The sequence below is a fragment of the Streptomyces sp. NPDC048584 genome (assembly GCF_043199595.1).
Classification (GTDB): domain Bacteria; phylum Actinomycetota; class Actinomycetes; order Streptomycetales; family Streptomycetaceae; genus Streptomyces; species Streptomyces edwardsiae.
Genome location: NZ_JBICWF010000010.1, coordinates 226624 through 283328 on the forward strand (window position 1 = coordinate 226624; position 56705 = coordinate 283328).

The 56705-nt window shown below is 71.7% G+C and carries 50 protein-coding genes, 10 tRNA genes and 1 other RNA gene (2 of these 61 only partly in view); 28 read left to right on the top strand and 33 right to left on the bottom strand.

Annotated features, from left to right (window positions below; genetic code table 11):
* Both ACGFR9_RS23175 and ACGFR9_RS23180 read right to left on the bottom strand, forming a co-directional pair.
* Positions 1 to 1440 carry the 5' portion of an MFS transporter gene (locus tag ACGFR9_RS23175; protein ID WP_393211718.1) on the bottom strand. Its footprint begins 1116 nt before the window's first position, so 1440 of the gene's 2556 nt are visible here — the first part of the coding sequence; it begins with the start codon at positions 1438 to 1440; its stop codon lies beyond the left edge, outside the window.
* A 13-nt stretch (positions 1441 to 1453) separates the two neighbouring features.
* Positions 1454 to 1954, bottom strand: a complete 501-nt coding sequence (locus tag ACGFR9_RS23180) for a MarR family winged helix-turn-helix transcriptional regulator (RefSeq protein ID WP_393211720.1) — start codon at positions 1952 to 1954, stop codon at positions 1454 to 1456.
* Between the two features lie 317 nt (positions 1955 to 2271).
* Here ACGFR9_RS23180 and ACGFR9_RS23185 point away from each other — a divergent pair, with 317 nt between their 5' ends.
* Positions 2272 to 2469: a hypothetical protein gene (locus tag ACGFR9_RS23185; RefSeq protein WP_393211722.1), complete on the top strand. Its 198-nt coding sequence runs from the start codon at positions 2272 to 2274 to the stop codon at positions 2467 to 2469.
* 298 nt (positions 2470 to 2767) lie between these two features.
* Here ACGFR9_RS23185 and ACGFR9_RS23190 read toward each other — a convergent pair whose 3' ends face one another.
* The 8 genes from ACGFR9_RS23190 to ACGFR9_RS23225 form a co-directional block, all read right to left on the bottom strand.
* Complete coding sequence (locus tag ACGFR9_RS23190) at positions 2768 to 3661, bottom strand: RNA polymerase sigma factor SigF (protein ID WP_393211724.1); 894 nt, start codon at positions 3659 to 3661, stop codon at positions 2768 to 2770.
* Positions 3662 to 3908: 247 nt separating this feature from the next.
* Complete coding sequence (locus tag ACGFR9_RS23195; protein WP_393211827.1) at positions 3909 to 4829, bottom strand: SigB/SigF/SigG family RNA polymerase sigma factor; 921 nt, start codon at positions 4827 to 4829, stop codon at positions 3909 to 3911.
* 181 nt (positions 4830 to 5010) lie between these two features.
* On the bottom strand, positions 5011 to 5304 hold the full coding sequence (locus ACGFR9_RS23200; RefSeq protein ID WP_393211726.1) for a Dabb family protein: 294 nt from the start codon (positions 5302 to 5304) through the stop codon (positions 5011 to 5013).
* The gene (locus ACGFR9_RS23205) at positions 5304 to 5480 is read right to left on the bottom strand and encodes a hypothetical protein (protein ID WP_393211728.1); all 177 of its coding nucleotides are present in this window, start codon (positions 5478 to 5480) and stop codon (positions 5304 to 5306) included. The genes ACGFR9_RS23200 and ACGFR9_RS23205 overlap by 1 nt, the downstream gene beginning before the upstream one ends.
* A 102-nt stretch (positions 5481 to 5582) precedes the next feature.
* Positions 5583 to 5667 (bottom strand) — tRNA-Ser (locus tag ACGFR9_RS23210).
* A gap of 45 nt (positions 5668 to 5712) precedes the next feature.
* On the bottom strand, positions 5713 to 6144 hold the full coding sequence (tadA, locus tag ACGFR9_RS23215) for a tRNA adenosine(34) deaminase TadA (protein WP_030215712.1): 432 nt from the start codon (positions 6142 to 6144) through the stop codon (positions 5713 to 5715).
* 38 nt (positions 6145 to 6182) lie between these two features.
* Positions 6183 to 6722: a hypothetical protein gene (locus ACGFR9_RS23220; protein WP_393211829.1), complete on the bottom strand. Its 540-nt coding sequence runs from the start codon at positions 6720 to 6722 to the stop codon at positions 6183 to 6185.
* Between the two features lie 453 nt (positions 6723 to 7175).
* Positions 7176 to 7442 (bottom strand): hypothetical protein, encoded by a 267-nt coding sequence (locus ACGFR9_RS23225; protein WP_393211730.1) that lies wholly within the window; start codon positions 7440 to 7442, stop codon positions 7176 to 7178.
* A gap of 137 nt (positions 7443 to 7579) precedes the next feature.
* Between ACGFR9_RS23225 and upp the strand changes: the two genes are divergently transcribed.
* Positions 7580 to 8215 (top strand): uracil phosphoribosyltransferase, encoded by a 636-nt coding sequence (gene upp / locus ACGFR9_RS23230; protein WP_004929481.1) that lies wholly within the window; start codon positions 7580 to 7582, stop codon positions 8213 to 8215.
* Between the two features lie 19 nt (positions 8216 to 8234).
* Here upp and ACGFR9_RS23235 read toward each other — a convergent pair whose 3' ends face one another.
* The 4 genes from ACGFR9_RS23235 to ACGFR9_RS23250 all read right to left on the bottom strand — a co-directional run bounded on the left by ACGFR9_RS23235 (position 8235) and on the right by ACGFR9_RS23250 (position 10760).
* The gene (locus ACGFR9_RS23235; RefSeq protein WP_393211831.1) at positions 8235 to 8846 is read right to left on the bottom strand and encodes a LytR C-terminal domain-containing protein; all 612 of its coding nucleotides are present in this window, start codon (positions 8844 to 8846) and stop codon (positions 8235 to 8237) included.
* A gap of 136 nt (positions 8847 to 8982) precedes the next feature.
* A complete protein-coding gene (locus ACGFR9_RS23240; protein ID WP_030215722.1) occupies positions 8983 to 9279 on the bottom strand; it encodes a type II toxin-antitoxin system VapB family antitoxin in 297 nt (98 codons plus the stop codon).
* A gap of 146 nt (positions 9280 to 9425) precedes the next feature.
* A complete protein-coding gene (locus ACGFR9_RS23245; protein WP_393211733.1) occupies positions 9426 to 10019 on the bottom strand; it encodes an HhH-GPD-type base excision DNA repair protein in 594 nt (197 codons plus the stop codon).
* Positions 10020 to 10043: 24 nt separating this feature from the next.
* Complete coding sequence (locus tag ACGFR9_RS23250; RefSeq protein ID WP_393211833.1) at positions 10044 to 10760, bottom strand: siderophore-interacting protein; 717 nt, start codon at positions 10758 to 10760, stop codon at positions 10044 to 10046.
* Between the two features lie 91 nt (positions 10761 to 10851).
* Between ACGFR9_RS23250 and ACGFR9_RS23255 the strand changes: the two genes are divergently transcribed.
* The 7 genes from ACGFR9_RS23255 to ACGFR9_RS23285 all read left to right on the top strand — a co-directional run bounded on the left by ACGFR9_RS23255 (position 10852) and on the right by ACGFR9_RS23285 (position 20528).
* A complete protein-coding gene (locus tag ACGFR9_RS23255) occupies positions 10852 to 12954 on the top strand; it encodes a penicillin acylase family protein (RefSeq protein WP_393211835.1) in 2103 nt (700 codons plus the stop codon).
* Positions 12947 to 13549, top strand: coding sequence for a GNAT family N-acetyltransferase (locus ACGFR9_RS23260; RefSeq protein WP_393211735.1), 603 nt, complete (start codon positions 12947 to 12949; stop codon positions 13547 to 13549). The genes ACGFR9_RS23255 and ACGFR9_RS23260 overlap by 8 nt, the downstream gene beginning before the upstream one ends.
* Positions 13546 to 14025, top strand: a complete 480-nt coding sequence (locus ACGFR9_RS23265; RefSeq protein ID WP_393211737.1) for a cupin domain-containing protein — start codon at positions 13546 to 13548, stop codon at positions 14023 to 14025. Before ACGFR9_RS23260 ends, ACGFR9_RS23265 begins: the two co-directional genes overlap by 4 nt.
* Positions 14022 to 14792, top strand: a complete 771-nt coding sequence (locus ACGFR9_RS23270; RefSeq protein WP_393211739.1) for an SDR family NAD(P)-dependent oxidoreductase — start codon at positions 14022 to 14024, stop codon at positions 14790 to 14792. The genes ACGFR9_RS23265 and ACGFR9_RS23270 overlap by 4 nt, the downstream gene beginning before the upstream one ends.
* Before the next feature lie 192 nt (positions 14793 to 14984).
* Positions 14985 to 16838 (top strand): copper resistance protein CopC, encoded by a 1854-nt coding sequence (locus tag ACGFR9_RS23275; RefSeq protein WP_393211837.1) that lies wholly within the window; start codon positions 14985 to 14987, stop codon positions 16836 to 16838.
* A 199-nt stretch (positions 16839 to 17037) separates the two neighbouring features.
* A complete protein-coding gene (locus ACGFR9_RS23280) occupies positions 17038 to 18735 on the top strand; it encodes a stealth family protein (RefSeq protein ID WP_393211741.1) in 1698 nt (565 codons plus the stop codon).
* A 14-nt stretch (positions 18736 to 18749) separates the two neighbouring features.
* A complete protein-coding gene (locus ACGFR9_RS23285) occupies positions 18750 to 20528 on the top strand; it encodes a stealth conserved region 3 domain-containing protein (protein ID WP_393211743.1) in 1779 nt (592 codons plus the stop codon).
* Between the two features lie 173 nt (positions 20529 to 20701).
* Here the strand turns inward: ACGFR9_RS23285 and ACGFR9_RS23290 are convergent.
* Positions 20702 to 20789, bottom strand: a tRNA-Ser gene (locus ACGFR9_RS23290).
* A 72-nt stretch (positions 20790 to 20861) separates the two neighbouring features.
* Here ACGFR9_RS23290 and ffs point away from each other — a divergent pair.
* The 6 genes from ffs (at position 20862) to ACGFR9_RS23320 (ending at position 29326) form a co-directional block, all read left to right on the top strand.
* Positions 20862 to 20960: signal recognition particle sRNA small type (ffs, locus tag ACGFR9_RS23295), an RNA gene on the top strand.
* A gap of 48 nt (positions 20961 to 21008) precedes the next feature.
* A complete protein-coding gene (locus tag ACGFR9_RS23300) occupies positions 21009 to 23180 on the top strand; it encodes a DNA polymerase III subunit gamma and tau (RefSeq protein WP_393211745.1) in 2172 nt (723 codons plus the stop codon).
* A gap of 88 nt (positions 23181 to 23268) precedes the next feature.
* Positions 23269 to 24555 carry a phosphoribosylamine--glycine ligase gene (purD, locus tag ACGFR9_RS23305; protein WP_393211746.1) on the top strand — a complete coding sequence of 429 codons (1287 nt, stop codon included), beginning with the start codon at positions 23269 to 23271 and terminating at the stop codon, positions 24553 to 24555.
* A gap of 280 nt (positions 24556 to 24835) precedes the next feature.
* Complete coding sequence (locus ACGFR9_RS23310) at positions 24836 to 26614, top strand: hypothetical protein (protein WP_393211748.1); 1779 nt, start codon at positions 24836 to 24838, stop codon at positions 26612 to 26614.
* A gap of 202 nt (positions 26615 to 26816) precedes the next feature.
* Complete coding sequence (locus ACGFR9_RS23315; RefSeq protein WP_393211750.1) at positions 26817 to 28325, top strand: N,N-dimethylformamidase beta subunit family domain-containing protein; 1509 nt, start codon at positions 26817 to 26819, stop codon at positions 28323 to 28325.
* 101 nt (positions 28326 to 28426) lie between these two features.
* Positions 28427 to 29326: a phosphoribosylaminoimidazolesuccinocarboxamide synthase gene (locus ACGFR9_RS23320; RefSeq protein WP_393211752.1), complete on the top strand. Its 900-nt coding sequence runs from the start codon at positions 28427 to 28429 to the stop codon at positions 29324 to 29326.
* A gap of 42 nt (positions 29327 to 29368) precedes the next feature.
* On the opposite strand, the gene ACGFR9_RS23325 is transcribed toward ACGFR9_RS23320, so the two are convergent.
* The 8 genes from ACGFR9_RS23325 to ACGFR9_RS23360 form a co-directional block, all read right to left on the bottom strand.
* Positions 29369 to 29444 (bottom strand) — tRNA-Gly (locus ACGFR9_RS23325).
* 22 nt (positions 29445 to 29466) lie between these two features.
* Entirely contained in the window at positions 29467 to 30081 is a 615-nt protein-coding gene (locus ACGFR9_RS23330) for a response regulator (protein WP_393211754.1), read from the bottom strand.
* The gene (locus ACGFR9_RS23335; RefSeq protein WP_393211839.1) at positions 30078 to 31301 is read right to left on the bottom strand and encodes a sensor histidine kinase; all 1224 of its coding nucleotides are present in this window, start codon (positions 31299 to 31301) and stop codon (positions 30078 to 30080) included. Before ACGFR9_RS23335 ends, ACGFR9_RS23330 begins: the two co-directional genes overlap by 4 nt.
* 32 nt (positions 31302 to 31333) lie before the next feature.
* Entirely contained in the window at positions 31334 to 32110 is a 777-nt protein-coding gene (locus ACGFR9_RS23340) for an ABC transporter permease (RefSeq protein WP_393211756.1), read from the bottom strand.
* Positions 32107 to 33069, bottom strand: a complete 963-nt coding sequence (locus tag ACGFR9_RS23345; protein ID WP_393211758.1) for an ABC transporter ATP-binding protein — start codon at positions 33067 to 33069, stop codon at positions 32107 to 32109. The genes ACGFR9_RS23340 and ACGFR9_RS23345 overlap by 4 nt, the downstream gene beginning before the upstream one ends.
* A gap of 130 nt (positions 33070 to 33199) precedes the next feature.
* Positions 33200 to 33275: transfer RNA gene (locus tag ACGFR9_RS23350), tRNA-Gly, on the bottom strand.
* 97 nt (positions 33276 to 33372) lie between these two features.
* Positions 33373 to 33444, bottom strand: a tRNA-Gly gene (locus ACGFR9_RS23355).
* Positions 33445 to 33609: 165 nt separating this feature from the next.
* Positions 33610 to 33927 carry an Lsr2 family protein gene (locus ACGFR9_RS23360; protein WP_393211841.1) on the bottom strand — a complete coding sequence of 106 codons (318 nt, stop codon included), beginning with the start codon at positions 33925 to 33927 and terminating at the stop codon, positions 33610 to 33612.
* A 353-nt stretch (positions 33928 to 34280) separates the two neighbouring features.
* On the opposite strand from ACGFR9_RS23360, the gene purS reads away from it, so the two are divergent.
* The 7 genes from purS to purM all read left to right on the top strand — a co-directional run bounded on the left by purS (position 34281) and on the right by purM (position 42268).
* Entirely contained in the window at positions 34281 to 34544 is a 264-nt protein-coding gene (purS, locus tag ACGFR9_RS23365) for a phosphoribosylformylglycinamidine synthase subunit PurS (RefSeq protein WP_393211760.1), read from the top strand.
* Entirely contained in the window at positions 34541 to 35245 is a 705-nt protein-coding gene (gene purQ, locus ACGFR9_RS23370; RefSeq protein WP_393211762.1) for a phosphoribosylformylglycinamidine synthase subunit PurQ, read from the top strand. Before purS ends, purQ begins: the two co-directional genes overlap by 4 nt.
* Complete coding sequence (gene purL, locus ACGFR9_RS23375; RefSeq protein WP_393211764.1) at positions 35242 to 37524, top strand: phosphoribosylformylglycinamidine synthase subunit PurL; 2283 nt, start codon at positions 35242 to 35244, stop codon at positions 37522 to 37524. Before purQ ends, purL begins: the two co-directional genes overlap by 4 nt.
* A gap of 422 nt (positions 37525 to 37946) precedes the next feature.
* Positions 37947 to 38744, top strand: a complete 798-nt coding sequence (locus tag ACGFR9_RS23380; protein WP_393211766.1) for a sterol carrier family protein — start codon at positions 37947 to 37949, stop codon at positions 38742 to 38744.
* 49 nt (positions 38745 to 38793) lie between these two features.
* Positions 38794 to 39579, top strand: coding sequence for an META domain-containing protein (locus ACGFR9_RS23385; RefSeq protein WP_393211768.1), 786 nt, complete (start codon positions 38794 to 38796; stop codon positions 39577 to 39579).
* 62 nt (positions 39580 to 39641) lie between these two features.
* Complete coding sequence (gene purF, locus ACGFR9_RS23390; protein WP_393211770.1) at positions 39642 to 41168, top strand: amidophosphoribosyltransferase; 1527 nt, start codon at positions 39642 to 39644, stop codon at positions 41166 to 41168.
* A 32-nt stretch (positions 41169 to 41200) separates the two neighbouring features.
* The gene (gene purM, locus ACGFR9_RS23395) at positions 41201 to 42268 is read left to right on the top strand and encodes a phosphoribosylformylglycinamidine cyclo-ligase (RefSeq protein ID WP_393211772.1); all 1068 of its coding nucleotides are present in this window, start codon (positions 41201 to 41203) and stop codon (positions 42266 to 42268) included.
* A gap of 122 nt (positions 42269 to 42390) precedes the next feature.
* Here purM and ACGFR9_RS23400 read toward each other — a convergent pair whose 3' ends face one another.
* Together ACGFR9_RS23400 and ACGFR9_RS23405 are read right to left on the bottom strand one after the other, a co-directional pair.
* Complete coding sequence (locus ACGFR9_RS23400; protein WP_030215800.1) at positions 42391 to 42639, bottom strand: DUF3073 domain-containing protein; 249 nt, start codon at positions 42637 to 42639, stop codon at positions 42391 to 42393.
* A 318-nt stretch (positions 42640 to 42957) separates the two neighbouring features.
* Positions 42958 to 44046, bottom strand: a complete 1089-nt coding sequence (locus tag ACGFR9_RS23405) for a Leu/Phe/Val dehydrogenase (protein ID WP_393211774.1) — start codon at positions 44044 to 44046, stop codon at positions 42958 to 42960.
* A 219-nt stretch (positions 44047 to 44265) separates the two neighbouring features.
* Here ACGFR9_RS23405 and ACGFR9_RS23410 point away from each other — a divergent pair, with 219 nt between their 5' ends.
* Both ACGFR9_RS23410 and bldC read left to right on the top strand, forming a co-directional pair.
* Positions 44266 to 45108 carry a hypothetical protein gene (locus ACGFR9_RS23410; RefSeq protein ID WP_393211776.1) on the top strand — a complete coding sequence of 281 codons (843 nt, stop codon included), beginning with the start codon at positions 44266 to 44268 and terminating at the stop codon, positions 45106 to 45108.
* A 542-nt stretch (positions 45109 to 45650) separates the two neighbouring features.
* Positions 45651 to 45857 (top strand): developmental transcriptional regulator BldC, encoded by a 207-nt coding sequence (gene bldC, locus ACGFR9_RS23415; protein WP_003949541.1) that lies wholly within the window; start codon positions 45651 to 45653, stop codon positions 45855 to 45857.
* Positions 45858 to 46291: 434 nt separating this feature from the next.
* Here bldC and ACGFR9_RS23420 read toward each other — a convergent pair whose 3' ends face one another.
* From ACGFR9_RS23420 to ACGFR9_RS23450, 7 genes are all read right to left on the bottom strand, one after another.
* Positions 46292 to 46468 carry a DUF6274 family protein gene (locus ACGFR9_RS23420; RefSeq protein ID WP_393211779.1) on the bottom strand — a complete coding sequence of 59 codons (177 nt, stop codon included), beginning with the start codon at positions 46466 to 46468 and terminating at the stop codon, positions 46292 to 46294.
* A gap of 468 nt (positions 46469 to 46936) precedes the next feature.
* A tRNA-Asp gene (locus ACGFR9_RS23425) sits at positions 46937 to 47011 on the bottom strand.
* A gap of 93 nt (positions 47012 to 47104) precedes the next feature.
* Positions 47105 to 51091, bottom strand: coding sequence for an ATP-dependent RNA helicase HrpA (gene hrpA, locus ACGFR9_RS23430; protein WP_393211781.1), 3987 nt, complete (start codon positions 51089 to 51091; stop codon positions 47105 to 47107).
* 115 nt (positions 51092 to 51206) lie between these two features.
* Positions 51207 to 51280: transfer RNA gene (locus ACGFR9_RS23435), tRNA-Phe, on the bottom strand.
* A gap of 24 nt (positions 51281 to 51304) precedes the next feature.
* Positions 51305 to 51379: transfer RNA gene (locus ACGFR9_RS23440), tRNA-Asp, on the bottom strand.
* 37 nt (positions 51380 to 51416) lie between these two features.
* Positions 51417 to 51489: transfer RNA gene (locus ACGFR9_RS23445), tRNA-Glu, on the bottom strand.
* A gap of 80 nt (positions 51490 to 51569) precedes the next feature.
* Positions 51570 to 53144 (bottom strand): metallophosphoesterase, encoded by a 1575-nt coding sequence (locus tag ACGFR9_RS23450; RefSeq protein ID WP_393211783.1) that lies wholly within the window; start codon positions 53142 to 53144, stop codon positions 51570 to 51572.
* An 84-nt stretch (positions 53145 to 53228) separates the two neighbouring features.
* Between ACGFR9_RS23450 and ACGFR9_RS23455 the strand changes: the two genes are divergently transcribed.
* The 4 genes from ACGFR9_RS23455 to ACGFR9_RS23470 all read left to right on the top strand — a co-directional run bounded on the left by ACGFR9_RS23455 (position 53229) and on the right by ACGFR9_RS23470 (position 56600).
* Entirely contained in the window at positions 53229 to 53579 is a 351-nt protein-coding gene (locus tag ACGFR9_RS23455; protein ID WP_159534388.1) for a metallopeptidase family protein, read from the top strand.
* Between the two features lie 72 nt (positions 53580 to 53651).
* A complete protein-coding gene (locus ACGFR9_RS23460) occupies positions 53652 to 54194 on the top strand; it encodes a hypothetical protein (protein ID WP_393211785.1) in 543 nt (180 codons plus the stop codon).
* Between the two features lie 236 nt (positions 54195 to 54430).
* Positions 54431 to 56374 carry a DEAD/DEAH box helicase gene (locus ACGFR9_RS23465; RefSeq protein WP_393211786.1) on the top strand — a complete coding sequence of 648 codons (1944 nt, stop codon included), beginning with the start codon at positions 54431 to 54433 and terminating at the stop codon, positions 56372 to 56374.
* Between the two features lie 153 nt (positions 56375 to 56527).
* Positions 56528 to 56600: transfer RNA gene (locus ACGFR9_RS23470), tRNA-Lys, on the top strand.
* Between the two features lie 77 nt (positions 56601 to 56677).
* Here ACGFR9_RS23470 and ACGFR9_RS23475 read toward each other — a convergent pair.
* Positions 56678 to 56705, bottom strand: partial view of a DUF3040 domain-containing protein gene (locus tag ACGFR9_RS23475; protein WP_393211788.1) — the 3' end only. Its footprint extends 245 nt past the window's final position; 28 of the gene's 273 nt are visible here — the last part of the coding sequence; its start codon lies beyond the right edge, outside the window — the gene reads right to left on this strand; its stop codon occupies positions 56678 to 56680.

Below are 56705 nucleotides of genomic sequence, written 5' to 3' on the forward strand. Positions count from 1 at the left end.
CTCGGGCAGCAGGTCCATGTCGGGGATGGTGCCGCTGCCGGAGGCCTTGGCGGCCGCCGCCTGCTCCTGCGGGCTGAGCGTGCCGATGGTGTCGGCGGCGTACCCGCTGATCCGGGACGACATCACCGAGCCGAGCACCGAGACGCCCACCGCGCCGCCGAGCGACCGGAAGAACGTGACCACGGAGGACGCGGCACCCAGGTCGCTCGGGGCCACCTGGTTCTGCGTGCAGAGCACGAGGTTCTGCATCATCATGCCCACGCCGAGCCCCATCAGCGCCATGAAGACCGCGATGTGCCAGTACGGGGTGTCGTAGCGCATGGTGCTCAGCAGGCCCAGGCCCGCCGTCAGCAGCACACCGCCGGCCAGCAGCCAGTTCTTCCACTTGCCGGTCTTGGTGATGACCATCCCGGAGACCGTGGACGACACGAACAGGCCGCCGATCATCGGGATGGTCATGACGCCCGACATCGTCGGGGACTTGTCCCGGGCCAGCTGGAAGTACTGGCTGAAGTAGACGGTGCCCGCGAACATCGCGATACCGACGAACAGCGAGGCCAGCGAAGCCAGCGTGATGGTGCGGTTGCGGAACAGCCGCAGCGGGATGATCGGCTCGGCGGCCTTCGTCTCGACGAAGAGGAAGACCAGCGTCAGGGCGATCGCGCCGCCGACCAAGGCGGCGGTCTGCCAGGACAGCCAGGAGTACTTGTCGTCGGCGAAGGTGACCCAGACGAGCAGCATGCAGACGGCCGCGGTGACGAAGAAGGCGCCGGCCCAGTCGACCTTGACCTTGCGCCGGGTCACCGGCAGGTGCAGCGTCTTCTGCAGCACGATCAGCGCGATGAGCGCGAACGGCACGCCGACGTAGAGGCACCAGCGCCAGCCGAGCCAGCTGGTGTCGGTGATCACGCCGCCGAGCAGCGGGCCGCCGACGGTCGCGACGGCGAAGGTCGCGCCCAGGTAGCCGGAGTAGCGCCCGCGCTCACGCGGGGAGATCATCGCGGCCATGATGATCTGCGCCAGGGCGGACAGACCGCCGGCGCCCAGACCCTGGATGGCACGCGCGCTGATCAGCATCGCCGGGTTCTGCGCCATACCGGCCACGACGGAGCCGAGGACGAAGACGACCAGGCCTATCTGGACCAGGACCTTCTTGCTGAACAGGTCGGCGAGCTTGCCCCACAGGGGGGTGGAGGCGGTCATCGTCAGCAGCGAGGCGGTGACGACCCAGGTGTAGGCGCTCTGGCCGCCGCCGAGGTCGCCGACGATCTCGGGCAGCGCGTTGGTGACGATGGTCGACGACAGGATGGCGGCGAACATGCCGAGCAGCAGCCCGGACAGTGCCTCCATGATCTGCCGATGCGTCATCGGAGCGTCTGTGGAGGAGCCTCCCCCGTGCTTGGCATGAGCCCGCACACCGGCTGGTGTGGTCGTTGCCATGGACTTCCTTCTCTTACGTGCTTGCGGGTGTACGGGTGGTCTGTTCGAGAGCGGGGGACGCGGGGGACGCCGGGCGGGGGCCCGCGCGGCAGTCACCGAAGCTGTCCCTGAGCCGGGTCATCAGCTGGGTGAGCCGGCCGACCTCGTCGTCGGTCCAGTCGTCCAGGCGCTCCGCGAGGAGCTGGGTGGTCCGCCGGAACAGCTCGTCGAGCTGGGTCCGGCCGGCGGGGGTGAGGTGCAGGATGCGGGACCGTTTGTCGGCGGGGTCCGGGAAGCGCTCGATCCAGCCGCGCTCGGCGAGATACGCGACGTGGCGGCTGGTGACCGAGATGTCCACGGACAGCAGCTCGGCGAGCCTGCTCATACGCATGTCGCCGTGGCGGCCGAGCAGTGTCAGCACGGCGGCGGAGCCGCTGTGGCAGTCGGCCGGCATGATCCGGTTCATCTCCCGCTTGACGGCGCCGAACGCGCTGAACTGCCGCACCAGCTCCTCGTACCGCGCCCGCTCGGCCATGACACCCCATCCCTGTTGATTGCTTAGGGCAACGATAGGAATGGATGGTTGCCGCAGGCAAACAAAAACGGGGGTTCCGGCTCAAAAACTTGGCAAAGGCAAGTAATCGCGAAAGTAAACACGCAGGCCAGGGCGCGTCCGCACCGACGGCGGCCCCTGTCGGGACCGTTCCCCTGCCGGGCGCGGCCTGTGACGGTCCCCCGGCCGGGATCCCTCCCTTGCCGGGCGCGGCCTGCGGTGGTCCCCGAACGGGACGATTCCCCTGACGGGCGCCCCCACTTGGGCGCCTCACCGGGCATTCGCTAGGGTCTCGGGGCATGGCTAACACCCCGGGCCCGCAGGGCAACCACGACCCCGCCGGCAGCACCCAGATGTTCCGCGCCTTCGTCGACGAGGAACCCCAGGCCCGTCAGCCCGCCACCACGAGCGGCGGCGGCCCCCGCATCGGCCTGATCATCGGCATCATCGCAGCGGTGGCGATCGTCGCGGCGGTGGCCTGGCTCGCCCTGAAGTAGCGACGAACAACACCACGACCCGCGCCCCTCGGGGCGCGGGTCAGGTCCGCGGACACCTGCGCACCCGCAGGCACGCACGCCGGTCGGGGCCCGCCCCCTGAGGGGCGCGGGGAACTGCGCGATCCACCCCCACGCGCCCGCAGGCACGCACGCCGGTCCGGGCCCGCCCCCTGAGGGGCGCGGGGAACTGCGCAATCAACCCCCACGCACCCGCAGGCACGCACGCCGGTCCGGGCCCGCCCCCTGAGGGGCGCGGGGAACTGCGCAATCAACCCCCACGCACCCGCAGGGGGAACCGTCAGTCCGAGATCAGCCCTTCCCGCAGCTGCGCCAGCGTCCTCGTCAACAGCCGGGACACATGCATCTGCGAGATGCCGACCTCCTCCCCGATCTGCGACTGCGTCATGTTCGCGAAGAACCGCAGCATGATGATCCGCCGCTCCCGCGGCGGCAGCTTCGCCAGCAGCGGCTTCAGCGACTCCCGGTACTCCACACCCTCCAGCGCCGTGTCCTCGTAGCCGAGGCGGTCCGCCAGCGAGCCCTCACCCCCGTCGTCCTCGGGCGCGGGGGAGTCCAGCGAGGACGCCGTGTACGCGTTGCCCACCGCGAGGCCGTCGACGACGTCCTCCTCGGACACGCCCAGCACGACGGCGAGTTCGGTGACCGTGGGCGAGCGGTCCAGCTTCTGGGAGAGCTCGTCGCTGGCCTTCGTCAGCGCCAGACGCAGCTCCTGGAGCCGGCGCGGCACCCGTACCGACCACGACGTGTCTCGGAAGAACCGCTTGATCTCGCCGACCACCGTCGGCATCGCGAACGTCGGGAACTCCACGCCCCGTTCGCAGTCGAAGCGGTCGATCGCCTTGATCAGCCCGATCGTGCCGACCTGGACGATGTCCTCCATCGGCTCGTTGCGCGAGCGGAACCGCGCCGCCGCGTACCGCACCAGCGGAAGATTGAGCTCGATCAGGGTGTCCCGGACGTAGCCACGCTCCGGGCTGTCCTCGTCGAGCGCGGCGAGCCGCAGGAACAGGGAACGGGACAGGGTGCGGGTGTCGAGGGCCGCCGTGTCCGGGAGTTCCGGAGCCGGTGTGGCCGGGCCTTCGTCGATGGGGCCGAGTGCGTCGAGAGCATGGGGAGCTTTCTCGCTCTCCGCGAGCGTGAGCACCTTCGAGCTGCCCTGTTCTGCGGACATGCCACCCCCTTTGGGTCGCGGGACGGTCGCGGCGGACGCTCCCCATTTGGAGAACGCAGCCATCACCTGGAATACCGGCGCCGAGGCTCCGGCAAACACGCTTCCCGCAGAATGTCACATGTCGGCAACGCGCTGTAGTGACATGTCGACATGCGAGACGCGAATCGGCCCTGGAAACAAGGGGTCTGACAGCCTTTCGGCCCAGAAACGCGCAGAACGGCACCGCTGGGCGATTCGCTCTTTCCGGTTACGCGTCGATCCTGTTTGCGGACCGCAGCCGCTGGAAGCTACGCGCCAGTAGCCGTGACACATGCATCTGCGAGACACCCAGTTCCGCACTGATCTGCGACTGGGTGAGATTGCTGTAGTAACGCAGCAGCAGGATGCGCTGCTCCCGCTCGGGCAGCTGAACGAGCAGATGGCGTACGAGATCGCGGTGCTCCACGCCGTCCAGGGCGGGATCCTCGTAGCCGAGCCGGTCCAGCAGTCCGGGCATCCCGTCGCCCTCCTGCGCGGCCTCCAGCGAGGTGGCGTGGTACGACCGTCCCGCCTCGATGCAGGACAGCACCTCCTCCTCGGAGATGCGCAGCCGCTGGGCGATCTCGGAGGTCGACGGGGAGCGCCCGAACGCGGTCGTCAGGTCCTCGGTCGCGCTGTTGACCTGCACCCACAGCTCGTGCAGCCGGCGCGGTACGTGGACGGTGCGGACGTTGTCCCGGAAGTACCGCTTGATCTCGCCGACCACCGTCGGCATCGCGAACGTCGGGAACTGCACACCCCGGTCCGGGTCGAAGCGGTCGATGGCGTTGATCAGCCCGATGGTGCCGACCTGTACGACGTCCTCCATCGGCTCGTTGCGGGAGCGGAAGCGGGCGGCGGCGTAGCGCACCAGGGGCAGATTGGCCTCGATGAGCGCCGCGCGTACGCGGGTGTGCTCCGGCGTACCCGGCTCCAGTTCCTTGAGCTGACCGAAGAGCAGTTGTGTCAGGGCGCGGGTGTCGGCACCGCGCCGCTTGGCCGGGCTCACCGGCTCGTCGGCGCTCGGGGAGGGGACGGGGGAGGGCTGGTCGGAGGGCTGGGCGGAGGGGGACTGGGTCGAGGCCGGTGCCTGGACCGCGTCGGGGGACACCTCGTCCTGGGGCGGCGCAGTACTGGCCGGCACGGTCAACGCCACCTCGTCATCGCTCACATCGTCCGTCAACTCATCCGTCAAAAGCGGTCATAGCATCACAAGACTGACTCACTGTGTGCAAGCACCGCATATTCCGTGTTGAGCGGCAAACATGTCCGTACGGGGCGAAAAAGCCCCCCGCCGGTCGTGGCGGAGGGCTCTGGGAAGTGGCGGGACGTCAGAACTCGTAGTCGGCGATCACCCACGTGGCGAACTCGCGCCACAGTCCGACACCGGCCTGGTGGTCCGGGTGCTCCACGTAGCGGCGCAGCGCGTCGGTGTCCTCGAACGCGGAGTTGATGGCGAAGTCGTAGGCGATGGGGCGGTCGCTGATGTTCCAGGCGCACTCCCAGAAGCGGATCTCCGGGATCCTCCCGTCCAGCGAACGGAAGGCCGCCTCGCCCGCGACGACCCTCGGATCGTCGCGCCCGACGCCCTCGTTCAGCCGGAAGAGCACCAGGTGGCGGATCATCACTTACCTCCGTTGGCCAGCCAGGTCATGAAGTCGCCGACCGCCTTCGCGGCGTCCGAGATGCCCTCGAACCCTATCTGGACGTAGTCGGCGGCCTTGGCGGGGTCCGTGATGATCAGGTACAGCGCGAAGACCACAAGGACGTAGACGGCGATCTTCTTCGCGTTCACCGCCATCGCGGCCCTCCCCAGTCACTGATGTGCGCTCATGTCACACGTGCATCGAGCGGGCCCATGATCGCACGAAGGGCCCCGTCTGACGACGGGGCCCTTCACCTGCGGTAGCGGAGGGATTTGAACCCTCGGTGACTTGCGCCACACTCGCTTTCGAGGCGAGCTCCTTCGGCCGCTCGGACACGCTACCGAGGGAGACCTTACAGCACGGCGGGGCGTGCTTCGAAATCCCTATTCAGCGGTTCCGGAAGAACTCCGTGAGCAGGCCGGCGCACTCCTCGGCGAGTACGCCCTCGATCACTTCGGGCCGGTGGTTGAGGCGCCGGTCGCGGACGAGGTCCCACTGCGAGCCGACCGCGCCCGCCTTCTCGTCCCGGGCGCCGTAGACCACCCGGTCGACCCGTGACTGCTGGACCGCTCCCGCGCACATCGTGCACGGTTCCAGCGTCACCACCAGGGTGCAGCCGGCCAGCCGCCACTCCCCGAGCCGCGCGGCGGCCCGCCGGACGGCGAGCACCTCCGCGTGCGCGGTGGGGTCGCCGCCCGCCTCGCGTTCGTTGTGGGCGGTGGCCAGTACGGTGCCGCCGTCCGGGGCGAGTACGACGGCCCCGACGGGTACGTCCCCGCCCCGGACGGCCTCTTCGGCCTGTTCCAGGGCGAGCCGCATCGCCGGCCGCCACGGGTCGCGTACCGGGTCCGGCGCGGTCAGCGGACGGTCTCCAGGACCTCCGAGGCGCCCAGGGCGTCGGCGATCTCGTTGACGGCGTCCTCGGTCAGCGACCGCAGTTCCTTCTCGGTGACGCCCAGATCGTCGAGGATCCGCGGGTCACCGACCGGTCCGTGCGGTACGGCCTCGGCGGAACCCGCGGACGGGGCGCCGTCGTCGGCGTCCTCGTCGTCCGGTTCGCCGTCCTCCGTTCCGTCGAGGTCGAGGGTGTCCAGGTCGGCGCCGTCGTCCCCGGGTGCGCGGCCGAGCAGTTCGTCGGTGAGCAGGATCTCGCCGTAGCTGCTGCGGGCGGCGGCCGCGGCGTCGGACACGTAGACCCGGGGATCCTCCTCCCCGTCCACGCGGACGACGCCGAACCAGCCGCCCTCCTGCTCGATCAGCACGAGCACCGTGTCCTCGTCGGGAGAGGCCTCCCGGGCCAGGTCGGCGAGATCCGACAGGGTTTCCACATCGTCGAGCTCCGTGTCGCTCGCTTCCCACCCGTCTTCGGTGCGCGCGAGCAGTGCGGCGAAGTACACCGTGACTCTCCCACTGGTCATAGGTGTGCCGGTTGGGGTTCCCCCCGGCGGAGGTGTCGCGGGCGGGGAGCCGGTTCTCCGGGCCCCGTCCACTCGGAATCGTGGCAGAAACCCGGCCGTCAGGGGACGTCTTCGGCACCCTGTGTCCGCAGTTTCGATCGCAGTCCACCGAGTGTGCCCGACGAAGGACCCACCGGCGCACCCGCTGCCACCACGTGCGGATCGTACGCGGCCCCGGCCACGCCGCCCCGTATTGGCCCCCACCACCCGGCCCCACACGGCCACTTCGCCCCCCACGCGCGCGCGACGGGACCTTCCCCGGGGGCGAAGGAGATCTCCCTGCGGGCGGAGCGCCTTCCCGCGCGGCGGCGTGTTCTTCGGGGCGGGCGGGTCGCCGCGCGTGGTGGCGAGTCCTCCGCGGTGCTCCCGGGGCCGTGCCCCGGCGGGGTTTCCCTACCAGCGGAACGTGCGCATGCGCATGGCGTGGCGTAGGCGGGCGGCCTTGGCCCGGCGGGGCTGGACCCGGTCGCGGAGTTCCCGGGCCTCGGCGAGCTCGCGGAGGAAGCGGGCGCGGCGGCGTCGCCGGTCCGCCTCCGTCTCCGCCTCGGGCGTCATACCGGGCGCCGAACCGGGCGTGGGCCCGGGCGCCCGTCCCGGCGCCGGCCCGGGTTTCTCACGCGGTGACGGATCGGCTCGGTTGTTCCGTTCCTGCTCAGGCATTGGTTCACCACCCCAGTCCGTCCCTTCCACTTTCCCCCGGACGGGCGGTTTGACGCCAGTGAACGAGTGAGGGGCGCACGGGCCGCTTGCCGTGTGCGGGGACGCCGGGCCGGCCGGGCCCGGTTACTGTTGACGCCATGCGTCTCCACGTCGTCGACCACCCCTTGGTCGCCCACAAGCTCACCACGCTGCGCGACCAGCGCACCGACTCCGCCACCTTCCGCCGTCTCGCCGACGAGCTGGTCACCCTGCTCGCGTACGAGGCCACGCGCGACGTGCGCACCGAACAGGTCGACATCCAGACGCCGGTCGAGCGGACCACGGGCGTCAAGCTCTCCCACCCGCGCCCGCTGGTGGTGCCGATCCTGCGGGCCGGTCTCGGCATGCTGGACGGCATGGTCCGGCTGCTGCCGACCGCCGAGGTGGGCTTCCTCGGCATGATCCGCAACGAGGAGACGCTGCAGGCTTCGACGTACGCCACCCGGATGCCGGAGGACCTTTCCGGGCGTCAGGTCTACGTCCTGGACCCGATGCTCGCCACCGGCGGCACGCTGGTCGCGGCGATCCAGGAGCTGATCAGGCGCGGCGCGGACGATGTGACCGCCGTGGTGCTGCTGGCCGCGCCCGAGGGCGTCGAGGTCATGGAGCGCGAGCTGGCCGGCACGCCGGTGACGGTCGTGACGGCGTCGGTCGACGAGCGGCTCAACGAGCAGGGCTATATCGTGCCGGGCCTCGGCGACGCGGGCGACCGGATGTACGGGGCGGCCGAGTAGGACCCGGCCCCGCCCCTTCTCAGCAGTTCTTTTTCGAGGCGGGCGTCGGCTCGGGATCGGCCAGCGCGGCCAGGGCCCGGTCGGCGTCCGCCTTCCCCGTCAGGGCCTGGAACCTGTCGCCGATGATCAGATCGACCTCGGTCCCCTTGCGGGCCGGGTCGGTACGGCGTTCGGCACCGGCGAGCTGGGCGCCGAGCACCGGCAGCGAGGTGTCGAGGGCGGCGGCCGGCCCGAGCAGCACACCGGTGCCCTTGACCTTCTTGTCGTACTGCTTCGTCGCGTTGGCGACCTCGCCGACCTTGAAGCCGCGCTTCTTCAGCTCGTCGGCGGTCTTCTGGGCGAGTCCGCCGCGCGTCGTGGCGTTGAGGACGTTGACCGTGATCGTCCCCGGCCGGGGCAGCACCTTCGGCGCGACCGTGCGGCTCGCCTTGTCGGCGCACGCCGCCTTGGTGCCGACCGCCGAGGCGGAGTCACCGCCGCCGGTGAACACGTCGATGAGCTGGAGAGTGCCCCAGCCGCCCACGCCGAGTACGGCGACGGAGGCGACGGTCAGGACGACGAGCCTGCCGCGTCGCCGGGGCCGGCGCATCCGCGGGTACTTGTCACCCGTGATGCGGTACTGGCCGCCCATGCCGGGTGGAGTGAGCATGCTCATGAGCGCAGCGTAGTGCGCCCGGGCGGCTCTGCCTACCAGATGATCATCCGACTGGGTGCAGTCCAACCCGAAAGGGTCAGATCGCGGCCCCCGCCGGTCGCCGCGAGGGGCGTCAGTCCAGCTCCAGCACGCGGGCGTGCAGCACCTGGCGCTGCTGGAGCGCGGCCCGCACCGCGCGGTGCAGCCCGTCCTCCAGATACAGGTCGCCCCGCCACTTCACGACATGCGCGAACAGGTCGCCGTAGAAGGTCGAGTCCTCGGCGAGGAGGGTCTCGAGGTCGAGCTGCTGCTTGGTCGTCACGAGCTGATCGAGGCGGACCGGGCGCGGCGCGACGTCCGCCCACGACCGGGTGCTTTCCCGGCCGTGGTCGGGGTACGGCCGGCCGTTTCCGATGCGCTTGAAGATCACACGGAAAGCCTACCGGTCAACGCGTTCCGGGCGCAGCCATGGTGGGGCAGTGCGGCGCCGGAAAAGGTCACCGAATACGGGAGGAAACGGGATGGTGATCTGATATGACCGATCACGGTCAGGTCACCGTCGCCCGGGCTCGGGCGTCAGGCGCCGGACTTCTTCGCGGCCTTCGCCGCCGCCTTCAGCTCCTGCTTGTGCGCCCGCACCCTGGCCAGCGACTCCGGTCCGGTGATGTCGGCGACGGAGCGGAAGGACTCCTCCTCGCCGTACGCGCCCGCGGCCTCCCGCCAGCCGGTGGGCCGTACGCCGAGCTGCTTGCCCAGCAGGGCGAGGAAGATCCGGGCCTTCTGCTTGCCGAAGCCGGGCAGCTCCTCCAGCCGTCGGCGCAGCTCCCCGCCGTCGGTGACACCCCGCCATACGGCCTCGGCGTCACCGTCGTAGTGCTCGACGAGGTACTGGCACAGCTGCTGGATACGGCCCGCCATCGAACCCGGATAGCGGTGCACGGCCGGCTTGTCGGAGAGCAGCGCGGCGAACGCCTCGGGGTCGTACGCGGCGATCTCCCGCGCGTCCAGATCGTCCGCGCCGAGCCGCCGGGCGATCGTGGCCGGCCCCTTGAACGCCCACTCCATCGGGATCTGCTGGTCCAGCAGCATCCCGGTCAGCGCGGCGAGCGGGCTGCGGCCCAGCAGCGCGTCGGCGTCGGGGTCCTGGGCGAGGTGAAGGGTGACGTCCATGCCCCGATGATCGCGCGTCCCGGCTCAGCTCGCGCGCCAGTACCCCAGGGCGTGCACCCGCTGCCTGGGCACGCCGAGTTCCTTGCGTACGTACGCCGACAGCGTGCGGGTGGTCGCGGTGTCGCAGGCGATCCAGACGTACGGGTCCGGGGTGGACGCCAGCAGCGCGGGGAGGTCGGCCCGTACCCGCTCGACCAGCGCCGTCCCCGACCGGGGCACCTCGCGCACCTCGTGCCGGTCCGGGTCGGCCCGCCAGGGCAGTCCGTCGAGGGCGCCCTCGAACCATACGGTCGCCGGGGCGGACCCCAGTGCTCCGAGCAGGGAGTTGACGGCCGGCAGCGAGGCGGGGTCGCCCACCACGAAGACGCGGGAGGGCGCCGGGGCGGGCTCCTCGAACCCCGTGCCCTGCACGGTCGCCTCGACGGTGTCACCGGGCTTCGCCGCCCTGGCCCAGTCGCTGGCGCACCCCTCGTGCAGCGCGAACTCCAGGCCGAAGCTGCCGGCCGCCGGGTCGGGGTCGACCAGGGTGTACGCCCGCTGGTGCGGCTTGCCCGCGTTGTCGAACCACAGCCGTACCCACATCGTGGGGTGGACGCCGGTCGCCGCCAGCATCCCGCCGTCGGTGAGGCGCAGCCGCCGGTAGCCGGCGGTGACGTCCTCCGTGCCGGTCACGGTGAACGTGAAGTCCTTCGCGCGGAACAGCTTGAGGACCGCGCCCTCCCAACCCCGCCCCTGCGCCATCGTCTTCTCACCCTTCACGTACGATTCCGTCACGGTTTTACTTAGGCGAGCCTAACCTAATGAGAAATGCCTGATGAGAAATGAGGGCGCAGTGGGTGGCGAGATCTTCCGGGACCCCTGGGGCATCCCCCATCTCCGCGCGGGGAGCGTGAACGGGCTCGCGCACGTCCAGGGCCGGGTCACCGCGCTCGACCGGGCCTGGCAGCTCGAGGTCGAACGGCACCGCGCGCAGGGCAGCTCGGCGTCCTTCCTCGGCCCCGCTGCCGTTCCCTGGGACCGCTTCGCCCGCCGCGCCCGCCTGACCGACACGGCCCGCCGCTGCTGGACCGAACTGCGGCGCACGGACCCGGAGACGGCGGAGTGGACACGGTCCTACGTGACCGGCGTGAACGAGACCCTGGCCTCCCCCGCGGCCGGGACCGCCCCCGAGTTCGCCCGAACGGGCCTGCGCCCCGGCCGCTGGGAGCCCTGGACACCGCTCGCGGTGTGGCTCGCCATGCACATCCTGTTCGCCGGGTTCCCCGCCAAGCTCTGGCGTGAGCATGTCTCCGCCCGGCTGGGTGCGGACGCCGTCGGTCTGTTCGCCGCCGACGGTCCCGGCACCTCGGGCAGCAACGGCTGGCTGGTCGCCGGGGAGCGCACCGTCACCGGGCACGCGGTCATCGCCGGGGACCCGCACCGCTTCATCGAGGACCCCGGCGTCTACCAGCAGATCCGCCTGTCCTGCCCGGAGTTCGACGTCGTCGGCATCGCCGTGCCCGGCGTCCCCGGCATCGCGCACTTCGGCCACACCGGCACCGTCGCCTGGGCCATCACCAACGCCATGGCCGACTACCAGGACCTCTACCGTGAGCGGCTGCGGCGCACCGGCGCCGGGGTGGAGGCACTCGGCCCGGACGGGACATGGCACCGCGCCGCCCGGCACACCGAGACCGTCGAAGTGGCGGGCGAGGAGCCGGTCGAGGTCGAGGTCATCGAGACCGGCCGGGGCCCCGTCGTCATCGGCGGCCCCGAGGGCCTCGACGACGGCGTGCCCGAGCCCGGCGGGCCGCCGCTCGCCGTCGCCCTGCGCCACCCGCCCCGCGTCACCGGAGACCTCGGCTTCGGCGCCCTGCTGCCCTTGCTGCGGGCCCGCCGGACCGTCGACGTGGACCGGGCCGTCGACCGGTGGGTGGAGCCGGTCAACGTGGTCATGGCCGCCGACACCGAGGGCGGCACCCTGCACCGGGTGGCCGGCCGGGTCCCGGTCCGCGCCGAAGCCAACGGCACGCGCGTGGTGCCGGCGTGGGAGCCCGGGTACGAGTGGCGGGGCTGGCACGAGCCGCCGCGCGCGGGACTGACCGAGGGCGTCGCCGTGATGGCGAACCAGCGCGGACCGTCGGCCCCGCTGGGCGTCGAGTTCGCCCCGCCGCACCGCGCCGACCGCATCACCGCACTGCTGGCACGCCGGACCCGCTGGTCCGCGGCCGACATGTCCGCCCTCCACACGGACACCCACCTGGCCTCGGCGGCCCCGCTCCTGAACCTCGTCGCCGACCTGGACACCCCGCCCCTCACCGCCCCCGCCGCCGCCCTGCGCGACCGGCTGCTGCGCTGGGACCGGCGGATGGACGCCGGCAGTGCCGACGCGGCCGTCTTCGCGGCCGTGCGCGGTGCCGTCGTGCGGCGGATCGCGGGGGATCCCGGGCTCGCCGCGATGGCCGTGCCGCCCGCGTATCCCGAAATCTTCCGGCCCTGGCTCGCGCTCGTGCCCCGTGTCGGGTACGCCCTCGAGCATCTTCTCGGCGCCCGGGAGCTGTTCGGCGTCGACCGTCCGGCGATCGTCCGCGAGGCTCTGGAGGAGGTGGCCGCCCGGCCGCCCGCCGGTACCTGGGGCGACACCCACCGCCTCGCGCCCTGGCGCGCGCTGCCGCCGGCCACGCCGTACGACGAACCCGGCCTCTCCGGCGACCACGACTGCGTGCTGTGCACCTCCTCCGTGCCCGGTCTGACCGACCTCGCCGCGCGGGGCCCCGCCGCCCGCTACGTCTGGGATCTCGCCGACCGGGAGAACAGCCGCTGGGTGGTGCCGCTGGGCGCCTCCGGCGTACCCGGCTCACCCCACCACCGCGACCAGCGGCCCCTGTGGCTCGCCGGCGACCTGGCCCCGGTCGTCACCGACTGGGAGCGGCTCACGAAGGAGACCGATGTCTGACCCGTACGCCCCCCGAACGGCCGTGCACGAGCAGGTGGTCGACGGTTTCGGCGCCGTACGCGTCGTGCCGCTGGACCCGGCCGCCGACGCGCCCCTGCTGCACCGCTGGGTGAGCGGGGAACGCGCCGCCTTCTGGGGCATGAACGGCCTGACCGAGCAGCAGGTCGCGGGGATCTACGCCCACATGGCCACCCTCGCCACCCATCACGCCCACCTCGTCCTCAAGGACGGCACGCCCGCCGCGCTGCTCCAGACGTATGAACCGGGCGCCGACCGTGTGGGTGACTGCTACCCGGTCGAACCGGGCGACATCGGCGTCCATCTGCTGATCGCCCCCGCGGACAGCGGGCAGCCCGGCTGGACCGCTGCCCTGGTGGGCGCCATCGCCGTATACGTGCTGATGGGACTGGACCGCACGCGTGTGGTGGTCGACCCGGACGTGGCCAACGAGAAGGCCGTCGCCCGTTTCCTGCGGCAGGGTTTCACCGCCGGCCCCGTGGTCGTCCTCCCGGAGATCGACCTCCCGGACGTGTATCTGCCCGAGAAGAAGGCCCAGCTCGCCTTCCTCACCCGCGAGGTAGCCTTCGCGAGGTGACCCCCGACGACCTCGTCGCCCACTACGAACTGGAGCCGATCCCCCGCGAGGGCGGCCGGTTCCGGCAGACCTGGGCCGGTCCCGTACGCCCCGACGGCCGCCCCGAGGGCACCGCCATCGTCGCCCTGCTCACCGACGCCCCCGGCGACTTCTCCGCCCTGCACCGGCTGCCGTCCGACGAGATCTGGCACTACCACCTCGGCGACCCGCTCCAGCTGCTCCTCCTCCACCCCGACGGCACCGGCCGTACGCCCCTGCTCGGCCCGGACGTCCTCGGCGGCCACCACGTCCAGCTCACCGTCCCGGCCGGCACCTGGATGGGCGCGCGGGTGGCGGCGGGCGGCGCGTGGACGCTTTTCGGCTGCACCATGGCACCCGGTTTCACCTTCGAGGGCTACGAGCACGGCGACGCGGCGGAACTGACGGCGCGTTACCCCGAGCGGGCGGCGCTCATCGGGGAGCTCTGCCGGCCATGAGCCGAGAAGGACTGCTCGACGGACAGACCGCCCTGGTCACGGGCGCGGGCGGCGGCATCGGGCGGGGCATCGCGCTGCGGTTCGCCGAGGAGGGCGCGGCCGTCGCACTGCACTGCCGTACGGCGACGGCGTCCGCGCGGGAGACCGCGGGCCGTATCCGGGAGGCGGGCGGCCGCGCGGTCGTCCTGCGGGCCGACCTCACCGACGAGGACGCCTGCCACCGCGTGGTGGCGCAGGCGGCCGAGTGGGGCGGCGGCCGGCTGACCGCGCTCGTCAACAACGCGGGCGTGCAGCCGGTCCGCGACCTCGCCGCGATGACGGCAGCCGAATGGCGCACGGTCGTGGACACCAACCTGACCTCCGTCTTCGCCTGTACCCAGGCCGCGGCCCGGCTCATGCGGGACCAGGACGGCGGCACGGTCACCCACATCGCCTCGGTCGAGGCACACAGCCCCGCCCCCGCCCACGCGCACTACGGCGCGTCGAAGGCGGCGGTGGTGATGCACGCCCGTTCGGCGGCCCAGGAGTACGGCCCCTGGGGCGTGCGCGTCAACACCGTCTCGCCCGGTCTGATCGACCGGGAGGGCCTGGAAGAGGCCTGGCCGGAGGGCGTACGGCGCTGGCGGCGGGCGTCCGTCGTGGGCCGGCTCGGCCGCCCGGAGGACATCGGCGACGCCTGTGTGTTCCTCGCGTCCCGGCTCGCCTCCTGGGTGACCGGCCACGACCTGGTGGTCGACGGAGGGGTCTCGGCCCGGCCCACCTGGTGAACCACGCAGGGGGTCCCGGCCCGGCCGACCTGGTGAACCGGTGAGCAGACCGCGCCCGCCGTCCGTATCTGTCTCGTAGCCGGATGGCCTGGAGGCGGGTAGGACGTGGAGCGACGCGGGAGCGGGGCGGCGGGCGATGGCGGACGGGACGGAATCCGCAGCGGCCGCGGACCCCGGCGACTTCAAGGGCTGGTGCTGCTGGGCACCCTGCTGGTCCTGCTCCTCGGCGGCGCGGCCCCGGCGAGCGCCCACGCCGCCCTCCGCGGAGCCGACCCCGGGGACGGCAGCGTCCTCAAGTCCGCGCCCACGCACATCACCCTGACCTTCACCGAGTCCGTCGGCCTGCTGGAGGACTCCTTCCGCGTCTACAGCCCCGACAACCGCCGTATCCACCTCGGCGAACCGCAGCACGCGGACGACGCCTCCGACACCGCCCGCGCCGAGCTGCCCGGCGGCCTCGCCGACGGCACCTACACGGTCGCCTGGCGGGTGATCTCCGCCGACAGTCACCCGGTCTCCGGCGCCTTCAGCTTCTCCATCGGCAAACCCTCGCCCACCCCGCCCGCCGCACCGGCGGACCACGCCGAACATCCGGTCACCAAGAGCCTCTACGACACCGGCCGCTATCTCGCGTACACCGCCGCCGCGCTGCTCATCGGCGCGGCGGCCTTCGCGGCGCTGTGCCGCCCGCCGGACACCGCCCCGCTGCGGGCGCCCCTGCTCATCGGCTGGTGGACCCTGCTGACGGCCACGGCCGCCCTCCTCGTCCTGCGTGCCCCGTACGAGAGGGGCACCTCACCCGCGAGCGCCTTCGACCGGGAGGCGTTCACCGGCGCCCTCACCGGCCGGCCGGGCCTCGCCCTGCTCACCCGCGTCGCCCTGCTCCTCGCGGCGGCGCTGCTCGTACCGCTCCTGCGGCGGCGCACCCCCCGGACCCGGCTGGCGGCCGGCGCGGCACTCTCCCTCGCCCTGGCCCTGACCTGGGCGGCGGCCGAGCACGCCTCCGCCGGGATCCAGGTACCGCTGGCCATGACGTCGTCCGTGCTCCATCTGCTGGCGATGGCCTGCTGGCTCGGCGGTCTGACCGCGCTGCTCCTCACCCTGCACCGCGCGCGGACCCCGCCGCCCCTCGCCACGGTCACCCGCTTCTCCCGGCTGGCCTTCGCCTCGGTGACCGTCCTCGTGGTCACCGGCGTCTACCAGTCCTGGCGCGGCCTCGGCTCCTGGACGGCGCTGCTGGAGACGACGTACGGCAAGACCCTGACGGTCAAGCTCGCGGCGACGCTCTTCCTGCTGCTGGCGGCCGCGATGTCCCGCCGCTGGACGGCCCTGCTGGCCCGGCCGGCGACGGTCCCGGCGGAGGCCGGGGAACGCGTACCGGAACTCGTGGGCGCACCCGGCACCCCGCCGGGAACGGGGCTCGTATCCCCGGCGCCGGACGGACCGGGCGCACCGGACGGACCAGGCGTACCGGACGGACCGGACGGACCGGGCGCACCGGACGGACCGGGCACACCGGACGCACCGGACGCACCGGGCGCGCGGGAGGACCTTCACCGCCGTGCCCTGCGCCGTTCCGTACTGGCCGAGGTCGTCGTCGCCGTACTCGTCCTGCTGGTCACCACCGTGCTCACCGGCACCCTCCCCGCCCGCGCGGAGGGCGAGGCGGCCAAGGCCCCCGAGCCGCAGGTGGCCGGCCTTCCCGGCGCGGAGGCGTTCGCGATCCCCTACGACGCGGGCACCCCCGGCGGCCGGGGCACCGTCCAGCTCACGATGGACCCGGGCCGGGTCGGCGAGAACGGCCTCCAGGCGGTGGTCTTCGACCCCCGGGGCGCCCTGAGCTTCGTACCGGAACTCCGTATCTCCTTCACCCTCGGGGCGAAGGACATCGGCCCCATCGACGCGAAGGTCACCGACCGGGGCGGCTACTGGGCCACCAGCGACCTCAACCTCCCCCTCGAAGGCACCTGGACGATGAAGATGACGATCCGGGTCTCCGAAGTGGATCAGGTGAGCGAGACCCGTCAGGTACGGATCTCCCGCTGATCACCGCTTCCCGCCTGCGGATTTCCACACCTCGCCCGCGCATTTCCGATCACTTGGCCCGGGGATTTCCCCGCCCAATTCAAGATCGAAAAAGCACGCCCCGTGAATTTCCCGGGAACTTCTCTACAACCTTCCGTTACGCGCGTATGTCTGGCTGACGCAGGGGTGTTCAGGGGTCCAGGCAGAGGAGCTCGGAAACGTGACCATGCGTTCCTTCGTCCGGCGGGTGGGGCCGCGAGTCGAGCGGAAGGCCGCCGAGCGGGTGTGGCAGCTGCGCACCCTGCGGCGACGCCGCAGAGCGGCGGACGAGGCCCCGGAGTTCCGCCCGGTGGCGGTGCGCGGCCAGCGGCTGTACGGACGGGTCGTCAGCCGGTTCAGCGCCGCCGAGGCCGCCGCCGCCAACCTCGCTCTGGTCGTCGACGCGCTGGAGCGGGAAGGCATCGCCCACTTCCTGGTACCGGCCTCGCGCACCCGCCACACGGTCGGGGTGAACGCCGTCGACCGGGAGCGGTTCCTCACCGCCCTGGAGGCGCTCAACGCGGGGCAGCCGGTGTTCATCGGCCGGCCACTGCCCGGCGGACAGCTCAGGCATTCCGCCCTGTTCATGGACGGCGTACTGCCGTCCGCGCTGCGCACCGCGCCCGTCCTGCGGATCGGCGAGAACCACCTCGGGCCCGCCGGCCAGCTGCTCGCCGGGCCCGAACTCGCCTGCGACGTCGAGTTCTGGGAGGACGGGGCGCAGCTCCTCGCCTCCGCCGACGGGCCCCGGAAACTGGCCAGGGTGCAGCCGCAGGCGTCCGAGGACGTCTTCGCCGAGTCCCTGATCGCGCCCCGGAACAACGGCGTCACCGACGTCCTCCCGGCGGCCGAGCAGAAGCCGGCCACGGTGCGGGTCGGCGACCGGGAACTGCCGGCCTTCGCCCCGCTCACCCTGCCGACCGTGGACGACGTGACCTTCCCCGTGGACGTCGTCTACACCTGGGTCGACGGCGAGGAGCCGGCGATGCGGGCCAAACGGGCCCGGTACCAGGAGGGCGGCATCGCCGAGATCCTGGACAAGGAGACCAACGCCTCCCGCTACACCAGCCACGACGAGCTGAAGTACTCCCTGCGCTCGCTCGCGATGTACGCCGACTTCGTCCGCCACATCTACCTCGTGACCGACGGTCAGACACCGCACTGGCTCGACGGGACGGCCCCCGGGATCACCGTCGTCGACCACCGCGACATCTTCCCGCCGGACGTGCTGCCGGTGTTCAACTCGCACGCCATCGAGACCCGGCTGCACCACATCCCCGGCCTGTCCGAGCACTATCTCTATTTCAACGACGACGTATTCGTCGGACGCCGGGTCACCGCCGAACACTTCTTCCACGGCAGCGGCCTGATGAAGGTCCCCGTCTCCCCGCTCAAGATCGGAATAGGGAAACCGCACGCCGAGGAGACGGCCACCAACTCCGCGGGAAAGAACGTCCGCGCGCTGCTGCTGGAGAAATTCGGCCGCATGACGACGAACAACTTCCTGCACACCCCGCTGCCGCAGCGGCGCGACACCCTGCGCACCCTCGAGGAGCTCTTCCCCGGGGACATCGCCCGCACCACGGCGTCCCGCTTCCGCTCCCCGCAGGACATCGCGGTGACGGCCCCGCTGCTCTACCAGTACGCGCTGATGACCGGCCACGGAGTGCCCGGGAGGTTCAGCTACCGGTACGTCAACATCAGCCGCCCCGACGCCGAGGCGCGCCTGGCCGATCTGCGCCGCAGCCGCCGCTTCGACTTCTTCTGCCTCAACGACGTCGACGTGTCACCGGAGGAGCGGGAGCCGGTCGGCGCCCGGATGCACGCCTTCCTGGAGGACTACTTCCCCTTCGCGAGTCCCTACGAGAAGCAGCCGTGACGGGGGCGGCGGGCATGGACCTCCGTCATCGCATCGCGGCGCCGACCGGTGTCCGGGCCGCCCGGCACCTGCTGGCGCGGCTGCTCACCTGGCCGGCCGGCCGGCTCTGGGCGCTGCGGACGGCGCCGGCCCGGCGACGGCTGCGGGCCGCCGTCCCCGGACTGCGCCGCGTCAGCTTCGGACCGACCCGGCTGTACGGCCGTACCGTCGCCGGCTACACGGCGGCGGACGCCGTCGAGACCGACCTCGAGCGGGTGTGCACGCTGCTGGAAGGGATCGGCGTCCCCTACTTCCTGGTCTCCGCGGGCCACGGAACGGTGGCTCCGCGCCAGGTCGTCGGCGTCGAGGAGACCCACCGCGGCGCGGTGCTCTCCCGGGCCGTCCGGTGCTTCGCCGGGACCGCCGGATACGTCGGTGCCGTCGGACCGGACGGTGCCGTGACCGCCGCGGCGCTGTGGGCCGACGGGAAGCTGCCGCGGGCGCTGCGACGGGCCGCCGTGCTCCGTACCGGACTGGTGCGCCTGGGCCCCGGAGGGCAGGTGCTCAGCGGGCTGGAGGCGGGCTGCGACATCGAGTTCTGGCGCCGGGGCCGGGACGTCCGCGCCGACCCCGCCTGGCTCACCGTGCCCGGCGCCCAACTCCCCGACGTCTTCGGCCCGGCCCTCGTCGCCCCGCGCCGCAACCCGGTGACGGAGGTGCTCCCGCCGACCGCGCGACGCCCCGCCGCGGTGACGCGCCGCCGGGGCGGGGTGCCGACGTACGCCCCGTTCGCCGAGCCGGGCGTCGACGAGGTGTGCTTCCCCGTCGACGCCGTGTTCACCTGGGTGGACGGGGACGACCCGCTACTGGCCGCGAAACGCCGCGCCCACCAGGAGTTCTCCCACGGCATCGCCCCGCGCGAGACCGGCCCCTCCCGCTACACCAGCCATGACGAGCTGCGGTACGCGCTGCGCTCACTGGAGATGTACGCCGGGTTCGTCCGGCGCGTCTACCTCGTGACCGACTCCCAGCTCCCCGCCTGGCTGGACCAGGACGCGGCGGGCCTGACCGTGATCGACCACCGGGACATCCTCCCGGCGGACGCGCTGCCCGTCTTCAACTCGCACGCGATCGAGAGCCGCCTGCACCACATACCGGGCCTGTCGGAGCACTACCTCTACTTCAACGACGACGTCTTCATCAACCGCCCGGTGGGCGCCGGGCACTTCTTCCACGGCAACGGCATCGCCCGCATCCCGCTCTCCCCGCTGAAGCTCGGCGCCGGCCCCCCGCACCCCCTGGAACCGGCCCCGAACTCCGCCGGCAAGAACGCCCGCGAGGTGATCCGCCGCTTCCACGGCCGGTACATCACCCACAAGTCGCTGCACACCCCGCACCCCCAGCTGCTGTCGGTGATGCGCGAGATGGAGAGCCTCGGGATCGGCGAACTCGAACGGACCGCCCACTCCCGGTTCCGCTCCACCGCCGACGTGGCCCCGGCGTCCACCCTCCACCACCACTGGGCGATCGCCACCGGCCGCGCCGTCCCGGCCGACTACCGCTTCCGCTACGTCCAGCTGGGCACCCCGGACATGCGCCGCCGTCTGGACCGCCTCGCGTCCGGCGAGGACATCGACTTCTTCTGCCTCAACGACGTGGACACCACCCCGGAGACCCGGTCGGCGGCCCTGCCCGTCCTCCACACCTTCCTCAATCGCAAATACCCCTACCCCAGCCACTACGAGGCCCCGAGACCCTCCCCCCGCGGGCAGAGGCCGGCCTCCACGGATGACCGCAGGGCGCCGAGCAGGTAGGGCAAGCCCTCGCCGCTCCGTACGCGTGCGCCGGGCCGTGCACGGTTTCTCCCCGGACGCCCCTCGCACCGGTCCGGCGGACGGGAAGTCCGTCACCGGCTGTGACACGGACAACGTCGAAGGGCCCCACCGCAAGCGATGGGGCCCTTCGACGTTAGTGCCCGGTGAGGCACTGGCGGAGGATACGAGATTCGAACTCGTGAGGGGTTGCCCCCAACACGCTTTCCAAGCGTGCGCCCTAGGCCACTAGGCGAATCCTCCGGTCGGAACATTACATGACCGAGAGGAGTGCTCGCGAACTCGTTCCCCGCCCGCGACATGGGGTAGCCTCTGCGTAGCCCCTCACGCGGCGCTATCTGACTGAACTCCCCCAGGGCCGGAAGGCAGCAAGGGTAGGTTGGCTCTGGCGGGTGCGTGGGGGGCGCTTGTGTTCACGGGCGTCCGGGCGGGTTGTCAGTGCGCGCCTATAACCTCGTATGCGTGTCGTCTCTCGCGCTGTACCGCCGTTATCGCCCGGAGTCGTTCGCCGAGGTCATCGGGCAGGAGCATGTCACCGCCCCGTTGCAGCAGGCGTTGCGGAACAACCGGGTCAATCACGCGTACCTGTTCAGCGGTCCGCGCGGATGCGGCAAGACCACCAGCGCGCGCATCCTGGCGCGCTGTCTGAACTGCGAGCAGGGCCCCACGCCGACGCCGTGCGGGGAGTGCCAGTCCTGCCAGGACCTCGCGCGCAACGGGCCGGGTTCGATCGACGTCATCGAGATCGACGCCGCGTCGCACGGTGGTGTGGACGACGCCCGTGACCTGCGCGAGAAGGCGTTCTTCGGGCCGGCGAGCAGCCGCTACAAGATCTACATCATCGACGAGGCCCACATGGTCACGTCGGCGGGCTTCAACGCGCTGCTCAAGGTCGTCGAGGAGCCGCCCGAGCATCTGAAGTTCATCTTCGCCACCACCGAGCCCGAGAAGGTCATCGGGACGATCCGGTCGCGTACGCACCACTACCCGTTCCGGCTGGTGCCGCCCGGCACCCTGCGGGACTACCTCGGCGAGGTGTGCGGTCAGGAGGACATCCCCGTCGACGAGGGCGTGCTGCCGCTCGTCGTGCGGGCCGGCGGCGGTTCCGTGCGTGACTCGATGTCCGTCATGGACCAGCTGCTCGCCGGTGCCGGGGCGGAGGGCGTGACCTACGCCATGGCCACCTCCCTGCTCGGGTACACGGACGGCTCGCTGCTGGACTCCGTCGTCGAGGCCTTCGCGACCGGTGACGGCGCAGCCGCCTTCGAGGTCGTCGACCGCGTGATCGAGGGGGGCAACGATCCGCGGCGGTTCGTCACCGACCTGCTGGAGCGGCTGCGGGACCTCGTCATCCTCGCCGCCGTGCCCGACGCCGGCGAGAAGGGGCTCATCGACGCCCCCGCCGACGTCATCGAGCGGATGCAGGCACAGGCCGGCACCTTCGGTGCCGCCGAGCTCAGCCGTGCCGCCGACCTCGTCAACGAGGGGCTGACCGAGATGCGCGGCGCCAACTCGCCGCGCCTTCAGCTCGAGCTGATCTGCGCGCGCGTGCTGCTGCCCGCCGCGTACGGCGACGAGCGCTCGGTCATGGCCCGGCTGGACCGGATCGAGCGCGGGGTGAACTTCTCGCCGGGCACCGGTGCCGCCATGCCCGCCGTGGGGTACGTCCCCGGGCCCGAGGCCCATGCCCCAGCGCCCTCGCAGGCTTCCGTGGAGCCAGGGGGCGGACCCGCCGCCGCCCGGGCCGCGGTGCGGGGACCGGGTCCGGCACCCGAACCCACTCCCGCGCCTGTGCCCGCGCCCCCTCAGCAGCCCCCCGCGCCCCCTCAGCAGCAGCCCCCCGCGCCCGCCCCGGCGCCCTCCGGCGCTCCCGGCGCCTGGCCCACCGCCGCCTCCGCCGGTGGCGGTGCCGGCCGCCGGCCGGGCGGCTGGCCCACGGCCGCCCCGACGGGCGGCGGCCAGCCTCCCGCGGCTCCGGCTCCTGCTCCTGCCGCCGCTCCCCCACCCGCGCCGGCCCCGCAGGCGGCCCCCGCGCCGTCCTCGGGCGCCGGCGGGCCCGACCCCCGGATGCTCTGGCCGAACATCCTGGAGACGGTCAAGAACCGGCGTCGCTTCACCTGGATCCTGCTCAGCCAGAACGCCCAGGTGACCGGCTTCGACGGCACGACCCTCCAGATCGGCTTCGTGAACGCGGGTGCGCGGGACAACTTCGCCGGCAGCGGCAGCGAGGACGTGCTGCGGCAGGCGCTGGCCGAGCAGTTCAACGTGCACTGGAAGATCGAGGCCGTCGTCGACCCGTCCGGTGGCGGCGGAGGCATGGGGGCGCCCGCCCCGGCCGGCCCGCCCGGCGGCGGCGGCCGGGGCAGCGGCGGTGGCGGATACGGCGAGCGGCCCTCCGCTCCCCAGCCGAACGCCGCGGCGGCGGCGCCCGCCCGGCCGGCGAGCGCCCCCTCCGCACCCGCGCCCGCCCCGGCACCCCGCCCGCCCGCCCCGGAGCCGCCGCCCCCCGTCTCGCCGGAGGACGACATCCCCGAGGACGACGACCCCGACCTGGACGAGTCCGCCCTCTCCGGGCAGGAACTCCTCGTACGCGAGCTGGGCGCGACGGTCGTCGAGGAGCTCACCAACGAATAGGGGTAGGGAGGATCGTACGAACCGGGGCCGCCGGTCCCTTCGGAAGCCCGCACAAGGCGAAGCGGCCGTCTCCCGTTAGGCTGACCCCGTGAAGGTCCTCGTCATCGGCAGCGGCGCCCGCGAACACGCCCTGTGCCACAGCCTGTCCCTCGACCCCGACGTCACGGCGCTGCACTGCGCCCCCGGCAACGCCGGGATCGCCGAGGTCGCCGAGCTGCACCCGGTCGACGCCCTCGACGGTGCCGCCGTGACCGCGCTGGCCGCGCGGCTCGGCGCGGACCTCGTGGTGGTCGGCCCGGAGGCGCCCCTCGTCGCCGGTGTCGCCGACGCCGTGCGCGACGCGGGCATCCCGGTCTTCGGCCCCTCCAAGGAGGCCGCGCGACTGGAGGGCTCCAAGGCGTTCGCCAAGGACGTCATGGCGGCTGCCGGCGTGCCCACCGCCCGCAGCTACGTCTGTACGACGCCGGAGGAGACCGACGCGGCCCTCAGCGCGTTCGGCGCCCCGTACGTCGTCAAGGACGACGGTCTCGCGGCCGGCAAGGGCGTCGTCGTCACCGACGACGTCGAGGCGGCCCGCGCGCACGCCGTCGCCTGCATGGGAGCATCTCCCGCGCCTTCGGGGCAGCGGGGGAGCGTGGTCATCGAGGAGTTCCTCGACGGCCCCGAGGTCTCCCTCTTCGCGATCACCGACGGCGAGACGGTCGTCCCGCTCCAGCCCGCCCAGGACTTCAAGCGCGCGCTGGACGGCGACGCGGGCCCGAACACCGGCGGCATGGGGGCCTACTCCCCGCTGCCCTGGGCCGACCCCAAGCTGGTCGACGAGGTCATGGAGACGGTTCTCCAGCCGACCGTGGACGAGCTGCGGCGCCGGGGCACCCCGTTCTCCGGACTGCTCTACGCCGGTCTGGCGATCACCTCGCGCGGTGTCCGCGTGATCGAGTTCAACGCCCGCTTCGGCGACCCCGAGACCCAGGTGGTCCTGGCCCGGCTGAAGACCCCGCTGGGCGGCGTGCTGATGGCCGCCGCCACCGGCAACCTCGCTCATCTGGAGCCGACGCGCTGGAGTGACGAGGCCGCGGTCACCGTGGTCGTCGCCTCCCACAACTACCCCGGCCCCCCGCGCACCGGCGACCCGATCACCGGCCTGGACGAGGTCGCCGCCGAGGACGCCCCGCACGCGTACGTCCTGCACGCGGGGACGAAGCGGGACGGCGACGCGGTCGTCAGCGCGGGCGGGCGCGTGCTGTCCGTCACGGCGACCGGCAAGGACCTCACCGAGGCCCGCGACCGCGCCTACCGCGCGGTCGCCCGCATTCGCCTCGACGGTTCCCAGCACCGTACGGACATCGCCGCGAAGGCGGCGCGCGAGGCGTGAGCCCGGACGCACGGCGCCGATGAACCCCGCGGGCCCCGGATCCGTCTCAGGATCCGGGGCCCGCTCCTTGCCGTCCGTCGCCCACCTTTCCCCAAAGCCATTCCATCGGGTGAGCGATGCGCCATCCGGCTGACGGGGGCCGGGGCCCCAACTATGGTGCCGCGCAAGTGTTCCGGCACTTGGCCCACCGGCATTGCGGTGTCAGTGGCGGGTGCCACAGTGGGGGAATGGACAGCGCCGGGACAGCGACAGGACTGCCGTGAGGGGGTGAGGTCGGGCCATGAGCGGAAGCGGAACGGGAGCGGAGACGGGCGCGCGGTCCGCGCGGGCGCACGCGCTGGCGGTACTGCGGATCCGCAGCCGGGCACTGGCCGTCGCGCTGCTGCCGGCCGCCGGCGCCGTGGTCCTCCTCGTCGGCGGGTCCACCGGCCATCTGCCGGGCGGCGGCTGGGACCTCGCCCGGCGGCTGCTCGTCCCGGTCGCGGTGCTCGTGCTGCTCGCCGCCGCGGGGGTCGCCCTGGTCATAGCGCGGGCCCGGCCCGCCATGAGCCCCACGGTCCCGGTCGCCGAGGACGCGGCCCCGGACCTGTACCGGATGGTGCGCGACCTCGCCGACCGGCTGGGCGTTCCCGCCCCTTCCGCGATAGCGCTCACCCCGGACTGCGACAGCTGGCTGGAGGACCGCACCCACCCGGCGCACGGGCGCCCGCCGCCCGCCGAGGAGCACGGCGACATAGCGGGTGCGGGCCGCCCCGCCCGGGTCAGGGCGGCGGCGCCCGTGCTGGTGATCGGCTCGCCGTTCCTGTGGTGGATGCGGGTGGGCGAGCTGCGTGCGGTCCTCGCCCCGGTCGTGGCCGGTACGGGACCTTCGGCGCATCCGGACATAGCCGCCGCCCGGCGCTTCGTGCGGGGGCTGGACGCGGCGGTGGCCGTGACGTCGGCGCCGGGCCGGACTGCCGTGGTCCGCGGGATGCTCGCGGGCGTCGGCTGGGTGACCCGGCTGCTGCTGCGGGGCTGCCGGGGGCACGCGGCCGAGATGGAGCGCGGGGTCGCCGCCGCCGCGGCCGAGCGTGCACAGGCTGTGGACTACGGGCAGCGGATCGTCGCCCAGGAGCAGGTGGGTCTGGCGTACGCGGGCTGGGACCGGCTGCTCACCCGGGTCGCGCTGCCCGCCTGGCGGATGGGCCGCTGGCCCTCGCGGCTCAGCGCGGGAGTGGTGGCGGCGCTGACCGAGCTGTCCCGCCGGGACCGGCTGGCGGAGGGTTTCGCCTCCCGTCTCGGCGAGCGTCCCGCATGCGACCTGCTGGAAGAGCCCGGCACGATGGACGAGGCGACCTCGCTCCTCGCGGCCCGCCTCTTCCACGGCGGGCCCGCGGAGACGGGCCCGGACTGGTCCCCGGTCCACTGGGGCGACTATCCGGAGGAGGTCGTCGACCGCAAGTGGCGCACCGACGCGGCCCGCCTCCACCGCGTCCTGGACGCCCTCCACGTCCCCCCGGCCCCCGGCGCCGCCCCGTCCCTCTCCCGGGTCCTGACCCACCTGACCACTCCGGCGCCCTCACCGGCGGACGCGGAGGAGAGGGCGACGGACCCCACCCGGGCCGGCGCCGCGGCCGCCCCCTCGGCGCTCGCGCCGGGAGACGCGGGTGCGGACGACGAGGACCCCACCCCCACCACCCCCCGGAGCGCCGCCCTCGCCGCCCGCCTCAGCGCCGAGGTGGGCCGGGAGGAGGCCGCCGCGGTCTTCGGTCCGCGGGGCACCGCCCCGCCGAGGGACGACCACGCGCTGCCCCTCTTCCCGCTCCAGCCCCCGCGCACCGCCCGTGAGCTGCTCGCCGACCACATCACGGCGATGGTCTGCTGCACGGCGATGGACACCGTGGGTGCCACCCCCGGGCTCGACTGGCTCGACGGCCCCACACTCCTCCTCGGCGGCGGACGGGTCACCGACCTGTCCCCCCAGGTCCTCACCCTCATCGAGGACGGCGACCCCTCCCCTCTCCGGCAGTGGCTGACCCGACAGGGCATACGCCCCGAGAAGCCCGTACGCCTCGTCTGAGCCCCACGGCCCCGGAGTCCCGGGACTCCCGCGGCCCCCGGCCTCGCGGTCCCCAGCCCCGGAGCACCCCCTTCCACTTTCGGTCAATCGAAGACGAACGGTGACGGAGTGCGTGCGTAATGTGATGTGCTGGGACCGTTCGTGCCCACGGGCATGAGCGCGCGACATACGACAAGCACATAGCTCGAGGGAGGGGGCGCCCATGAGTGCGGAGCGGATCCGCCGCTGGGAGTCGGGGGCACTCGCCCACGCCGTGAACGATCCCTTCGGGCAGGGCCCCCTCCCCTGGCTGCGCGGCGGTGAGACGTACTTCGGCGACACCGGCCAGGTCGTCCCCTGGTACGTGGAACCGGACCCGGAACAGCCCGCCCCCCTCCCCAGGCAGGGCGGGCCCAGGATCCCCGCCCCCCGCCGCTCCGGTTCTGTCGGACCCCGCGCCGCCGACGACGTACACCGCCAGATCAAGGGATTCAGCTCCGTCGGCGCCGTCGCCCCGGGGGAGTCCATCGACTTCCACATCACCGTCGACCCGCCCCAGCCGTTCGCCGTGGACGTCTACCGCATCGGCCACTACGACGGCGAGGGCGCCACGAAGATCACCTCCAGTCCGCGCCTGTCCGGTCTGGTGCAGCCCGCCCCGCTCACCGCCGACCGCACCGTCTCCTGCCACCACTGGTGGCTGTCCTGGCGGTTACCGGTCCCGTCGTACTGGAACGCGGGCGCGTACGTCGCCGTCCTCACCACCGCCGACGGCTACCGCTCGCACATCCCGTTCACCGTCCGCGACACCCGCCCCGCGGACCTCCTCCTCGTCCTGCCCGACGTCACCTGGCAGGCGTACAACCTGTACCCGGAGGACGGCCGCACCGGCGCGAGCCTCTACCACGCCTGGGACGAGCAGGGCCGGCTGCTCGGCGAGTCCGACGCCGCCACCACGGTCTCCTTCGACCGCCCCTACGCGGGCGCCGGCCTCCCCCTGCACGTCGGCCACGCCTACGACGTCATCCGCTGGGCCGAGCGCTACGGCTACGACCTCGCCTACGCGAACGCCCGCGACCTGCACGCCGGCCGGATCGATCCGGCCGGCTACCGGGGCGTGCTCTTCCCCGGCCACGACGAGTACTGGTCGGTGCCCATGCGCACCGCCGTGGAGCGCGCCCGGGACCACGGCACGTCCCTCGTCTTCCTCTCCGCCAACACCCTGTACTGGCAGGTCGAGCTAGCCCCCTCCCCGTCCGGCCCCGCCCGCCTGCTGACCTGCCGCAAACGCCGGGGCCCGGGCAGGCCGACGCTCTGGCGCGAACAGGACCGCGCCGAACAGCAGCTGCTCGGCATCCAGTACGCCGGCCCCGTCCCGCGGCCGTATCCGCTGATCGTGCGCAACGCGGGCCACTGGATGTGGGAGTCGACCGGCGCCCACGAGGGCGACGGCATCGAGGGCCTGGTCGCCGCCGAGGCCGACCGCTACTACCCGCGCACCCCGCTGCCCGCGCACGAGGAGCGGGTACTGCTCGCCCACTCCCCGTACACCGACCGCCAGGGCGCCCGCCGTCACCAGGAGACCTCCCTCTACCGGGCCCCCTCCGGCGCCTGGGTCTTCGCCTCCGGCACCTTCGCATGGGCCCCCGCGCTGGACCGCCCCGGCCACACCGACGCCCGCGTCCAGCGCGCCACCGCCAACCTCCTCGACCGCATCTGCAAACGCGACTGACCTCGGGGTGTCGTCCGGATCCTGCCGGGGTCCCCCGTAGGGAGAACCGTCCGCGGATGCGGGAGAATCGACGTACCTGTACAGAACCACGCGGAGGAACCGTGTCCGGATTCGTAGAAAAGCCCGAGCCGATCCAGGTTCCGGGTCTGGTGCATCTGCACACCGGGAAGGTGCGCGAGCTGTACCGGAGCGAGGCGGGCGACCTCGTGATGGTCGCCAGCGACAGAGTCTCCGCCTACGACTGGGTGCTGCCGACCGAGATCCCCGACAAGGGCCGGGTCCTCACCCAGCTCTCCCTGTGGTGGTTCGACCAGCTCGCCGACCTGCTCCCCAACCACGTCCTGAGCACCGGCCTCCCGGCCGGCGCCCCCGACGACTGGGCGGGCCGCACCCTGATCTGCAAGTCGCTGAACATGGTCCCGGTGGAGTGCGTGGCCCGCGGCTACCTCACCGGCTCGGGCCTCGCCGAGTACGAGGAGACCCGTACGGTGTGCGGCCTCGCCCTCCCCGAGGGCCTGGTCGACGGCTCGGAGCTGCCCGCCCCGATCTTCACCCCGGCCACCAAGGCCGCCGTCGGCGAGCACGACGAGAACGTCTCCTACGAGGAGGTGGCCCGCCAGGTCGGCGCGGAGACCGCCACCCAGCTGCGCCAGGCCACCCTCGCCGCCTACTCCCGCGCCCGGGACATCGCCCGTGACCGGGGCATCGTCCTCGCCGACACCAAGTTCGAGTTCGGCTTCGACGGCGACACCCTGGTCCTCGCGGACGAGGTGCTCACCCCCGACTCGTCCCGCTTCTGGCCGGCCGAGGAGTGGGAGCCGGGCCGCGCACAGCCGTCGTACGACAAGCAGTTCGTACGCGACTGGCTGACCTCCGCCGAGTCGGGCTGGGACCGCGGGAGCGAGCAGCCCCCGCCGCCGCTGCCGCAGCGGATCGTGGACGCGACCCGTACCAAGTACGTGGAGGCCTACGAGCGCCTCACCGGCACCACCTGGAGCTGAGCGCACGACGAAGGCCCCGGTCGAACCGACCGGGGCCTTCTGTGGAGCGAACGACGAGGTTCGAACTCGCGACCTCAACCTTGGCAAGGTTGCGCTCTACCAACTGAGCTACGTTCGCATGCGCCGTGGCGCGGGATCCACTATACCCAACCCCGCTCCCGCGCGAGACGAACCGCTGTATGACGGTTCTCCGCGCCGAGCTTGGAGACGGCGGAGGAGAGATAGTTCCGCACGGTCCCCTGGGACAGCGCGGCCCGCTCCGCGATCTCCGCCACGGGCGCGCCGTCCGCGGCGAGCTCCAGCACCTCGGCCTCGCGCGCGGTCAGCGGTGAATCACCGGCGGCGATCGCGTCGGCGGCCAACTCGGGGTCGACGTACCGGTTTCCCGCGTGCAGGGCGCGGATGATCTCGGCGAGCTGCCGGGCGCTGACGGTCTTGGGCACGAAACCGCGCACCCCGGCCGCGAGCGCCCGCTTCAGATGTCCGGGCCGCCCGTGGCCGGTGACGATCAGCACCCGGCAGCCGGGCAGCTCCGTCCGCAGGGATGTGGCGACCTTCACACCGTCGGCGCCGGGCATCTGCAGATCCAGTACGGCGACATCGGGGACGTGTGCCCGCGCCATCGCCAGCGCCTCCGGCCCGGAGGCCGCCTCGGCGACCACGAGGAGGTCGTCCTCCAGGGACAGCAGGGCGGCCAGCGCGCCCCGGATCAGATGCTCGTCGTCGGCGAGCAGCACACGCACGACGTCCGTCACGACGCCACCTCCAGCACTGTCTCCGCCGTCAGCGGGACCTCCGCGACCAGCAGGAACTCGCTCTGTCCGGCGGGCGCGGCGTCCAGCGTGCCGCCCACCGCCGACAGCCGCTCGCGCAGCCCCGCGAGTCCCGAACCGCCCTTGCCGGACGGAGCCGCGGCCCCGTCGTTGCGCACCGTCAGCACCACACGCCCCTCAGGCCTCCGCACCGACACGGTGCACTTCTTCGCGTCCCCGTGCCGCAGCACGTTGGTGGTCGCCTCCCGCACGACCCAGCCGAGGACGGACTGCACCTCACCCGGCAGTCCGGCCGTGTCGCCGGTCACCTCGCAGTCGATCCCGGCCGCCCTCAGCACTCCCCGCGCACCGCCGAGTTCGGCCTCCAGGTCGACCTCCCGGTAGCCGCGCACCACATCGCGCACCTCCCGCTGGGAGTCCTGGGCGATGCGCTGCACCTCGATCATCTGCTCCACCGCTTCGGGCCGTGCTCGCCGTGCCAGCTGCACGGCGAGCTCGCTCTTGAGCGAGATCACGGCGAGGTTCCGTCCCAGTACGTCGTGCAGGTCCCGCCCGAACCGCAGCCGCTCCTCGGCGACGGCGAGCCGGGCGCGGGTCTCGCGCGCCTCGTCGAGGGCGAAGACGGCGTTGAGCAGCCAGACGGAGAAGACCGCGGTGAAGGTGATGAAGCCGGCGCCGGCCAGCACGATCGCGGCCGTCGCCAGCGCGACGGGACCGGACACGCCCAGTGCCCAGGACATGAGGCCCGCTCCGGCCCCGAACCCGCCGACGAGGGCGAGGACGCGCCGCCGGTCGCGCATCCCGAGCGTGATCATGCCCGCTCCGTAGCTGAGCGCTGCCCCGAAGACCGAGCCCGCGGCGCTGTCGACGCCGTCGCCCGGGGGCCCGTGCTCCGCGATGCCGAGGGCGGCGACCGCGAGCGCCGCGCTCAGCACGCCGAACGTCCACATCAGCCGTACGGGCTGGGGGCGCCGGCCGCGGGTCCAGTCCAGGGCCCGGGAGACGACCGTCATGCCCACCGCCGCGTGCAGCGTGACCAGCAGCAGCAGGACGACGGCGAGCCGCCCTCCCACCTGGGCGAAGGACGAGAGCCCGATCGCGGCCACCTCACTGAGGCAGACGAAGTGGAACGACCACCTCGTGTACGTCTCGACCTTCGCCGGTGTGCTCTTGCGCCGCCACCAGCCGCCCGGCCTGCTCATCTGCTCGTGCTCCGTCCCTGCCGTCGCGTACGTCAGCGCCTGGGTTCCCAGCGGAACCACCGCCGTACAGCAAACACCGCCAGCAGGGTCCAGGCCACCGCCGTCGCGAGGGCGCCCAGAGTCTCGGCCGCAGACAGGTCGCCGGTCCAGCCGCCGCGGACCAGGGTGACCACCGGGGTCAGCGGCAGCAGCTCGCAGACGGAGGCCAGCCGGTCGGGGAGGAACTCCAGCGGGACGAACATGCCGGAGCCCACCATCGAGATGATCAGCAGTGGCATCGGTGTGACCTGGGCGCTCTCGGCGGTGCGGGTGAGGCCGGCGGTGGCGGCCGCGAGCCCGGCGCAGATCGCTAGCCCCAGCAGCAGGCCCAGGACGGCCAGATGCGGTGCGGACGGCGCGGACATGTCCAGCAGCACGGCACAGGCCGCGATCAGCACCAGGCACTGCGTCAGCCCGGTGAGGACGGACGGCAGCGCGGACCCGCCGAGGATCTCGGCGTCCCGCAGCTCGCCGGTGCGCAGCCGCTTGAGCACCAGTTCCTCGCGGCGCACGACGTAGACGCCGACGAGGGCGGAGTACACGGCGAACAGCAGGGAGAAGCCGACGGCGGCGGGCAGGACGACGGTGCCGGGGGTCAGTCCCACCTCGGCGAGGTCCATCTCCTGGGCGGCCGACCGCACGCTGAGCGGCAGGACGAGCGGTACGAACAGCGCGGCGACGAGGGTGCCCTTGCTGCGGCCCAGCAGCGTCAGTTCGGCGCGGGCGAGGGCGGTCATCCGGCTCACCGGTGTGGTCATGGCGGTACTCATGCCGCGTACTCCTTCTTCGTCGCCGTGGCCGCCGACGCGTCCTTGGCGATCCCGAGGAACGCCTCCTCCAGGGATGCCGAGCGCACGTCCAGCCTGCGCAGTTCCACTCCGGTGTCCTGCGCCCACATCAGCAGTCCGGTGGCGGCGCGCTGCAGTTCGCGGGTGCGCAGCCGGACGGTCCGGCCGTCGACGGTGTGGTCGCTCACACCCAGCACGGCCAGGGGCGGCAGGTCGCCCACGAAGTAGCCGTCGGGGAGTTCGAAGGTGATCCGGGACGGTTCGGAGGCGGTCACCTCGGCCGGCGTGCCCGTGACGGCGATGCGGCCCTCGTGCATGATCGCGAGCCGGTCCGCGAGGTTCTCGGCCTCCTCCAGGTAGTGCGTGGTGAGCAGGACCGTCGTACCGCGGTCGCGCAGGGCGCTCACCAGGTCCCAGGTGTCGTGGCGGCCCTCGGCGTCGAGTCCGGTGGTGGGTTCGTCGAGGAAGAGCACCTCGGGGTCGCCGAGCAGGGCGAGCGCCAGGTCCAGCCGGCGCCGCTGGCCGCCGGAGAGCTGCTTCACCCGGACGCCGGCCTTCGCCTCCAGGCCGACCAGCGCCAGTACCTCCCCTTCGGGGCGGGCCCCGCTGACACAGCCGGCCCACATGCGGGCGGTCTCGGCGACGGTCAACTCGGAGGAGAAGCCCCCTTCCTGAAGCATCACCCCGGTGCGGGGCCGTACGGCGGCACGCTCGGTGTACGGGTCGTGGCCGAGCACCCGGACCTGTCCGCCGGCGGGGGCGGCGAGGCCTTCGAGGAGTTCGACGGTGGAGGTCTTGCCCGCGCCGTTCGTGCCGAGCAGGGCGAAGATCTCGCCGCGCCGTACCGAGAAGTCGATCCCGCGGACCGCTTCGAACCCGCCCCCGTAGACACGTCGCAGGCCGGTGACCTCAATCACGTGTTCGTGTTCGTTCGCTTCCATGCTTCGAGCATTCCGGCGGCGGGGGTGGTCCGGCAGTGCGGGCTGTCATCACAGGACATGACAAATGTCAGTTCGAGCCCGGAGGGGGTACATACGACAAAGACCCCGGTCGATGACCGGGGTCTTGATCTGGAGCGGACGACGAGGCTCGAACTCGCGACCTCAACCTTGGCAAGGTTGCGCTCTACCAACTGAGCTACGTCCGCAATGCCTCCGACCGGCTCTCACCGATCGGCGCGGGCACCAGCCTACCTGATCCTCCCCCAGAGGGGGGACCCCCAAGTGACCGGTACGGTGATGCAGAGCGGGTGACAGGAATCGCACACTGCGCCTTCCCCCTGGAAGGGGGATGTTCTACTACTGAACTACACCCGCATGCACTTCGGGGCTTCGGCCTCTCGGCCTCGCCCCTCGGCGTGCTCCAGACTCTAGCTGATCAGCGGGGGTGCTGCGCAAGTCGGTTGCCGCGAGGGGCGGGTGACCGGCCGTCGGCACGGGCCACCCGGACGGCGTACCCCGGGTGGCCGTCACCTGGCCGGCTCACCGCGCGGCGGCGAACGCCTCGTAGACCTTCTTGGGGATCCGCCCGCGCGCGGGGACGTCCATCTTGTTGGCCTGGGCCCAGGCGCGGACCGCGGCCGGGTCCGGGGCGACCTCCGTCTGCCGGTACGCCTTGCCGGAGCGCGACCGCTTGCGGCCGGCGTCCACGTAGGGCTCGAGCGCCGTACGCAGTTTCCTGGCATTGGTTTCATTGAGGTCGATCTCGTACGACTTGCCGTCCAGTCCGAAGGCGATCGTTTCCGCCGCTTCCGAGCCGTCGATGTCGTCAAAGAGAGTGACCACGACCTTCTGCGCCACGAATATCGGTCCCTTCATGCGACACCTCTCGTCCGGACGTCCGTGATGACGTGCCGGGACATCGTCGAGATGTCGGCTGTCCGCCTGTAATCGGGCAAAGTATCTGCTAATGACAATTCATTTGTACAGTGCTCGGCATTGCAATGTGAAGCCCGACTAAATCTGTCCGCGTGTCCGGGGCGCAATAGCGATGTGCGGGTGAACGGAGATCTTTCCCGGATCTTTTCCCGGATGTCTCCCCGCGATGCCGGATCGTGATCGCGCTCACGTAGATTCCTACAACTCTACTCGCGTAGAAATTTTGTGCGGGTAGTCTGAAGGAACCTGCTCAGCACCACACACCGGGAGTGCCAGTGGCACGCGTCGTAGTCGACGTCATGCTCAAGCCGGAGATCCTCGACCCCCAGGGCCAGGCGGTGCAGCGCGCACTGCCGCGTCTGGGTTTCGATGGGATCTCGGACGTCCGCCAGGGAAAGCGATTCGAACTGGAAGTTGACGGGCCGGTCGACGAGGCCGCGCTCGCTCGTATCCACGATCTTGCGGAATCCTTCCTCGCCAACACCGTGATCGAGGACTTCACCGTACGGGTCGAGGAAGTCGCGGGGGCCGCGAAGTGACCGCTCGTATTGGCGTCGTCACTTTCCCGGGCAGTCTCGACGACCGGGACACGCAGCGCGCGATCCGCGTCGCCGGCGCCGAACCCGTGGCCCTCTGGCACAAGGACAAGGACCTCAAGCAGGTCGACGCCGTGGTGCTCTGCGGTGGTTTCTCGTACGGCGACTATCTGCGCGCGGGCGCCATCGCGCGCTTCTCGCCGGTGATGGACACGGTCATCGACCAGGCCAGGGCGGGCCTGCCGGTGCTCGGCATCTGCAACGGCTTCCAGATCCTCACCGAGGCGCACCTGCTCCCCGGCGGCATGCTGGGCAACGACCACCTGCACTTCATCTGCCGCGACCAGAAGCTGCGGGTGGAGAACGCGGACACCGCCTGGACCACCGACTACACGGCCGGCCAGGAGATCCACATCCCGCTGAAGAACATGGACGGCCGCTACGTCGCCGATCAGTGGACGCTGGACGAGCTGGAGGGCGAGGGCCGCGTCGCCTTCCGTTACGTCGTCCGCGGCGAAGCCGCTGATGGATGCGGTAACCCCAACGGCTCGCTCAACGACATCGCCGGCATCACCAACGCGGCGGGCAACGTCGTCGGCCTGATGCCGCACCCCGAGCACGCCGTCGAGTCGCTGATCGGTACGGGCCGTACCGACGGCCTGCCGTTCTTCACGTCGATCCTCAAGAAGCTGGTCAACGCATGAGCCGGACGCCTCTGGACACGGTCGAGCACGCGGCCGCGACCCCCGACGTCGAGCTGCCCTGGGCCGAGCTGGGCCTGAAGAAGGACGAGTATGAGCGGGTGGTGGAGATCCTCGGCCGCCGCCCGACCGGCGCCGAGCTCGCCATGTACTCCGTCATGTGGTCCGAGCACTGCTCGTACAAGTCCTCCAAGGTCCACCTCCGCCAGTTCGGCGAGAAGGCCCCCGAGTCCGACGCCATGCTCGTCGGCATCGGTGAGAACGCCGGTGTCGTCGACGTCGGCCAGGGCTACGCGGTCACCTTCAAGGTCGAGTCGCACAACCACCCCTCCTACGTCGAGCCCTACCAGGGCGCGGCCACGGGCGTCGGCGGCATCGTCCGCGACATCATCGCGATGGGCGCCCGCCCGGTCGCGGTCGTGGACCCCCTGCGCTTCGGCGCCGCGGACCACCCCGACACCAAGCGCGTCCTGCCGGGCGTCGTCGCCGGCATCGGCGGCTACGGCAACTGCCTGGGCCTGCCCAACATCGGCGGCGAGGTCGTCTTCGACGCCTGCTACCAGGGAAACCCGCTGGTCAACGCCGGCGCCATCGGCGTCATGCGGCACGAGGACATCCACCTCGCCAAGGCCTCCGGCGCGGGCAACAAGGTCATCCTGTACGGGGCCCGCACCGGCGGCGACGGCATCGGCGGCGCCTCGATCCTGGCCTCCGAGACCTTCGACACTGCATCTGATAGTGCCTCCGGCACGGGCAAGCCCTCGAAGCGCCCGGCGGTCCAGGTCGGCGACCCCTTCCAGGAGAAGCTCCTCATCGAGTGCACCCTGGAGGCCTTCGCCGAGAAGCTGGTCGTCGGCATCCAGGACCTCGGCGCGGCCGGCCTGTCCTGCGCCACGTCGGAACTGGCGTCGAACGGCTCGGGCGGTATGCGGGTCACCCTGGACGACGTACCGCTGCGCGACTCCACGCTCTCGCCCGAGGAGATCCTCATGAGCGAGTCGCAGGAGCGCATGTGCGCGGTCGTCGAGCCGGAGAAGGTCGACCGCTTCCTCGAGATCTGCGACAAGTGGGACGTCATCGCCACCGTCATCGGTGAGGTCACCGACGGCGACCGCCTGGAGATCTTCTGGCACGGCGGCAAGATCGTCGACGTCGACCCGCGCACCGTCGCCCACGACGGCCCGGTCTACGAGCGCCCGTACGCCCGCCCGTCCTGGCAGGACGAGCTCCAGGCGGACGACGCGAACAAGCTGCCCCGGCCGCGGACGTCCGACGAGCTGAAGGACCAGGTCCTCAAGCTGGTCGGCTCGCCCAACCAGGCGTCCAAGCAGTGGATCACCCAGCAGTACGACCACTTCGTGCAGGGCAACACCGTCCTCGCCCAGCCCGAGGACTCGGGCATGATCCGCGTGGACGAGGAGACCGGCCTCGGCGTCGCCATCGCCACCGACGGCAACGGCCGCTACACCAAGCTCGACCCGTACACGGGCGCGCAGCTGGCGCTGGCGGAGGCGTACCGCAACGTGGCGACGACCGGTGCGAAGCCGCTGGCCGTCTCCGACTGCCTGAACTTCGGCTCGCCGGAGGACCCGGCGGTCATGTGGCAGTTCGCGGAGGCCGTACGCGGTCTGGCGGACGGCTGTCAGCAGCTCGGCACCCCGGTGACGGGCGGCAACGTCTCCCTGTACAACCAGACGGGCGAGGCGGCCATCCACCCGACCCCGGTGGTCGCGGTCCTCGGCGTCATCGACGACGTGGCCCGGCGCACGCCGGTGGCCTTCCAGGAGGACGGCCAGCTGCTCTACCTGCTGGGCGACACGCGTGAGGAGTTCGGCGGCTCGGCCTGGTCCCAGGTGATCCACGACCACCTCGGCGGTTTGCCCCCGAAGGTCGACCTGGAGCGTGAGCGGCTGCTCGGCGAGATCCTGATCTCGGCCTCCCGCGACGGCATGATCGACTCCGCGCACGACCTGTCCGACGGCGGTCTGGTCCAGGCGGTCGTCGAGTCGGCGCTGCTGGGGGAGAAGGGCGCGCGTCTGATCGTCCCGGACGGCCTGGACGCGTTCACCTTCCTCTTCTCCGAGTCGGCGGGCCGCGCGATCGTCGCCGTACCGCGCTCGGAGGAGGTCCGCTTCAACGACATGTGCGGCGCGCGCGGCCTCCCGGCCACCCGCATCGGCGTGATCGACGGGGACACGGTCGAGGTCCAGGGCGAGTTCGCCCTCCCCCTGGCCGACCTGCGCGAGACCCACGAGGCGACGATCCCCGCCCTGCTGGCCTGACCCTCGGCTCCTCACGTACGCGGCCCCCGCCCGGTCCACCGGGCGGGGGCCGCGGCGTGGGCGGCACCGCCGGACCGCCCCGTCCCGGTCAGGCCCCGGGCGTCCCGGGCGTCCCGTGCGCCCGTGTCCTCGACGGCGACGCGGCGGAGCCGCTCGCGCTGTCGCCGGCCGAGCTGCGCGAGGACGCCGGACCGGCCCTCGGCCCCCCGTGTGCGGCCCTCGCCGGGTCCGCCGGGCGGCAGCCGCGGCTCGGTGTGGTCCTCCGGAGATCCGCGAGGCGGCGGGGACGGAGCGCGTCGGGCGGATGCCTGCCGGTTCGGTGGTGCCGCGGCTCCGTCGGGCGGCGTCGGCCCGGTGCACCGCGCGGCACGGGCGATCCCCGTACCGATCCGGTGGTGGAGGCGTACGCATAGGCTTCCGCCATGCCCCCGGCCAAGAAGCGTGCCCGTTCCTATGACCCGGCCAAGACCCGTGCCGCCGTGCTCGCGCAGTTCGGGCATGTACGCGATGCCGTACGCGGTCTCACCCCCGGGCAGCTCGCGCTGCCGACGCGGCTCGGGGACTGGACCGTGCGGGAGCTGGTGGCGCACACCGGGATGGCGTTGACCGCCGTGGACCGGCTGCTCGGCGAGCCCGAGCCCGCGCGGCAGGACGGGCGGCTGGTCGACTGGCCGTTCGCCATCGGCGCCGACGCGGACTCCATCGCCGTGACCGCCCGACGGCTCGCGGCCGAGCACCCCGACCTCGGCGCCCACCTCGACGAGGTCGAGCGGCGCTTCACCGGCCACCTCGACGCCCACCCGGGCGGCCGGCTGCTCCCCACCGGCGCGGGCGCCCTGCCCCTCGCCGACTACGTCGTCACCCGCGCCGTCGAGCTCGTCGTCCACACCGACGACCTGAACGCCGCCGTCCCCGGCCTGGCCGTCCCGTACGACCGCCAGGCCCTCGCCGCCTGCACCCGGCTGCTCGCCGACGCGCTCGCCGCGAAGGTGCCCGGCGGCTCGACGGAGGTGCGGATCCCGCCGTACGCGGTCGTGCAGTGCGTGGAGGGGCCGAGGCACACCCGGGGCACCCCGCCGAACGTCGTCGAGACCGACCCGCTGACCTGGGCGAGGCTGGCCGCCGGCCGCACGGCGTGGCAGGACGCGGTGGCCGCCGCGAAGGTGAGCGCGAGCGGGGAGCGGGCGGACCTGGGACCGTATCTGCCGCTGCTGCGCTGAGTCCGGGGCGGAAGGGGAACCACCTGCTCCCCGCCCTCGTCGAATCGACATGTACAGGCAGAAGCACAAGCAGCGCATGACCCTGACGGCCGTCGCCGTGCTCGTCGTCCCGCTCGCGGCTGCCTGCGGCGGCGAGCGGGCGGGGGCCGGCAGCGGCTCCGCGCGGGCGGCGGAACCGGTCACCGGTGTCCGCTGGACCATCGACAGCGTCACCGTCGACGGCACCACCCACCGCGCCCCGGACGGGGCGAACCTCACCCTGGACGACGAGGGCGGCGCCGAGGGCAGCTACGGATGCAACCTGTTCAAGGGCCGGGCCGTCGTCGAAGGCGACCGCGTCCGGTTCGGCGAGCGGGAAACCACGTTGCGGGCCTGCGACGAGCAGACCATGGACCTCGAACGCACCCTCGCCGAGACCCTCGGCGACGGCACTCTCAGGACCGACGCGCACGACGGCCGCCTCACCCTCACCACCGCGTCCGACGACACCGTCCGCCTGACCAGGTCCGAGGACACCCCGTTGTACGGCACCAAGTGGACCGTCACCACCCCCGCCCTCGACCACCGCGCCCACCTCACCTTCGACGGTGAGGACGGCACCGTCGCCGGCCGCCTCGGCTGCAACCAGGTGAACGCCGACGCCACCGTGCGCGACGGTCATATCACCCTCGGCGTGCCGTCCCTGACCCGAATGGTGTGCGAAGACTCACTCATGGACGGCGAGAGGGCGCTGACGAAACTTTTCGGTGGCACCGTGGACTACCGGATCGAAGGCCAGACCCTCACGCTGACCAGCGAAAACGGCGAGAGCGTCCGAGCCGTCGCCCAGCGCTGATCCGCGGCCGGGGCCGTATCCCGCATTCGGATCAGCGCCCGGCCTCGCCTACACTCGGAGGCGTGCCACGTGGTGACGGACGACTCAACCACGACCTGCTCCCCGGCGAGAAGGGCCCCCAGGACGCTTGCGGCGTCTTCGGTGTCTGGGCTCCGGGCGAAGAGGTCGCCAAGCTCACGTACTTCGGGCTCTACGCCCTCCAGCATCGGGGCCAGGAATCCGCGGGAATCGCGGTCAGCAACGGCTCCCAGATCCTCGTCTTCAAGGACATGGGCCTTGTGTCCCAGGTCTTCGACGAGACCTCTCTCGGATCGCTCCAAGGTCATATCGCGGTCGGACACGCCCGCTACTCGACCACCGGCGCGTCCGTGTGGGAGAACGCCCAGCCGACGTTCCGCGCCACCGCGCACGGATCCATCGCGCTCGGCCACAACGGCAACCTGGTCAACACGGCGCAGCTCGCCGAGATGGTCGCCGAACTCCCCAAGGAGAACGGCCGTGCCCCCAAGGTGGCGGCCACCAACGACACCGACCTGATCACCGCCCTGCTGGCCGGCCAGCGCGCCGCCGACGGCGAACCGGTGACCGTGGAGCAGGCCGCGCACGTGGTCCTCCCCAAGGTCAGGGGCGCCTTCAGCCTCGTCTTCATGGACGAGAACACCCTCTACGCGGCCCGTGACCCCCAGGGCATCCGCCCTCTGGTCCTCGGCCGCCTGGAGCGTGGCTGGGTCGTCGCCTCCGAGTCCGCCGCCCTCGACATCTGCGGCGCGAGCTATGTGCGCGAGATCGAGCCGGGCGAGTTCGTCGCCATCGACGAGAACGGACTGCGTACCTCCCGATTCGCGGAAGCGAAGCCCAAGGGCTGTGTCTTCGAGTACGTGTACCTGGCCCGCCCGGACACCGACATCGCCGGCCGGAACGTGTACCTCTCGCGCGTCGAGATGGGCCGCCGCCTCGCCGCGGAGGCCCCGGCCGAGGCCGACCTGGTCATAGCCACGCCGGAGTCCGGCACCCCGGCCGCCATCGGCTACGCGGAAGCGTCCGGTATCCCCTTCGGCGCCGGCCTGGTCAAGAACGCGTACGTCGGACGTACGTTCATCCAGCCCTCGCAGACCATCCGGCAGCTCGGCATCCGCCTGAAGCTGAACCCGCTCAAGGAAGTCATCAAGGGCAAGCGCCTGGTCGTCGTCGACGACTCGATCGTGCGCGGCAACACCCAGCGCGCCCTGGTCCGGATGCTCCGTGAGGCGGGCGCCGCCGAGGTCCACATCCGGATCTCCTCGCCGCCCGTGAAGTGGCCCTGCTTCTTCGGCATCGACTTCGCCACCCGCGCCGAGCTCATCGCCAACGGCATGACCATCGACGAGATCGGCACCTCGCTGGGCGCCGACTCCCTGTCGTACATCTCCATCGACGGCATGATCGAGGCGACCACCATCGCCAAGCCGAACCTGTGCCGCGCCTGCTTCGACGGCGAGTACCCGATGGATCTGCCCGACCCCGAGCTCCTCGGCAAGCAGCTCCTGGAGACCGAGCTGGCCGCCGGCACCGCCGCCCCGGCCTCGGTCGACGCGATCCGCCGCCCGTAAGCCCTGACGGACGACAGAAAGCTCTCACAGTCATGTCCCAGAACACTGGTGCCAGCTACGCAGCGGCGGGCGTCGACATCGAGGCGGGCGACCGCGCGGTCGAGCTGATGAAGGAATGGGTGAAGAAGACGCGGCGCCCCGAGGTCCTCGGCGGCCTCGGCGGATTCGCCGGACTCTTCGACGCCTCGGCCCTGAAGAAGTACGAGCGCCCCCTGCTGGCCTCCGCCACCGACGGCGTCGGTACCAAGGTCGACATCGCGCGCCGGATGGGCGTCTACGACACCATCGGCCACGACCTGGTCGCCATGGTGATGGACGACATCGTGGTGTGCGGTGCCGAGCCGCTCTTCATGACCGACTACATCTGTGTCGGCAAGGTCCACCCCGAGCGCGTCGCCGCGATCGTCAAGGGCATCGCCGAAGGCTGTGTGCTGGCCGGATGCGCCCTGATCGGCGGGGAGACGGCCGAACACCCCGGGCTGCTGGGTCCGGACGACTTCGACGTCGCCGGCGCCGGTACGGGGGCCGTGGAGGCCGACCGGCTGCTCGGCCCGGACCGCATCCGTACGGGTGACGCGGTGATCGCCATGGCGTCCTCCGGCCTTCACTCGAACGGCTACTCCCTGGTCCGGCACGTGCTGCTGGACCGGGCCAGGCTCGCCCTGGACGGCCGGATCGACGAGCTGGGCCGCACCCTCGGCGAGGAGCTCCTGGAGCCCACCAAGATCTACTCGCTGGACTGTCTGGCGCTGATCCGCACCGCCGAGGTGCACGCCTTCAGCCATGTCACCGGCGGCGGCCTCGCGGCCAATCTCGCGCGGGTGATCCCCGACGGACTGCACGCGACCGTGGACCGCTCCACCTGGGCGCCCGGACCGGTGTTCGACCTGGTGGGCCGGACCGGTGCGGTCGAGCGGCTGGAGCTGGAGAAGACGCTGAACATGGGTGTCGGCATGATCGCGATCGTGCCCCAGGAGTCCGTGGACGTGGCGCTGACGACGCTGGCCGACCGGGACGTGGACGCCTGGGTCGCCGGTGAGATCACCGACCGGGGCGAGCACGGCACGGGCGCGACCCTCGTCGGTGACTACGCGAAGTGAGCGACGGTGTGCTGCCCGCGCGGAAGGCGTGCGGGCAGCACACCGGGCGACCCGGCCCGCGGAGGCAGCACTAAACCCGGTCGGTGACCGAAGTCACCGACCGGGCTGTGATCCACGCAGGGTCAAGCGCCGCGACGCTGTTGGGAGGACGGGCCGTCCTCGTCCTCGTCGTCGTCCTCATAGAGGTCGGCGTACCGTGCGTACAGGTCTTCGTCTTGCTCATCGTCCTCGAAATGCTCACCGTTCGGTGGCTGGTTCGAAGGCGATGCGCCCAGCTCCTCGGCCAGGCGTGAGAGGTCAGTCCCACCGCTGTTGTACTTCAGCTGGCGGGCGACCTTCGTCTGCTTGGCCTTGGCCCGGCCGCGCCCCATGGCTCGACCCCCTCAACGACGGGGCTCGACGGCCCCAGAGTCTTGACACGCGTTCATGGTCCAGAACGGACTCTCCGCGGAGAGTCCGGTCCGTAGGGCTCCCACGGTACCTGAGCCCACGCCCATACGGTACGTCGCCCGCATGACGGGCTCGCGCCCGGGACCGCCGAGACACCTTGTTCTCGCTGGTCAACCGCGATTTTAAGCACTTCCCCACGGTCGACCCGCCGGGAGAAGTGAGAGTTCTCTCCAACCGCCCCCCGGCGGGTACCGTTCACACGTACGAAGGCGTCCCGGGGCCGGGACCCCTCGCGCGTGTCATCGCACCGGACGTGCCTCCGCCATCCGCTGCTCGGCGATCCGGTCGGCCGCGGCGGCCGGCGGAATACCGTCCTCCTTCGCACGTGCGAATATGGCGAGCGTGGTGTCGAAGATCTCGGACGCCTTCGCCTTGCTCCGGTCGAAGTCGAATCCGTGCAGCTCGTCGGCGACCTGGATGACACCGCCGGCGTTCACCACGTAGTCGGGCGCGTAGAGGATTCCGCGGTCGGCGAGGTCCTTCTCCACACCCGGGTGGGCGAGCTGGTTGTTGGCGGCGCCGCAGACGACCCTGGCGGTCAGCACCGGCACGCTGTCGTCGTTCAGCGCCCCGCCGAGCGCGCACGGGGCGTAGATGTCCAGTCCCTCGGTGCGGATCAGCTCCGCGGTGTCGGCGACGGCCGAGACATCCTCGGGGTGCCGGTCGAGAACGCGTCGTACGGCGTCCTCGCGCACATCGGTGATCACGACCTCGGCGCCCTCGGCGCGCAGGTGCTCCACCAGGTGGTGGCCGACCTTGCCGACGCCCGCGACACCGACCTTGCGGTCACGCAGCGACGGGTCGCCCCACAGGTGCTGGGCGGCGGCCCGCATGCCCTGGTAGACGCCGAAGGAGGTGAGCACGGAGGAGTCGCCCGCGCCGCCGTGCTCGGGGGAGCGCCCGGTGGTCCAGCGGCACTCGCGGGCCACGACGTCCATGTCGGCGACGTACGTGCCGACGTCGCACGCGGTGACGTACCGGCCGCCGAGCGAGGCCACGAACCGGCCGTAGGCCAGCAGCAGCTCCTCGCTCTTGATCCGCTCCGGGTCGCCGATGATCACGGCCTTGCCGCCGCCGTGGCCGAGCCCGGCCATGGCGTTCTTGTACGACATTCCGCGCGCGAGGTTCAGCGCGTCGGCGACGGCCTCCTCCTCGGAGGCGTACGGGTAGAAGCGCGTGCCGCCGAGGGCGGGGCCCAGCGCGGTGGAGTGGATGGCGATGACGGCCTTGAGGCCGGTGGCACGGTCCTGGCAGAGCACGACTTGCTCATGGCCTCCCTGGTCCGAGCGGAACAGGGTGTGCAGGACGCCGTCAGATACGTCGGTCACTGTGGTGACTCCTGAGTAATAGCGGCGGGCGGGATCCGCCCCCGTAGAGGTGGCGGGGGCTGTGGCACGAGGGTAGATCCTCACGCGCGCGACGATGGCACCGTGTCGCGGATCACCTCCCACCGGAGTACCGCCGTGTGACGGTTTGCACGGGTTTCCCACCCGTCCGGGCGGGGGGCGGGCAGGTTTTCCCGGCGATCCGCGGGGGAGGGAGCAGGCGTGCCCAAGGTGTCCTCGGTGATGGTCCCCTACGCGACCTATCTGCGCGTGTACGAACCGCTGGCCGCCTTCCCGGAACGGGAGCGCGGCCACTGGGCCCGTTACGCGCGCCGCCCCGACCGCCCCTCGAGCCAGGACGAGATCCGCCGGGCCCTGGCCGGCCTCGCGGCCACCCCGCCGGCTCCGGTGCCGGCGCACGAGAGCGACGACGCGTTCGTACTGGAGTCCGACGGCGTGGTCTGTGTCTGCCCCTGGCGCACCCGGCTGCGCGGCTGGCAGGCCCTGGGCGAGCTCGCCGAGGACTTCCCGCTGCCGGTCCTGGACGCGTTCCTGCCCCCGGTCGTACGGCACCAGGCCACCCAGGACTACGAGCGCTGGCTGGCCGACCATCCGGACGCCCGGCCGTGGATCCGCACCGCCACCTGGCAGGTGCCGATCAACTGGTTCGTGCTGTTCGCCGACGACGAGCGGGAGTACGTCGGGCGCTCCGCCGGCGAGGCGCCCGTACTGCGCTACCGGACCCCCATGGTCCAGGCCCGGCGCCGGGTGGCCAGGGCGCTGCGGGCGCTGCGGGACGCCATGGACGACAACCTGCTGATCGAGGGCCTCGTGGACGTCGGACGCTGGCTGGAGGAGTTCCACCCGCGCGCGCTGGTCGAGCTGGACTACGGCGGACTGGTGCACGCGCTGCCGGACGGCACGCTGGAGGGGGACCACTCGGCGGCGGACGTGGCCGAGGGGATCGCCGCGCTGCGCCGGGGCGACGAGGAGGGCGCCGGGGCCGCTTACGGGCGTCTCGTGGAGCGCTGGCGGTCGGTTCGGGACCTGCGTTCGGCGAACTGACGTTTGACCAATCGCCGTTCATGGGGTTTCGTCTTCGCCCTGAGGTGTTCTGAGGTTCCGTCAGTACGGCGCCGGCTTGCGGACGTAGTCCGCCGATCCGGGCGTATGTCCCAAGCGCGTCAAGCGTGACGGACCGCACGTACGCGGCCCTTGCGCCCCTTGCCCCTCCTCATGCCAAAATAGGACAAGGAGTCCGGGGAGGACTCCTCCGTCCTGCTGTGCTCCACTATGGGCGGAATCTCAGCATTGCGCGCTTTGGGGGGTCTGACGACTCCTGAACGCTGCTGTGACTGATCGTCACAGTGGCGTGACTGTCCGCTATGGCATGGTCCATCGGCTTCCGCGGCTGATGAACACCTGGGAGGGCAATTCCATCGGTTTGGCCGACGTGGCTGGACAGATGGTGTAGTTGTAGTGCCGAGGACAAGCCGTTCGTCCTATAACCGACTCGACTCGCGTCCGCCATTTCGGGCAACGCGGGTCAAGGTGCAGAATTTAGAGGAAAGAACCGAGAAGGTTCGGTTCTCCCGAGGAGGCCGCTCATGACCGCTCGCACCCCTGATGCCGAGCCGCTGCTGACCCCGGCTGAGGTTGCCACCATGTTCCGCGTCGACCCGAAGACGGTCACGCGCTGGGCGAAGGCAGGCAAGCTCACGTCGATCCGCACGCTCGGCGGGCACCGCCGCTACCGCGAGGCGGAGGTCCGCGCACTGCTCGCGGGCATTCCGCAGCAGCGCAGCGAGGCCTGAACCACCGCATGAACCGGGCATAACCGGCTGGTCCCCCACCAGTCGGGACGTCCGGGAACTTGGCTCCAAGCGACGCGGGGACTGCCCCAACAGGCCCCTCGCCCAAGCCGATCAGGCTTCACAGGCAACTGAACAAGGGTGCGTCGTCGATCGCACTGGACTCCGCCGGGTCCAGTGCGATCTTTTTTGTGCGCCGTCCGGGGTTCGGCCCGGTCCCGGCCGACCCGGGTGCGGGCTCTGTGAGCGGGCTTGTCGGACTCTGGGGAGGGGTGGGGGATCACCTGTGTGCCGGCTTGTGCGGACCTCTCCGGGCAGTGCAATTGCACATATTAAATTGACCTGTTGTAGGTGAGGCGTAAGTACAGCCCTTCCCAAAACTCATACGGTGACACCCGTCACATACCAGTCGGCTTGTTGGGCGTACGGCATATGCGCTAGATGGAACGGGCGTCGGCGCCGGGTTGTTCCCCGGCCGGCCGGGGGGCCTCCGTCGCCATCCGCAGGAGGTGACGACAGATCGGACAGTGCCGGGTGAGATGCCGGTACGACGAGGCGGCCGACAGATGCGCCCGGAGCAACGCCCGCGTCTCGTGCCTGGCCGATGTCGCCATACGCCACCTCCGGGGGCACACGAGGCCGTGCCCTGCCTCTTGAAGTACCGAGCCCGGGGAGCCACGTCAAGACGGCACGAGGCCCCACGCGCGGGTGTGTGGCGGGGCGAGAGCCCTTCAGGACGGAACGCTGCGCTTGGTACCCGGCTGTACGGCAGAGCACCGTGTGCACGGCGGCAGACGCCCGGACGACGCCGTGCACAAGGGGTGCGGGCCTTTGGTCGGTTGCGGTCCTGACGGGATTTGCTGTGCTGGTTCGCGGCTTCGCCGCGGGGCGCGGCCTCGGGGTGGGCGTCTCATGCCGAAGGCCCGCGTCCCGTGTTGGGGGGTGCGGGCCTTTGGTCGGTTGCGGTCCTGACGGGATTTGCTGTGCTGGTTCGCGGCTTCGCCGCGGGGCGCGGCCTCGGGGGTGGGCGTCTCACGCCGAAGGCCCGCGTCCCATGAGGGGCGCGGGCCTTCGATCGAATGCGGTCCTGACGGGATTTGAACCCGCGGCCTCCACCTTGACAGGGTGGCGAGCACTCCAAACTGCTCCACAGGACCAGGTTTCGCAGTGCGATTCCTGCGTTGCGCTGCGAGAAGGACTGTACAGGAGGGTGAGCCCGCTGGTCGAACTCACCCTGTGTACGGACGCCGTTACGGTACCGCCGCGTCGATCGCCTTCACGATCCGCTTGTCCGACACCGGGTACGCCGTACCGAGCGCGTGGGCGAAATAGCTGACCCGCAGCTCCTCGATCATCCAGCGGATGTCCCGCACCTGCTGAGGCACCGGCCGCCCCTGTGGCAGTTGCTCCAGCAGCCACGCGTACTCGTCCCGCATCTCGTGGACCTTCGCCATGCGTGTGGTGTCCCGCTGCACGTTCGCCGGCATCTGCTGCAGGCGCCGGTCCGCGGCCACCAGATAGCGCATCAGGTCCGGCAGCCGCCGCAGCCCCGCCTGAGTCACGAACCCGGGCCGTACGAGCGCGTCGAGCTGCCCCCGTACGTCCTGGAGGTTCGGGAGCAGCGCGGGGCTCCGTACGCCCTTCAGCCGCCGCTCACAGGCCTGCCACGCCGCCAGCACCTGCTGGACCTGGCCCACCGCGCGGACCGTCGTGTCGACGATCTCCGCGCGGACCTTGTCGTACAGCTTCCGGTAGGACTCCTCGTCCCACACCGGACCGCCGAAGTCGGCGATCAGCCGGTCCGCCGCCGCCATCGCGCAGTCGTCGAACAGCGCCTGCACCGAACCGTGCGGATTCGCGGACAGCGCCAGCTTCTGCGGGTTCGTCAGCTTCTCGGATGCGAACTTCGCGGGGTTCACCGGGATCGACAGCAGGATCAGCCGGCGGGTGCCCTTCCACATCGCCTCCGCCTGCTCGGCCTCGGTGTCGAACAGCCGCACGGACACCGTGTCGCCGTCGTCGACCAGCGCCGGATACGCCTTCACCGGCTGTCCGGCCCGGCGTGTCTCGAAGACCCTGGTCAGTGAGCCGATCGTCCAGTCCGTCAGCCCCTTGCGTTCCAGGGACTCGCCGCCCTGGCGCTGTGCCGTGGCGGCGGCCGCCTGGGACAGCGCCTGGCGGGCCTTCGGGCGCAGCCGGAGCTTGAGCGCCTCCAGATCCTTGTCCTCGGCGACCTTGCGGCGCCGCTCGTCCACGATCCGGAACGTCACCCGCAAGTGGTCGGGAATCCGGGACCAGTCGAAGTCCTCCGCCTCGAACGGCACCCCGACCATCCGCTTCAGCTCACGGGCCATCGTCACGGTCAGCGGCTCCTGGAGGGGCACCGCCCGCTCCAGGAACGCCTTCGCGAAGTTCGGCGCCGGCACGTAGTTGCGCCGGATCGGCTTGGGCAGCGAACGGATCAGCTCGGTGACGACCTCCTCGCGCAGACCGGGGATCTGCCAGTCGAAGCCCTCGTCCGTCACCTGGTTCAGCACCTGGAGCGGAACGTGGACCGTCACACCGTCCGCGTCCGCGCCCGGCTCGAACTGGTACGTCACCCGGAACTTCAGCTGCCCCTGGGGCCACGAGTCCGGGTAGTCGGCCTTGGTGACCGCCTCCGCCGACTCACGGATCAGCATCTCCCGCTCGAAGTCGAGGAAGTCCGGCTGCTCGTGCCGCTTGTGCTTCCACCACGAGTCGAAGTGCGCGCCCGACACCACGTGTTCGGGGATCCGCTGGTCGTAGAAGTCGTACAGCGTCTCGTCGTCGACCACGATGTCCCGGCGCCGGGCGCGATGCTCCAGCTCCTCGACCTCGGTCAGCAGCCTGCGGTTGTCGGCGTAGAACTTGTGGTGCGTGCGCCAGTCGCCCTCGACCAGCGCGTTACGGATGAACAGCTCCCGGGAGATCTCCGGGTCGATCCGGCCGTAGTTCACCTTGCGCTGCGCCACGATCGGCACGCCGTACAGCGTGACCTTCTCGTACGCCATCACGGCCGCCTGGTCCTTCTCCCAGTGCGGCTCGCTGTAGGTGCGCTTGAGGAGGTGCTCCGCGAGCGGTTCCACCCACTCCGGTTCGATCTTCGCGTTGACCCGCGCCCACAGCCGGGACGTCTCCACCAGCTCGGCCGACATCACGAACCGCGGCGGCTTCTTGAACAGCGCCGACCCCGGGAAGAGGGCGAACTTGGCGTTCCGCGCGCCCAGATACTCGTTGCGCCCGCCGTCCTTGCGGCCGGCCGCGCCCGAGTCCTTGGACTCCTTCACGTCCTTCATGCCGACGTGTGACAGCAGACCGGCCAGCAGGGAGAGGTGGACCCGGTCGTCCGCGGCGTCCTCCTCGTTGAGGTGGATGCCCATCTGCTTGGCGACCGTGCGCAGCTGTGTGTAGATGTCCTGCCACTCGCGGATCCGCAGGAAGTTCAGATACTCCTGCTTGCACATCCGGCGGAACGACGACGAACCGCGCTCCTTCTGCTGCTCGCGGACGTACCGCCACAGGTTGAGGTAGGCGAGGAAGTCGCTGGACTCGTCCCGGAACCGGGCGTGCTGCTGATCGGCCTGCGCCTGCTTGTCGGCCGGCCGCTCCCGCGGATCCTGGATCGACAGGGCGGCGGCGATGACCATGACCTCGCGGACACAGCCGTTCCTGTCCGCCTCCAGCACCATGCGGGCCAGCCGCGGGTCCACCGGCAGCTGCGCCAGCTTCCGCCCGGTCTCGGTGAGCCGCTTGCGCGGGTCCTTCTGCGCCACGTCGAGCGCGTTCAGCTCCTGGAGCAGCTGCACACCGTCGCGGATGTTGCGGTGGTCCGGCGGGTCGATGAAGGGGAACTTCTCGATCTCGCCCAGGCCGGCCGCCGTCATCTGCAGGATGACCGAGGCGAGATTGGTGCGCAGGATCTCCGCGTCCGTGAACTCCGGACGAGTCAGGAAGTCGTCCTCGCTGTACAGCCGGACGCAGATGCCGTCCGACGTACGGCCGCAGCGGCCCTTGCGCTGGTTGGCGCTGGCCTGCGACACCGGCTCGATCGGCAGCCGCTGCACCTTGGTGCGATGGCTGTAGCGGGAGATACGGGCGAAACCGGGGTCGATGACGTACTTGATGCCCGGCACGGTCAGCGAGGTCTCGGCGACGTTGGTCGCCAGCACGATCCGGCGGCCGCTGTGCTGCTGGAACACCCGGTGCTGCTCGGCGTGCGACAGCCGGGCGTACAACGGCAGTACCTCGGTCGACCGGTACCGCTTCTTCGTCAGCGCGTCCGCCGTGTCCCGGATCTCCCGCTCACCGGAGAGGAACACCAGGATGTCGCCCGGTCCCTCCGCCATCAGCTCCTCGACGGCGTCCGTGATCGCGGTGATCTGGTCCCGGTCGGCGTCGGCAGCGTCGTCGGGGTTCTCCTCGAGCAGCGGCCGGTACCGCACCTCCACCGGATACGTACGCCCGCTGACCTCGATGATCGGCGCGTCCCCGAAGTGCCGGGAGAACCGCTCCGGGTCGATGGTCGCGGACGTGATGACGACCTTGAGGTCCGGCCGCTTCGGCAGCAGCTGGGCGAGATAGCCGAGCAGGAAGTCGATGTTGAGGGACCGCTCATGGGCCTCGTCGATGATGATCGTGTCGTAGGCGCGCAGCTCACGGTCGGTCTGGATCTCCGCGAGCAGGATGCCGTCCGTCATCAGCTTGACGAAGGTGGCGTCCGGGTTCACCTGGTCGGTGAAGCGGACCTTCCAGCCGACGGCCTCGCCCAGCGGGGTGTCGAGCTCCTCCGCCACCCGCTCCGCGACCGTACGCGCGGCGATCCGGCGGGGCTGGGTGTGCCCGATCATGCCCCGGACACCCCGGCCCAGCTCCATGCAGATCTTCGGGATCTGCGTGGTCTTGCCGGACCCGGTCTCACCCGCGACGATCACCACCTGGTGATCACGGATCGCCTCGGCGATCACGTCCTTCCTCTGACTGACCGGAAGCTGCTCGGGATAGGTGACCGCGGGCACCCGGGCGCGGCGGCGGGCCATCCGCTCCTCGGACCCGGCGACCTCCGCCTCGATCTCGGCGAGCACGGCGGCGCGGGCCTCGGGTTGACGGATCCTGCGTGCGCCTTCCAGCCTGCGCCCGAGCCGGTGCGCGTCGCGCAGCGACAACTCGGTCAGACGGGAGGCGAGAAGGCCGAAGGCGGGGGCAGAGTGCGTAGACATACGGACTCCAGGATCTCATCCCGCGAAAATTCGCGGCCAATGATTTTGCCGGGGTGCGGGGGCACGTGCGGAGAGCACACAACAAGGCCCCGATCGATGATCGGGGCCTTTGCTGTGGCTGGGGCCGGGGTCGAACCGGCGACCTATCGCTTTTCAGGCGATCGCTCGTACCAACTGAGCTACCCAGCCGTGATGTTTCACGTGAAACATCAGCGGTCCTGACGGGATTTGAACCCGCGGCCTCCACCTTGACAGGGTGGCGAGCACTCCAAACTGCTCCACAGGACCAAGCGTGTCGTACGACAGTGTCGCACAGGGTGGTGCGTGCCCCCAACGGGATTCGAACCCGTGCTACCGCCTTGAAAGGGCGGCGTCCTAGGCCGCTAGACGATGAGGGCTATCGGCCCGCCTGGGCGCTTCGCAGCGCGTCGGGGACGTGAGAAGCATACGTGGTGTCGGGAGAGTTCGCCAAAACGGTTTACGGCGCGGTCGTCGAGGGCGTGACCGAGGGGGTTGTGGAGGAGGGGGAGGGCGAGGTGGTCGCGCCCGGCTGGTTCTCCTCCGGGAGGTGTCGGCTCACCTCCGCCGTGGTCAGTCCGAGGCCGCCCAGCTCGATGGCGTCCCAGGCCTGCAGACGCCGGGTGTCGCGGTCGAAGTAGAGGATCGACGTCTCGATCGGGTCCGGGTACTTGCCCTCGATGGCGCGCAGCCCGCTGCCGCCGGTGGAGCCCTCGACGCGCAGCCGGGTGCCGTACTCCATGACCTCCGTCTCCTCGTGGTGGACATGTCCGGCCAGGACGAGCGGCACGGTGCCGTCGACCTCGCGCGCGGCGGACGGTTCGTGGGCGATCGCCACGTCCACCGGGGTGCCGGCGGTCCGCTCGTCGCGCAGGGCGGAGGCGAGCCGGGCGCCGGCCAGCTCCTGGGACTGCTCGGCCCCGTTCGTCTTCGAGCGGTCGGGGGTGAACTGCGGGTCCCCGATACCGGCGAAGCGCAGGCCGGCCACCGTCCTCGCCCTGCCGTCGTCGAGGACGTGGACGTTCTTCAGGCCTTCGAGATAGCGCTGGGTGACGAGCGAGTCGTGGTTGCCGCGGACCCAGACATAGGGCGCGCCCAGCTGCTCGATGGGGTCCAGGAAGCCGTTCTCGGCGGCGCTCCCGTGGTCCATCGTGTCGCCGGAGTCCACGATCACATCCACCTGGTACTGCTCCACCAGCGAGGCGATGATCTTCCAGCTGGCCGGGTTGAGGTGGATGTCCGAGACGTGCAGCACGCGGATGGTCGTCGGGTCGGGCTGGTAGGTCGGGAGGGTGGAGGTGGCGTCGTAGAGCTTGGTCACATTGGTGACCAGGCGCGCCAACTCCTGCTGGTAGACGTCGAACTCGGTGACGATGCTGCGCGCGTCGCCGACCAGCGACGGGGCGGAGGAGAGCAGCCCGGAGAACTTGGGCTCCAGAACGGAGTCGGGGTTCCAGGTGGCGTACGCCGTGCCGCCGGAGGCGGCCAGCAGGCCGAGGGCGAGGCCGCCGGCGGCGAGGGCGCGGCGGGGCCGGCGGTAGACGAGCAGGCCGAGGGCGGTGGCGCCGGTGACGACGGCGACGCAGGAGCGTACGGCGAGGTCGGCGGTGCCGCGGGCGATGTCGTCGGCGACCTCGTCCTGGAGGCCGGAGAGGCGTTCGGGGTGGTCGACGAGGGCCTGGGAGCGCTCGGGGTCGAGCTGGTCGACGTTGACGTCGAGGCGGACGGGCGCGGTGTGGCTGTCGAGCTGGAGCGCGCCCAGCGGGGACACGTTGATCTTCGTGCCGCCGGTGAGGGAGGGGCGCAGGGTCATGGTGGTGTTCATGGGGCCCACGGGGACGCGCACATTGCCGACGACGAGCAGACCGAGCCAGGCGCCGAGCACGACCACGGCGACCAGGCCGGCCGCACGCACCCAGGGGCGCGACGAGGAGGCCGGGGCGACCCCCGTGGGGGCGGTCCGGCGGGGGACCAGGGCCCGCGGGACCCGTGCGAGGCGGTGGAGGGCGTTCGGGACGGAGGGGACGCGGGCCATTGATCCCGTATGCCCAAGTCGGCGCCCGGATATGCGGAGGCCGCGCGCGACTCGTACGGACGGTTCGTACCCGACAATGGCTGTGTGCTGGAGATGACGCGGGAGATGTTCGAGGAGCTGGTCGCCGAGGCGCTGGACCGGATCCCGCCGGAGCTGACGCGGCTGATGGACAACGTCGCGGTGTTCGTGGAGGACGAGCCGCCGGCGGACGATCCGGAGCTGCTCGGGCTGTACGAGGGGACACCGCTGACGGAGCGCGGCGAGTGGTACGCGGGTGTGCTGCCGGACCGCATCACGATCTACCGGGGGCCGACGCTGCGGATGTGCGAGTCCCGGGAGGACGTCGTCGCGGAGACGGAGATCACGGTGGTGCACGAGATCGCCCACCACTTCGGTATCGACGACGCCCGCCTGCACGCGCTCGGCTACGGGTGAGCCGTACGCGTGTCTTCTTGCGGGTGGCGGGAGTTGGGGTGGTTGACCCTGTACTCCAAACGGAGGTGGCCCGTGCGCCGCTTGTACGTACCCGTCCGCCTGGCCGTCACGGCCGTGGCCGTCGTCGCCGCCGCCGGCTGCATGAGTGTGGGTGACGACGGAGCGGGCGGACCCGCGGGGCCGTCGCACTCCGAGGGGAGTCCCGGCGGTGAGGCGGGGGACGGCGGCGCGGCGGTGTCGGGCGGCGGGCCCGGCCACGGTGCCCCGGAGGCCGACGGCGCACGCGGGGCCCGCGAGGACGAGGGGCACGGGAACAGGGCGAAGAAGGGCAGGGCGGGGAAGGCCGGTTCCGCCGAGGCGTCGCCGTCACCGGGGGCGAGCGGGACCGCGCCGGACGACGGCGGACCCGGCGGTCCCGCCGGACCGACCCCCGGCGACCGGCCCGTCCCCCCGGAGCCGACGCGGGCACCCGACCCGGATCCCACCCCCACCCCGCCCGAGCCGTCGGCCCCGCCCGAGCCGACACAGCCCGAGCCGTCCTCGTCGGCCCACCAGCCGCCCGACCCCCAGCTGGAGCAGCGGGAGCCGGCACCGGAAGCGGGGGCACCCGCCTGAGCGTTTTCCGCCCCTCGGACCCCCCGCTCACCAGCCGGTTTGCTTTCAAGGGTCCCGGGTGCGTATGGTGGCAGATCGTTTGATCCTATTTGCCCGGCGCCACTGCAGAGCGCGCCGTGTGGCGCGTACTCTCCCCTTACCGTGGTGGACCGCATCGAGGCGGTCGTTATTGCGAATCGCGATTCACGGAGTTGACGGGCGCGTGCCGAAGAGACTCCGGAAGGTTTCGCATTCGTATGCCCATCGCCAGTACTGATCACGTCGTCGTGCCCGAGAACACCGAGAACCCGGCGGACACCGACCTCGACGTCACCACCGAGGTGGCGGCCCCCGAAACGACCTTCGCCGACCTCGGCCTTCCCGAGGGCCTGGTGCGCAAGCTCGCGCAGAACGGCGTGACCAGCCCCTTCCCCATCCAGGCCGCGACCATCCCGGACGCCCTGGCCGGCAAGGACATCCTCGGCCGCGGCCGCACCGGCTCCGGCAAGACCCTCTCCTTCGGTCTGCCGACCCTGGCCACGCTGGCCGGCGGACGCACCGAGAAGCACAAGCCGCGCGCCGTCATCCTGACGCCCACGCGTGAGCTCGCCATGCAGGTCGCCGACGCGCTCCAGCCGTACGGCGACGTCGTCGGCCTGAAGATGAAGGTCGTCTGCGGCGGCACCTCGATGGGCAACCAGATCTACGCCCTCGAGCGAGGCGTCGACATCCTCGTCGCCACCCCCGGCCGGCTGCGCGACATCATCAACCGCGGCGCCTGCTCCCTGGAGAACGTGCAGATCGCGGTCCTCGACGAGGCCGACCAGATGTCCGACCTGGGCTTCCTGCCCGAGGTCACCGAGCTGCTCGACCAGGTCCCGGCCGGCGGCCAGCGGATGCTGTTCTCCGCCACCATGGAGAACGAGATCAAGACCCTCGTCGACCGGTACCTGAAGAACCCGGTCAGCCACGAGGTCGACGCGGCGCAGGGCGCGGTGACGACCATGTCGCACCACATCCTCGTCGTGAAGCCCAAGGACAAGGCGCCGGTCACCGCGGCCATCGCCTCCCGCAAGGGCCGCACCATCATCTTCGTCCGCACCCAGCTGGGCGCCGACCGTGTCGCCGAGCAGCTGCGCGACGCGGGCGTGAAGTCGGACGCGCTGCACGGCGGCATGACCCAGGGCGCGCGCACCCGGACCCTGGCCGACTTCAAGGACGGCTACGTCAACGTCCTGGTCGCCACCGACGTCGCCGCGCGCGGTATCCACGTCGACGGCATCGACCTGGTCCTCAACGTGGACCCGGCCGGCGACCACAAGGACTACCTGCACCGCGCCGGCCGTACGGCCCGCGCGGGCCGCACCGGCACCGTCGTCTCCCTGTCGCTGCCGCACCAGCGCCGCCAGATCTTCCGCCTCATGGAGGACGCGGGCGTCGACGCCGGCCGGCACATCATCCAGGGCGGCGCCGCCTTCGACCCGGAGGTCGCCGAGATCACCGGCGCCCGGTCCATGACCGAGGTCCAGGCCGAGTCCGCGGGCAACGCGGCCCAGCAGGCCGAGCGCGAGGTCGCCCAGCTCACCAAGGAGCTGGAGCGCGCCCAGCGCCGTGCCTCCGAGCTGCGCGGGGAGTCCGACCGGCTGCTGGCCCGCGTCGCGCGCGAGCGCGGCGAGGAAGTCGAGACGGTGATCGCCGAGGCGGCCGAGACCGAGACCGGGACCGGGACCGAGGTCACGTTGCCGGAGCAGCCGACCGCGCGCGAGGTCGAGCGGACCGAGCGCGTGGAGCGTACGGAGACGTCGGCGCCGTACGAGCGGCGCGAGCGTCGTGACGACCGGGGCGGTTTCAACCGTGACCGTGGTGAGCGTCGTGACGACCGTGGCGGTTTCCGTCGTGACGAGCGTCGTGACGACCGTGGTGGCCGTTCGTTCGAGCGTCGTGACGACCGCGGTGGTTTCAACCGTGACCGTGGTGAGCGCGGCGAGCGCGGCGACCGTCCCGGCTTCCGCCGGGACGACCGCGGCGGCCACCGGGGCAGCGACCGCCCGTTCAACCGTGACCGCCAGGGCGACCGTCCGGGCTTCCGTTCCGGCTCCGCCTCCCACGACCGCCCGTACGGCCGTCGTGACGAGCACCGCAGCGGTGGCGGCTCCTTCGGCCGCCGCGACGACAAGCCGCGCTGGAAGCGCAACGGCTGACACGGCCTCAACCGGCCAGGCGGAAGGGCCCGCACGACACCTGTCGTGCGGGCCCTTCCGCCTTCCGCGCGGGACACGTCCCGACCCGCCTCCCCGATACCCGATCGGACTCACGGCCACGTCCGGCTATGCTCGGGGAGGCAACATCGCCTGGGGCCCTTAGCTCAATTGGCAGAGCAGTGGACTTTTAATCCATTGGTTGTGGGTTCGAGTCCCACAGGGCCTACCCCTCGCAGGACCGGCATCCCGCCGCCGACCTGCCGCGCGGCGCCCGGAACGGCTGAGGCCGGTCCGGGCGCCGCGTCATTTCGCGGGCCGTTCGTCGCGGTGC

Coding starts and splice junctions, on each gene's coding strand:
- ACGFR9_RS23380 (WP_393211766.1), top strand. CDS start 37,947: ATGCCCCCGGCCAAGAAGCGTGCCCGTTCCTATGACCCGGCCAAGACC.
- ACGFR9_RS23200 (WP_393211726.1), bottom strand. CDS start 5,304: ATGATCCGCCACCTGGTGCTCTTCCGGCTGAACGAGGGCGTCGGGCGC.
- ACGFR9_RS23420 (WP_393211779.1), bottom strand. CDS start 46,468: ATGGCGACATCGGCCAGGCACGAGACGCGGGCGTTGCTCCGGGCGCAT.
- ACGFR9_RS23450 (WP_393211783.1), bottom strand. CDS start 53,144: ATGGCCCGCGTCCCCTCCGTCCCGAACGCCCTCCACCGCCTCGCACGG.
- ACGFR9_RS23465 (WP_393211786.1), top strand. CDS start 54,431: ATGCCCATCGCCAGTACTGATCACGTCGTCGTGCCCGAGAACACCGAG.
- purM (WP_393211772.1), top strand. CDS start 41,201: ATGTCCCAGAACACTGGTGCCAGCTACGCAGCGGCGGGCGTCGACATC.
- ACGFR9_RS23310 (WP_393211748.1), top strand. CDS start 24,836: ATGAGCGGAAGCGGAACGGGAGCGGAGACGGGCGCGCGGTCCGCGCGG.
- ACGFR9_RS23270 (WP_393211739.1), top strand. CDS start 14,022: ATGAGCCGAGAAGGACTGCTCGACGGACAGACCGCCCTGGTCACGGGC.
- ACGFR9_RS23285 (WP_393211743.1), top strand. CDS start 18,750: ATGGACCTCCGTCATCGCATCGCGGCGCCGACCGGTGTCCGGGCCGCC.
- ACGFR9_RS23340 (WP_393211756.1), bottom strand. CDS start 32,110: ATGAGTACCGCCATGACCACACCGGTGAGCCGGATGACCGCCCTCGCC.
- ACGFR9_RS23250 (WP_393211833.1), bottom strand. CDS start 10,760: ATGGCGCAGGGGCGGGGTTGGGAGGGCGCGGTCCTCAAGCTGTTCCGC.
- ACGFR9_RS23260 (WP_393211735.1), top strand. CDS start 12,947: ATGTCTGACCCGTACGCCCCCCGAACGGCCGTGCACGAGCAGGTGGTC.
- ACGFR9_RS23245 (WP_393211733.1), bottom strand. CDS start 10,019: ATGGACGTCACCCTTCACCTCGCCCAGGACCCCGACGCCGACGCGCTG.
- bldC (WP_003949541.1), top strand. CDS start 45,651: ATGACCGCTCGCACCCCTGATGCCGAGCCGCTGCTGACCCCGGCTGAG.
- upp (WP_004929481.1), top strand. CDS start 7,580: ATGCGTCTCCACGTCGTCGACCACCCCTTGGTCGCCCACAAGCTCACC.
- ACGFR9_RS23315 (WP_393211750.1), top strand. CDS start 26,817: ATGAGTGCGGAGCGGATCCGCCGCTGGGAGTCGGGGGCACTCGCCCAC.
- ACGFR9_RS23225 (WP_393211730.1), bottom strand. CDS start 7,442: ATGCCTGAGCAGGAACGGAACAACCGAGCCGATCCGTCACCGCGTGAG.
- tadA (WP_030215712.1), bottom strand. CDS start 6,144: ATGCGGCTCGCCCTGGAACAGGCCGAAGAGGCCGTCCGGGGCGGGGAC.
- ACGFR9_RS23185 (WP_393211722.1), top strand. CDS start 2,272: ATGGCTAACACCCCGGGCCCGCAGGGCAACCACGACCCCGCCGGCAGC.
- ACGFR9_RS23205 (WP_393211728.1), bottom strand. CDS start 5,480: ATGGCGGTGAACGCGAAGAAGATCGCCGTCTACGTCCTTGTGGTCTTC.
- ACGFR9_RS23235 (WP_393211831.1), bottom strand. CDS start 8,846: ATGGGCGGCCAGTACCGCATCACGGGTGACAAGTACCCGCGGATGCGC.
- ACGFR9_RS23345 (WP_393211758.1), bottom strand. CDS start 33,069: ATGGAAGCGAACGAACACGAACACGTGATTGAGGTCACCGGCCTGCGA.
- ACGFR9_RS23385 (WP_393211768.1), top strand. CDS start 38,794: ATGTACAGGCAGAAGCACAAGCAGCGCATGACCCTGACGGCCGTCGCC.
- ACGFR9_RS23190 (WP_393211724.1), bottom strand. CDS start 3,661: ATGTCCGCAGAACAGGGCAGCTCGAAGGTGCTCACGCTCGCGGAGAGC.
- ACGFR9_RS23335 (WP_393211839.1), bottom strand. CDS start 31,301: ATGAGCAGGCCGGGCGGCTGGTGGCGGCGCAAGAGCACACCGGCGAAG.
- ACGFR9_RS23400 (WP_030215800.1), bottom strand. CDS start 42,639: ATGGGGCGCGGCCGGGCCAAGGCCAAGCAGACGAAGGTCGCCCGCCAG.
- hrpA (WP_393211781.1), bottom strand. CDS start 51,091: ATGTCTACGCACTCTGCCCCCGCCTTCGGCCTTCTCGCCTCCCGTCTG.
- ACGFR9_RS23180 (WP_393211720.1), bottom strand. CDS start 1,954: ATGGCCGAGCGGGCGCGGTACGAGGAGCTGGTGCGGCAGTTCAGCGCG.
- purL (WP_393211764.1), top strand. CDS start 35,242: ATGAGCCGGACGCCTCTGGACACGGTCGAGCACGCGGCCGCGACCCCC.